Origin of the sequence: Sporosalibacterium faouarense, from assembly GCF_016765695.1 — a bacterium.
Lineage (GTDB): Bacteria > Bacillota > Clostridia > Tissierellales > VENL01 > Sporosalibacterium > Sporosalibacterium faouarense.
The window spans coordinates 115,343-173,013 of record NZ_JAETGO010000089.1; the positions used below are offsets into that span (position 1 = coordinate 115,343).

The 57,671-nt window shown below is 28.9% G+C and carries 67 protein-coding genes (1 of these 67 cut by a window edge); 30 read left to right on the forward strand and 37 right to left on the reverse strand.

Annotated features, from left to right (window positions below):
- The 13 genes from JMO20_RS17075 to pdxR all read left to right on the forward strand — a co-directional run.
- On the forward strand, positions 1–447 hold the 3' portion of the coding sequence (locus JMO20_RS17075; protein WP_279380167.1) for a MurR/RpiR family transcriptional regulator. The gene continues 465 nt to the left of window position 1, outside the view; the window shows 447 of its 912 coding nt (coding positions 466–912); the start codon falls outside the window, past its left edge; its stop codon occupies positions 445–447.
- 239 nt (positions 448–686) lie between these two features.
- Positions 687–1,298 (forward strand): histidine phosphatase family protein, encoded by a 612-nt coding sequence (locus JMO20_RS17080; protein WP_202710911.1) that lies wholly within the window; start codon positions 687–689, stop codon positions 1,296–1,298.
- A 1-nt stretch (position 1,299) separates the two neighbouring features.
- Positions 1,300–2,526, forward strand: coding sequence for a BaiN/RdsA family NAD(P)/FAD-dependent oxidoreductase (locus JMO20_RS17085; RefSeq protein WP_202710912.1), 1,227 nt, complete (start codon positions 1,300–1,302; stop codon positions 2,524–2,526).
- Between the two features lie 115 nt (positions 2,527–2,641).
- Positions 2,642–3,079, forward strand: a complete 438-nt coding sequence (locus JMO20_RS17090) for a hypothetical protein (protein ID WP_202710913.1) — start codon at positions 2,642–2,644, stop codon at positions 3,077–3,079.
- 86 nt (positions 3,080–3,165) lie between these two features.
- Positions 3,166–3,825: a (d)CMP kinase gene (gene cmk, locus JMO20_RS17095; RefSeq protein ID WP_202710914.1), complete on the forward strand. Its 660-nt coding sequence runs from the start codon at positions 3,166–3,168 to the stop codon at positions 3,823–3,825.
- Entirely contained in the window at positions 3,826–4,407 is a 582-nt protein-coding gene (locus JMO20_RS17100; protein ID WP_202710915.1) for a lysophospholipid acyltransferase family protein, read from the forward strand.
- A 38-nt stretch (positions 4,408–4,445) separates the two neighbouring features.
- Complete coding sequence (locus JMO20_RS17105; protein ID WP_202710916.1) at positions 4,446–6,425, forward strand: bifunctional 4-hydroxy-3-methylbut-2-enyl diphosphate reductase/30S ribosomal protein S1; 1,980 nt, start codon at positions 4,446–4,448, stop codon at positions 6,423–6,425.
- 219 nt (positions 6,426–6,644) lie between these two features.
- Positions 6,645–7,418 carry a CheR family methyltransferase gene (locus JMO20_RS17110; protein WP_202710917.1) on the forward strand — a complete coding sequence of 258 codons (774 nt, stop codon included), beginning with the start codon at positions 6,645–6,647 and terminating at the stop codon, positions 7,416–7,418.
- 84 nt (positions 7,419–7,502) lie between these two features.
- A complete protein-coding gene (locus JMO20_RS17115; protein WP_243414830.1) occupies positions 7,503–8,558 on the forward strand; it encodes a M42 family metallopeptidase in 1,056 nt (351 codons plus the stop codon).
- Positions 8,549–9,571 carry a M42 family metallopeptidase gene (locus JMO20_RS17120; protein ID WP_202710919.1) on the forward strand — a complete coding sequence of 341 codons (1,023 nt, stop codon included), beginning with the start codon at positions 8,549–8,551 and terminating at the stop codon, positions 9,569–9,571. Before JMO20_RS17115 ends, JMO20_RS17120 begins: the two co-directional genes overlap by 10 nt.
- The gene (locus JMO20_RS17125; protein ID WP_202710920.1) at positions 9,571–10,569 is read left to right on the forward strand and encodes a M42 family metallopeptidase; all 999 of its coding nucleotides are present in this window, start codon (positions 9,571–9,573) and stop codon (positions 10,567–10,569) included. The genes JMO20_RS17120 and JMO20_RS17125 overlap by 1 nt, the downstream gene beginning before the upstream one ends.
- Before the next feature lie 204 nt (positions 10,570–10,773).
- Entirely contained in the window at positions 10,774–11,364 is a 591-nt protein-coding gene (locus tag JMO20_RS17130) for a MerR family transcriptional regulator (protein ID WP_202710921.1), read from the forward strand.
- A 227-nt stretch (positions 11,365–11,591) separates the two neighbouring features.
- Positions 11,592–13,061 (forward strand): MocR-like pyridoxine biosynthesis transcription factor PdxR, encoded by a 1,470-nt coding sequence (pdxR, locus tag JMO20_RS17135; RefSeq protein WP_202710922.1) that lies wholly within the window; start codon positions 11,592–11,594, stop codon positions 13,059–13,061.
- 13 nt (positions 13,062–13,074) lie between these two features.
- Here pdxR and JMO20_RS17140 read toward each other — a convergent pair whose 3' ends face one another.
- Positions 13,075–14,154, reverse strand: coding sequence for a potassium channel family protein (locus JMO20_RS17140; RefSeq protein ID WP_202710923.1), 1,080 nt, complete (start codon positions 14,152–14,154; stop codon positions 13,075–13,077).
- A 102-nt stretch (positions 14,155–14,256) separates the two neighbouring features.
- Here JMO20_RS17140 and JMO20_RS17145 point away from each other — a divergent pair, with 102 nt between their 5' ends.
- Together JMO20_RS17145 and JMO20_RS17150 are read left to right on the forward strand one after the other, a co-directional pair.
- Complete coding sequence (locus JMO20_RS17145; protein WP_207753543.1) at positions 14,257–15,030, forward strand: hypothetical protein; 774 nt, start codon at positions 14,257–14,259, stop codon at positions 15,028–15,030.
- Positions 15,031–15,249: 219 nt separating this feature from the next.
- Positions 15,250–15,399 (forward strand): hypothetical protein, encoded by a 150-nt coding sequence (locus JMO20_RS17150; protein ID WP_202710925.1) that lies wholly within the window; start codon positions 15,250–15,252, stop codon positions 15,397–15,399.
- A gap of 62 nt (positions 15,400–15,461) precedes the next feature.
- On the opposite strand, the gene JMO20_RS17155 is transcribed toward JMO20_RS17150, so the two are convergent.
- Positions 15,462–16,655, reverse strand: a complete 1,194-nt coding sequence (locus JMO20_RS17155; protein ID WP_202710926.1) for a pyridoxal phosphate-dependent aminotransferase — start codon at positions 16,653–16,655, stop codon at positions 15,462–15,464.
- Between the two features lie 247 nt (positions 16,656–16,902).
- Between JMO20_RS17155 and JMO20_RS17160 the strand changes: the two genes are divergently transcribed.
- Positions 16,903–17,448 (forward strand): GNAT family N-acetyltransferase, encoded by a 546-nt coding sequence (locus tag JMO20_RS17160; RefSeq protein ID WP_202710927.1) that lies wholly within the window; start codon positions 16,903–16,905, stop codon positions 17,446–17,448.
- Positions 17,449–17,720: 272 nt separating this feature from the next.
- Here the strand turns inward: JMO20_RS17160 and JMO20_RS17165 are convergent, their stop codons facing one another.
- Positions 17,721–18,134: a hypothetical protein gene (locus JMO20_RS17165; RefSeq protein WP_202710928.1), complete on the reverse strand. Its 414-nt coding sequence runs from the start codon at positions 18,132–18,134 to the stop codon at positions 17,721–17,723.
- 575 nt (positions 18,135–18,709) lie between these two features.
- On the opposite strand from JMO20_RS17165, the gene miaB reads away from it, so the two are divergent.
- The 11 genes from miaB to JMO20_RS17220 all read left to right on the forward strand — a co-directional run bounded on the left by miaB (position 18,710) and on the right by JMO20_RS17220 (position 30,332).
- The gene (gene miaB, locus JMO20_RS17170; protein WP_202710929.1) at positions 18,710–20,068 is read left to right on the forward strand and encodes a tRNA (N6-isopentenyl adenosine(37)-C2)-methylthiotransferase MiaB; all 1,359 of its coding nucleotides are present in this window, start codon (positions 18,710–18,712) and stop codon (positions 20,066–20,068) included.
- On the forward strand, positions 20,061–20,462 hold the full coding sequence (locus JMO20_RS17175) for a YlbF/YmcA family competence regulator (protein WP_202710930.1): 402 nt from the start codon (positions 20,061–20,063) through the stop codon (positions 20,460–20,462). The genes miaB and JMO20_RS17175 overlap by 8 nt, the downstream gene beginning before the upstream one ends.
- A 79-nt stretch (positions 20,463–20,541) precedes the next feature.
- A complete protein-coding gene (gene mutS, locus JMO20_RS17180) occupies positions 20,542–23,268 on the forward strand; it encodes a DNA mismatch repair protein MutS (RefSeq protein WP_202710931.1) in 2,727 nt (908 codons plus the stop codon).
- Between the two features lie 10 nt (positions 23,269–23,278).
- Positions 23,279–25,267 (forward strand): DNA mismatch repair endonuclease MutL, encoded by a 1,989-nt coding sequence (mutL, locus tag JMO20_RS17185; RefSeq protein ID WP_202710932.1) that lies wholly within the window; start codon positions 23,279–23,281, stop codon positions 25,265–25,267.
- Positions 25,267–26,217, forward strand: coding sequence for a tRNA (adenosine(37)-N6)-dimethylallyltransferase MiaA (gene miaA, locus JMO20_RS17190; protein WP_202710933.1), 951 nt, complete (start codon positions 25,267–25,269; stop codon positions 26,215–26,217). Before mutL ends, miaA begins: the two co-directional genes overlap by 1 nt.
- 34 nt (positions 26,218–26,251) lie before the next feature.
- Positions 26,252–26,488 (forward strand): RNA chaperone Hfq, encoded by a 237-nt coding sequence (gene hfq / locus JMO20_RS17195; protein ID WP_279380168.1) that lies wholly within the window; start codon positions 26,252–26,254, stop codon positions 26,486–26,488.
- A 189-nt stretch (positions 26,489–26,677) separates the two neighbouring features.
- Positions 26,678–27,619: an AAA family ATPase gene (locus JMO20_RS17200; protein ID WP_202710934.1), complete on the forward strand. Its 942-nt coding sequence runs from the start codon at positions 26,678–26,680 to the stop codon at positions 27,617–27,619.
- Positions 27,616–28,215 carry a GTPase gene (locus tag JMO20_RS17205; protein WP_202710935.1) on the forward strand — a complete coding sequence of 200 codons (600 nt, stop codon included), beginning with the start codon at positions 27,616–27,618 and terminating at the stop codon, positions 28,213–28,215. Before JMO20_RS17200 ends, JMO20_RS17205 begins: the two co-directional genes overlap by 4 nt.
- Positions 28,196–28,798, forward strand: a complete 603-nt coding sequence (locus tag JMO20_RS17210; protein ID WP_202710936.1) for a hypothetical protein — start codon at positions 28,196–28,198, stop codon at positions 28,796–28,798. The genes JMO20_RS17205 and JMO20_RS17210 overlap by 20 nt, the downstream gene beginning before the upstream one ends.
- The gene (locus JMO20_RS17215) at positions 28,789–28,971 is read left to right on the forward strand and encodes a hypothetical protein (protein ID WP_202710937.1); all 183 of its coding nucleotides are present in this window, start codon (positions 28,789–28,791) and stop codon (positions 28,969–28,971) included. Before JMO20_RS17210 ends, JMO20_RS17215 begins: the two co-directional genes overlap by 10 nt.
- 68 nt (positions 28,972–29,039) lie before the next feature.
- On the forward strand, positions 29,040–30,332 hold the full coding sequence (locus JMO20_RS17220; RefSeq protein WP_202710938.1) for a methionine gamma-lyase family protein: 1,293 nt from the start codon (positions 29,040–29,042) through the stop codon (positions 30,330–30,332).
- Positions 30,333–30,437: 105 nt separating this feature from the next.
- Here the strand turns inward: JMO20_RS17220 and lexA are convergent, their stop codons facing one another.
- Positions 30,438–31,058, reverse strand: a complete 621-nt coding sequence (gene lexA, locus JMO20_RS17225) for a transcriptional repressor LexA (protein WP_202710939.1) — start codon at positions 31,056–31,058, stop codon at positions 30,438–30,440.
- Positions 31,059–31,255: 197 nt separating this feature from the next.
- On the opposite strand from lexA, the gene yneA reads away from it, so the two are divergent.
- Both yneA and JMO20_RS17235 read left to right on the forward strand, forming a co-directional pair.
- The gene (yneA, locus tag JMO20_RS17230; protein ID WP_202710940.1) at positions 31,256–31,564 is read left to right on the forward strand and encodes a cell division suppressor protein YneA; all 309 of its coding nucleotides are present in this window, start codon (positions 31,256–31,258) and stop codon (positions 31,562–31,564) included.
- Between the two features lie 322 nt (positions 31,565–31,886).
- Positions 31,887–32,117 (forward strand): hypothetical protein, encoded by a 231-nt coding sequence (locus JMO20_RS17235; RefSeq protein WP_202710941.1) that lies wholly within the window; start codon positions 31,887–31,889, stop codon positions 32,115–32,117.
- Positions 32,118–32,285: 168 nt separating this feature from the next.
- On the opposite strand, the gene xerA is transcribed toward JMO20_RS17235, so the two are convergent.
- The 10 genes from xerA to JMO20_RS17285 form a co-directional block, all read right to left on the reverse strand.
- Complete coding sequence (xerA, locus tag JMO20_RS17240; protein ID WP_202710942.1) at positions 32,286–33,251, reverse strand: site-specific tyrosine recombinase/integron integrase; 966 nt, start codon at positions 33,249–33,251, stop codon at positions 32,286–32,288.
- Between the two features lie 1,047 nt (positions 33,252–34,298).
- Complete coding sequence (locus JMO20_RS17245) at positions 34,299–34,808, reverse strand: GNAT family N-acetyltransferase (RefSeq protein WP_202710943.1); 510 nt, start codon at positions 34,806–34,808, stop codon at positions 34,299–34,301.
- Positions 34,809–34,837: 29 nt separating this feature from the next.
- Positions 34,838–35,602, reverse strand: a complete 765-nt coding sequence (locus JMO20_RS17250; RefSeq protein WP_202710944.1) for a hypothetical protein — start codon at positions 35,600–35,602, stop codon at positions 34,838–34,840.
- 205 nt (positions 35,603–35,807) lie between these two features.
- A complete protein-coding gene (locus JMO20_RS17255; protein ID WP_202710945.1) occupies positions 35,808–36,257 on the reverse strand; it encodes a hypothetical protein in 450 nt (149 codons plus the stop codon).
- 169 nt (positions 36,258–36,426) lie between these two features.
- Complete coding sequence (locus JMO20_RS17260) at positions 36,427–37,038, reverse strand: hypothetical protein (protein ID WP_202710946.1); 612 nt, start codon at positions 37,036–37,038, stop codon at positions 36,427–36,429.
- Between the two features lie 44 nt (positions 37,039–37,082).
- On the reverse strand, positions 37,083–37,373 hold the full coding sequence (locus JMO20_RS17265) for a hypothetical protein (protein WP_202710947.1): 291 nt from the start codon (positions 37,371–37,373) through the stop codon (positions 37,083–37,085).
- Positions 37,374–37,553: 180 nt separating this feature from the next.
- Complete coding sequence (locus tag JMO20_RS17270) at positions 37,554–37,850, reverse strand: hypothetical protein (protein WP_202710948.1); 297 nt, start codon at positions 37,848–37,850, stop codon at positions 37,554–37,556.
- Positions 37,851–37,959: 109 nt separating this feature from the next.
- A complete protein-coding gene (locus tag JMO20_RS17275; RefSeq protein WP_202710949.1) occupies positions 37,960–38,346 on the reverse strand; it encodes a (deoxy)nucleoside triphosphate pyrophosphohydrolase in 387 nt (128 codons plus the stop codon).
- Between the two features lie 156 nt (positions 38,347–38,502).
- On the reverse strand, positions 38,503–39,336 hold the full coding sequence (locus JMO20_RS17280; protein ID WP_202710950.1) for a DUF2785 domain-containing protein: 834 nt from the start codon (positions 39,334–39,336) through the stop codon (positions 38,503–38,505).
- A gap of 27 nt (positions 39,337–39,363) precedes the next feature.
- Positions 39,364–39,930, reverse strand: coding sequence for a GNAT family N-acetyltransferase (locus JMO20_RS17285; protein ID WP_202710951.1), 567 nt, complete (start codon positions 39,928–39,930; stop codon positions 39,364–39,366).
- 279 nt (positions 39,931–40,209) lie between these two features.
- Here JMO20_RS17285 and uvsE point away from each other — a divergent pair, with 279 nt between their 5' ends.
- Entirely contained in the window at positions 40,210–41,172 is a 963-nt protein-coding gene (uvsE, locus tag JMO20_RS17290) for a UV DNA damage repair endonuclease UvsE (protein WP_202710952.1), read from the forward strand.
- A 115-nt stretch (positions 41,173–41,287) separates the two neighbouring features.
- On the opposite strand, the gene JMO20_RS17295 is transcribed toward uvsE, so the two are convergent.
- From JMO20_RS17295 to JMO20_RS17395, 23 genes are all read right to left on the reverse strand, one after another.
- Complete coding sequence (locus JMO20_RS17295; protein WP_202710953.1) at positions 41,288–41,743, reverse strand: SPASM domain-containing protein; 456 nt, start codon at positions 41,741–41,743, stop codon at positions 41,288–41,290.
- Between the two features lie 69 nt (positions 41,744–41,812).
- A complete protein-coding gene (locus JMO20_RS17300) occupies positions 41,813–42,370 on the reverse strand; it encodes a hypothetical protein (RefSeq protein ID WP_202710954.1) in 558 nt (185 codons plus the stop codon).
- 30 nt (positions 42,371–42,400) lie between these two features.
- Positions 42,401–42,940, reverse strand: coding sequence for a nucleotidyltransferase family protein (locus JMO20_RS17305; RefSeq protein ID WP_202710955.1), 540 nt, complete (start codon positions 42,938–42,940; stop codon positions 42,401–42,403).
- 110 nt (positions 42,941–43,050) lie between these two features.
- The gene (locus JMO20_RS17310; RefSeq protein WP_202710956.1) at positions 43,051–43,926 is read right to left on the reverse strand and encodes a hypothetical protein; all 876 of its coding nucleotides are present in this window, start codon (positions 43,924–43,926) and stop codon (positions 43,051–43,053) included.
- A gap of 35 nt (positions 43,927–43,961) precedes the next feature.
- Positions 43,962–44,432, reverse strand: coding sequence for a GNAT family N-acetyltransferase (locus tag JMO20_RS17315; RefSeq protein WP_202710957.1), 471 nt, complete (start codon positions 44,430–44,432; stop codon positions 43,962–43,964).
- Positions 44,433–44,569: 137 nt separating this feature from the next.
- Complete coding sequence (locus JMO20_RS17320) at positions 44,570–45,352, reverse strand: APH(3') family aminoglycoside O-phosphotransferase (protein WP_202710958.1); 783 nt, start codon at positions 45,350–45,352, stop codon at positions 44,570–44,572.
- Positions 45,353–45,486: 134 nt separating this feature from the next.
- Positions 45,487–45,975, reverse strand: a complete 489-nt coding sequence (locus tag JMO20_RS17325) for a GNAT family N-acetyltransferase (protein WP_202710959.1) — start codon at positions 45,973–45,975, stop codon at positions 45,487–45,489.
- Positions 45,976–46,102: 127 nt separating this feature from the next.
- A complete protein-coding gene (locus tag JMO20_RS17330; protein ID WP_202710960.1) occupies positions 46,103–46,720 on the reverse strand; it encodes a YIP1 family protein in 618 nt (205 codons plus the stop codon).
- Positions 46,721–46,786: 66 nt separating this feature from the next.
- Entirely contained in the window at positions 46,787–47,482 is a 696-nt protein-coding gene (locus JMO20_RS17335; RefSeq protein WP_202710961.1) for a nucleotidyltransferase domain-containing protein, read from the reverse strand.
- A 209-nt stretch (positions 47,483–47,691) separates the two neighbouring features.
- On the reverse strand, positions 47,692–48,294 hold the full coding sequence (locus JMO20_RS17340; RefSeq protein WP_202710962.1) for a hypothetical protein: 603 nt from the start codon (positions 48,292–48,294) through the stop codon (positions 47,692–47,694).
- Positions 48,295–48,356: 62 nt separating this feature from the next.
- Positions 48,357–48,485 carry a hypothetical protein gene (locus tag JMO20_RS20490; protein ID WP_279380169.1) on the reverse strand — a complete coding sequence of 43 codons (129 nt, stop codon included), beginning with the start codon at positions 48,483–48,485 and terminating at the stop codon, positions 48,357–48,359.
- A gap of 55 nt (positions 48,486–48,540) precedes the next feature.
- Positions 48,541–48,948 (reverse strand): cytidine deaminase family protein, encoded by a 408-nt coding sequence (locus JMO20_RS17345; RefSeq protein WP_202710963.1) that lies wholly within the window; start codon positions 48,946–48,948, stop codon positions 48,541–48,543.
- Positions 48,949–48,987: 39 nt separating this feature from the next.
- Entirely contained in the window at positions 48,988–49,689 is a 702-nt protein-coding gene (locus JMO20_RS17350; RefSeq protein ID WP_202710964.1) for an HD domain-containing protein, read from the reverse strand.
- 90 nt (positions 49,690–49,779) lie between these two features.
- Positions 49,780–51,573: a M1 family aminopeptidase gene (locus JMO20_RS17355; RefSeq protein ID WP_202710965.1), complete on the reverse strand. Its 1,794-nt coding sequence runs from the start codon at positions 51,571–51,573 to the stop codon at positions 49,780–49,782.
- Between the two features lie 42 nt (positions 51,574–51,615).
- Complete coding sequence (locus tag JMO20_RS17360) at positions 51,616–52,083, reverse strand: GNAT family N-acetyltransferase (RefSeq protein WP_202710966.1); 468 nt, start codon at positions 52,081–52,083, stop codon at positions 51,616–51,618.
- A 190-nt stretch (positions 52,084–52,273) separates the two neighbouring features.
- On the reverse strand, positions 52,274–53,005 hold the full coding sequence (locus JMO20_RS17365; protein ID WP_202710967.1) for an HAD family hydrolase: 732 nt from the start codon (positions 53,003–53,005) through the stop codon (positions 52,274–52,276).
- An 85-nt stretch (positions 53,006–53,090) separates the two neighbouring features.
- The gene (locus tag JMO20_RS17370) at positions 53,091–53,543 is read right to left on the reverse strand and encodes a MotA/TolQ/ExbB proton channel family protein (RefSeq protein WP_202710968.1); all 453 of its coding nucleotides are present in this window, start codon (positions 53,541–53,543) and stop codon (positions 53,091–53,093) included.
- A 357-nt stretch (positions 53,544–53,900) separates the two neighbouring features.
- Positions 53,901–54,707, reverse strand: coding sequence for a multinuclear nonheme iron-dependent oxidase (locus tag JMO20_RS17375; RefSeq protein ID WP_202710969.1), 807 nt, complete (start codon positions 54,705–54,707; stop codon positions 53,901–53,903).
- A 150-nt stretch (positions 54,708–54,857) separates the two neighbouring features.
- Positions 54,858–55,589 carry a hypothetical protein gene (locus JMO20_RS17380; RefSeq protein ID WP_202710970.1) on the reverse strand — a complete coding sequence of 244 codons (732 nt, stop codon included), beginning with the start codon at positions 55,587–55,589 and terminating at the stop codon, positions 54,858–54,860.
- 119 nt (positions 55,590–55,708) lie between these two features.
- Positions 55,709–55,849 (reverse strand): hypothetical protein, encoded by a 141-nt coding sequence (locus JMO20_RS19860; protein WP_207753545.1) that lies wholly within the window; start codon positions 55,847–55,849, stop codon positions 55,709–55,711.
- A gap of 99 nt (positions 55,850–55,948) precedes the next feature.
- Positions 55,949–56,311, reverse strand: coding sequence for an NUDIX hydrolase (locus tag JMO20_RS17385; RefSeq protein WP_202710971.1), 363 nt, complete (start codon positions 56,309–56,311; stop codon positions 55,949–55,951).
- Between the two features lie 97 nt (positions 56,312–56,408).
- Positions 56,409–56,939, reverse strand: coding sequence for a DUF7010 family protein (locus JMO20_RS17390; protein WP_202710972.1), 531 nt, complete (start codon positions 56,937–56,939; stop codon positions 56,409–56,411).
- A gap of 59 nt (positions 56,940–56,998) precedes the next feature.
- Entirely contained in the window at positions 56,999–57,631 is a 633-nt protein-coding gene (locus tag JMO20_RS17395) for a hypothetical protein (protein ID WP_202710973.1), read from the reverse strand.
- Between the last annotated feature and the right edge of the window lie 40 nt (positions 57,632–57,671).

The following is a 57,671-nucleotide window of genomic DNA, read 5'->3' on the forward strand; positions in this document are numbered from 1 at the left end:
AGTTCTACCTCATTAGCAGGTTATCTAGGATTCTATTTAGGCATCATATTAGATAATGTAAAAGTAGTGAGCTTTGGTATGAGTGATGTTTTTGAACAGCTCCTTAGAGTTTCAAAGGATGACTTAGTAATTGGCATTGGTTTTCCAAGATACTCTAGGAAAACTTTAGAAGCCTTGAGATATGTTAAAGAACAACAGTGTAAGATTGTTGGTATAACTGATAGCAAAGTGTCACCAATAGCTAGTATCTCTGACTATACACTCTTTGCTAAGAGTAATATGGCTTCATTTGTTGACTCACTAGTGGCACCTATGAGTTTATTGAACGCATTAATAGTTGCTATAGGTATGAGGGAAAAGAATGAAATCACAGAATATTTGAGTAAATTAGAGCATATATGGCAGGAATTTAATGTATATGATGGAAAAGATAAACCACATTTCTAGAGTTTATCTTTTTATAGATAGTATTTTAAAACGTATAAAATAATACATAAAGTTTTTTATAAAAAAGTTGGCATACTTATGTCAACTTTTTTTTATATATGCTAATAATTTAGGTAAAGATTCTTGAAAGCATTTACTTTTTTCTTATTCAAAATTTAAAATAATTATAAAATATCATTGAATTATAGTATTTTTTCAAGTTATAATATTATTTAAGCAATATGGAAGGTGTGTGATTTATGAAAAAGCTTTATATTGTACGACATGGTGAAACTGAATGGAACAAAAAAGGAAAGACTCAAGGTATGTTGGATAGTTCATTAACTGATTTGGGAATAATACAAGCAAATAGGTTAGCAAATAGATTAAGTGAAGAAAAAATAAACCACATATATACCAGTGACTTAAGTAGAGCACATGATACAGCTAACATTATAAGTAAAAAATTAGGATTAAAGTTAAATGTAGCAAAGGAACTTAGAGAAATGAATTTTGGATGCTGGCAAGGTTTAACCAAGAAAGAAAGGAAAGCTAATTATCCTAAAGAACACATAGTTTGGCATTCTGAACCTCATAAGGCATCTATTGAAGGAGCTGAAACTCTATTACAAGTGAAAGAGAGAACACTAGATCTAATAAATAGACTTAAGATAGAGCATAGAGATGAAAACGTACTTCTTGTATCCCATGGATCAGCAATAAAAACTTTAATATTAGGGATTCTAGGGATAGATTTAAGTCATTATAAAAAGATAGCTCAAAGTAATACTGCTTTAAATATAATAGAATTTAGAGAGCATTCATCAGTTATTACACTACTAAATGATACAAATCATCTTAGGGAGGTCTAAAATGGGAGAGAGAGTAGCGATTATCGGTGGTGGGCCTGCTGGAATGATTGCAGCAGGTACGGCAGGATCAAGAGGAAAAAAGGTTACATTGTTTGAAAAAAATAAGAAACTTGGAAAAAAACTATTTATCACTGGAAAAGGTAGATGCAATATAACAAATTATAGTGATATTGAAGAATTGCTTGAAAATGTTATAGTTAATAACAAATTCTTATATAGTGCCTTTTACACTTTTTCTAATTATGATATTATAACTCTTTTAAACAAGTATGGATTAGAAACTAAAATTGAAAGGGGAAATAGAGTATTCCCTAAAAGTGATAAGTCAAGTGATGTTATAAAGACATTTGAAAAATATCTAAAGGATAATAATGTTGATATTCAATTAAATAGTGATATTGTTAGGATAACTAAGGATGATAATAATATGTTCGATGTCATTTTAAGAAATAATAAATCCTATAAGTTTAATAAGGTCATTATATCTACAGGTGGAAAATCTTATGAGCAAACTGGTTCCACAGGAGATGGATTTAAATTTGCCGAATCTTTTGGACACAATATTATCAACCTAAAGCCAGCTCTAGTTCCTTGTGAAATAAGGGAAAGCTGGACTAAAGAACTCCAAGGCTTATCCCTTAGAAATATTAGTATATCTGCCCATACCAATGAAAAAAAGATATTTGAAGAGTTTGGAGAAATGGTTTTTACTCACTATGGTATTTCAGGTCCAATAGTCCTTACAATGAGTAACTATATAAACAAATACATAGGTAAAGACATTCATATTTCTATTGATTTAAAACCTGCTCTAGATTATGATAAGCTTGAGAGAAGAATTATTAAAGATTTTGAGAAATATTCTAGAAAACAATTCAAAAATTCTTTAAATGATTTATTACCTCAAAAAATTATCCCTATTATAATTAAATTGTCTGGAATTGATGAAGAAAAATTCGTAAACCAAATAACTAAGGAAGAAAGAAAAAGTCTTGTTAATCTAATGAAACAACTAAAAATGACCTTTTCTAAATTTAGACCTTTAAATGAAGCTATCGTTACTTCTGGTGGAGTATCTACTGAAGAAATAGATCCTTCCACTATGGAATCAAAATTAATTGATGGTCTATTCTTTTCAGGCGAGGTAATTGACGTAGATGCCTTAACAGGTGGATATAATCTTCAAATTGCCTATTCCACTGGATATCTTGCAGGATTAAATTGTTGATATTTTAATCCTGTAAGAATACAAAAAAAACCATTGCAAAAATGTGTTAAATACACATTTTTTTTTATTATCTGCATAACATATTAAAAGTAGGAACTCTTTGTGAGGTGATATTGTGAGAAGTAAAAATGTATTTAAAAAGATTGAATCAATATTACTTAAGGTATGTGTATTAAGCTTATTATTTATAGTTGGCCTTCAACTCCTTGTAAGTAGAGATGACTTTCCCACTTTTATAGGTAACGGAAATAATTCAATGGAGAGCTCTTCCTATAACGAAAAAGGGATAGTACGGTTAAGTTTATTAGGTGACAACTATGAAGATGTAGAAGTACTTGTAAATGGCGAAGCTGTAGGGAACTTTAATGATAATAAAGAAGTGGAATTATTAGTATATAATAATGATTTGATTGAAATTAATGGAACCAAGCATATGGATAAGATTAAAGTAAAGGTAGTAGCTGTAAGTACAAATTTGAACTCACCAAAACTGGATTCTATTGTTACCACATCTAAGAATATTGAATTACTAGGAAAGGTAGTAATAAAATAATCTTGAGAATTACTTATGAATAATATATAATAAAGTGTACGCAACCACCTTTATGGTGGTTATAATTTTATTTAGGGAGTGAGCAAATGGAGAAGTTAGCTATAGCGATAGACGGTCCTGCTGGAGCTGGAAAAAGCACTATCTCAAAGCTTGTAGCCAATAGAATAAATTTGAATTACATCGATACAGGGGCTATGTATAGAGCTATTACATATAAGGTTATAAATAATGGAATTGAATTTGATGATAAAGTTGAAATTATAAAGCTATTGAATAGTACAAGTATTGACTTTAACCATAATCATATTTATTTAGATGGAAAAAATGTAGATAAGGAAATTAGAGAAAATAAAATAAGTAAGAATGTATCCTATATTGCTAAAATAAAAGAAGTTAGAGAAAAAATGGTCGAAATACAAAGAAAAATAGCAAGTAATAAAAGTGTTATTATGGATGGTCGTGATATTGGAACTCATGTTTTGCCAAAAGCTGATTTTAAATTTTATATAAATGCCTCTGTGGAAGAAAGAGGCCGTAGAAGATATGAAGAATTAAAGGAAAAAAATTTTGATACCACTTTGGAAAAAATAATAGAGGAAATTAAGAATAGAGATAGAATAGATAGTACTAGGGAGATTTCACCTTTAAGAAAAAGTGAAGACGCTTTTGAGATAGATACAACTAATCTGACTATTGATCAGGTTGTAGATAAAATTATTAAAACAATTGAAAAGAGGAGGGAATAAATGACCTTTTATAGTTTTATTCGTGGTTTAGCCAGCTTAGTTTTTAAACTTGTCTACAGAGTCGATGTTGAAGGCAAAGAAAATGTACCTAAAACGGGCAGACTTATTGTATGTGGCAATCACTCCAGTATGTTAGATCCTATTTTTTTAGGTATTTCGATAAAAAGACAGATTAATTTTATGACCAAGAAAGAAATGTTTAAAAACAAGATCCTAGGTTCTTTTTTGAAAAACCTTGATGCTTTTCCGGTAGACAGAAATGGTGCTGATCTTAAGGCTGTAAAGAATTCTCTTAAAATACTTAAACAAGAAGAAATTTTAGGTATTTTCCCAGAGGGTACTAGAGTTAAAGGCGTAAACGTTAATAATGCTAAGCCTGGAATTGGAATGATTTGTATTAAAGGAAAGTCTCCAGTTATTCCAGTATCTATTGATACCTCATATAAGCTATTTAGCAAAGTAAAAGTAAAGATTGGTTATCCAATAGATTTTTCTGAAACATATAATGGAAAACTAAATGTAGAAGAGTATAAAGAAATAAGCAAAACAATTTTAGAAAAAATATATGAGTTAAAAAATTAATATTTACAAATAATAATACAATAATAGGAGGACTACTCTTGAAGATCTTAATAGCTGAAAATTCAGGTTTTTGCTTTGGAGTATCTAAAGCAATTAATACAACAATTAAAGAAATTACAAACAGTAATAATCAAATTTATTCATTGGGACCATTAATACATAATCTTCAAGAAACTAAGCGTTTAGAAGACTTAGGTTTAAAAGTTATTGATAAGGTATCTGATGGTAAAGATTCAAAGGTAATTATAAGGTCCCATGGTGTCCCTTTAGAAATTTATGAACAAGCTAAAGAGAATAGTATAGAACTCATTGATTCAACATGTCCTTTTGTTCGTAAAATTCAAAAGAAAGCTAAGAAATTCTACGAAGATGGATACCAAATTGTTATAATAGGTAGCCCAAATCATCCAGAGGTTATTGGTATTAATGGATGGTGTAATAATAAAGCCGTTATTATAAATTGTAAAGATGATATTGAAGATATGTCAGAATATGATAAAATATGTATTGTGGCACAAACCACTTTGACCCAAGATAAATTTAAAGAGCTCTCTGAATTAGTGGCTTTAAAGGGCAATTATGTTGAAATTTTTAATACCATTTGTAATGCAACTAAGCAAAGACAATCGGCCTGTGAAAAAGTGGCCAAAGAATCTGATGCAATGATTGTAATTGGAGGTTATCACAGTTCTAATACACAAAAGCTAGTGGAGATAAGTAAAAAGTATTGTGATAATACTTATCATATAGAAACAGTAGATGAACTTCCAACAAAAGTACTTTCCCAATTTGAAACAATTGGAATAACAGCAGGGGCTTCAACCCCTGAATGGATAATTAAGGAGGTAATTAGTAAGATGAGTGAAAATAGTATGAATGATATGTTAGAAGCTATTGAAAATTCAATGGTGGATTTAAACAGAGGTGATGTTGTAGAAGGTGAAGTAATCTCTGTTAATGATACAGAAGTTATGGTGAATATAGGTTACAAATCTGACGGAATCATTAAGAGAAGTGAGCTTTCTAATGACCCAAATGTTCAGCCTACTGAAATAGTAAAATCAGGAGATAAAATTAGTGTTTTTATTATAAAGCTTGACGATGGTGAAGGTAATGTACTACTATCTAAAAGAAGAGTAGATGATATAAAGCATTGGGAAGAACTAGAAGAAATATTCAATGAAGAAAAAGTAGTTAGTACTAAAATTATTGAGGCCGTAAATGGTGGTCTTATAGCTCTAGTAAATGGAATTAGAGGATTTATGCCTGCATCCCATGTAGCAGTTAAATATGTTGATGATTTAAATGAGTACTTAGGACAGGAAATGGATGTTAAAATTATCGAGTTTAATAGTGAAAAGAACAGAGTAATTCTTTCTAGAAAAGTGATTGAAAAAGAAGAAGTTGCTGCTAAGAGGGAAAAACTTTGGGAAACTCTTGAAAAGGGAGCAGAAATAGAAGGAGTAGTTAAGAGATTAACTAATTTTGGAGCTTTTGTAGATATCGGTGGAGTTGATGGGCTAATTCATATATCTGACCTTTCATGGGGAAGAATTAAACATCCTTCAGAAGTTGTAAAAGAAGAAGACAAAGTTAAAGTAGTAGTTTTAGATTTTGATAAAGGAAATGGTAAGATTTCTTTAGGATTAAAACAAACTATTAAACATCCATGGGATGATATAAATTCTAAGTATTCAGAAGGAGATATAGTGGAAGGAAAAGTTGTAAACTTAGTTGATTTTGGTGCTTTCGTTGAACTAGAGCCTGGATTAGACGGATTAGTTCATATATCTCAAATTTCTAATGAACATATTGCTAAACCATCTGATAAATTAGAAGCTGGCCAAAAAGTTATGGTTAAAATCATAGAAATTAAAGAAGATGAAAAAAGATTAAGCTTAAGTATAAAAGAAGCTGAAAATAAAGAAGCAGAACCAGTTAAAGAAGAAAAAGCTGAATCAAAGGACGAACAAGATGTTACAATAGGTGACATAATAAAAAGTCAAGACGAAGAATAGTAAGAAAATAATTAAAAATAATTAGTAGATAAAAATAAAAGGGTTTAACCCTTTTATTTTTTTGTATAATTTTTGTGGATTTGTTAAAGAATATATAGTGACCTCACAAAATACATCAAGACCCCCTTTACATTCTTTTTGTGGCATTATTGCCACAATTTTTTTTTATGCTAAAATAGATAGTATAACAATAAAAAACTTACGTAAAGGAGCCATGAAATGGATAAATACGAAATTTTTAAAGATAATGTGTACAAGCTTATAGGTATTAATCTATCTTGCTATAAAGAAAAACAAATGAAAAGAAGAATTAATTCCCTAATAGGAAGAAATAATTACAGTGATTTTGATGATTATTTTAAAGGATTAAAGACTGATGAGAAACTATTAAGTGAATTTGTTAACTACCTTACGATAAATGTGTCTGAGTTTTACAGAAATCCTTCTCAGTGGGAGGTTATAGAGAAGGAAATAATTCCCGTTTCAATTGAGAAGCATAGCAATTTAAAAATCTGGAGTAGTGCTTGCTCAACCGGCGAAGAGCCTTATTCAATGGTTATGCTATTATCTAAATTTTTTCCCTTAAATAAAATAAAAATTTTAGCTACTGATATAGACAAAGGAGCTATAGAAAAAGCGAAAATAGGCGTATATAACGAAAAAAGCGTACAAAATTTGCCTAAAGAGTTTGTCAGTAAATATTTTAAGAGAATAGGTAACACCTATAAAATTGATGACTCTATAAAAAAGTGTGTAGAATTTAAAGAATTAAATCTATTAGAGGATAATTACCCTAGAAATACAGACTTGATTTTATGTAGAAATGTCATGATATATTTCACAGAAGAAGCTAAGAATATAATGTATAAAAAGTTTTATGATTCTCTAAATAAAGAAGGTATCTTATTCGTAGGAAGTACTGAACAAATAATTTTACCTGATAGGTTTAATTTAAAATCAGTTAGAACTTTTTTCTATAAAAAATCTAATTAATGGATAAAAATCTCAATAATTATTAGGGAATCGAAACATTATGTGTTATAATATTTCTTAGATAAGATGAAAGGAGGAGTTTTTTTGGAAGCAAAAGAGTTTTTAAAGAAGTTATGCGATGGAGTAGGAGTTTCTGGCTATGAAGAAACTATTAGAGGGCCAATCATAGAAGAGTTCAAAGATTTAACTAATGAAATCGAGACTGACAGATTAGGTAATATTATTGCAGTTAAACATGGTGAAAACAATAAGAAAAACATCAAAATAATGTTAGCTGCTCATATGGACGAGATAGGACTTATGGTTAAAGATATTGATGATGATGGTTTTATCAGATTTACTACTGTTGGAGGATTTGATCCAAGAACTCTACTTGCGCAAGAAGTAATGATTCACGGAACAGAAAGTATTTTTGGTGTTATTGGAGCTAAGCCTCCTCATCTAACGAGTCCTGGCGAAAGAGAAAAAGCTATAAAAATTGAAGATTTAACTATTGATGTAGGATTTACTAAAGAAGAAATTGAAAAAATTGTACAAATAGGAGATGTAATTACTTTAAACAGACAATTAATTGATTTACAAGGAAGCATGGTTAGTGGTAAAGCCTTAGATGATAGAGCTGGCGTAGTGACCATGTGTGAATGCGCTAAGGAATTAGCAAAGTTAAAGCATGAGGCAGATGTTTACTTCGTATCGACTGTTCAGGAAGAAGTTGGGGTAAGAGGAGCTACAACTAGTACATATAAAATCAACCCTGATATCGGTATTGCAATAGATGTTGGTTTTGGTGCAACTCCTGAGTTGCCGTCAGAGCATTCTATAGAAATGAGTAAAGGTGCTGGAATAGCTATTGGTGGAAATATTCACCCTACTTTAAGAGAAAAGCTAACGGATGTAGCTAAAGAATATAATATAGATTTCCAATATGAAATTTCACCTGGACCTACTGGAACAGATGCTCGAGCAATGCAGATTACAAGAAGTGGTATACCAACGCTATTATTATCTTTACCTCTAAGATACATGCATACCTCTGTTGAAACGATCGATATGAAAGATATAAAAACTTCAGCTCAAATGCTAGCAAGATTCATTGCAAGCATTACAAATGAGAATTTGGAGGGATTATTATGCTATTAAAGAGGTTAACAGAGACTAACGGTATATCTGGTAATGAAAAAGCTGTTAGAAATCTTATTATTGAAGAAATAAAAGATTACGTTGATGATATTAAAGTTGATAAAATAGGAAATGTTATTGCATATAAAAAGGGAAGTATAGAGTCACCTAGAGTAATGGTTGCAGCTCATATGGATGAAGTAGGTCTTATAGTCTCCAAGATTGAAAAAAGCGGACTTATTAGATTTATGCCAGTCGGAGGTCTAGATAAAAGAGTCTTGGTATCAAAGCCAGTAGTCATTGGAGAAGATAAAATTCCTGGAGTTATAGGAGCTAAACCAATACATCTTCAAAAAGGACCTGAACGTTCTAAAGCTCTTTCATATCAACAGCTTTATATTGATATTGGAGCAAGCAGTGAGGAACAAGCTAAAAGCAACGTAAAGATAGGTGATTATATTGCCTTCGACAGTAAGTACGTGGAATTTGGTAAAGACCTAGTCAAAGCAAAGGCACTTGACGATAGAGTTGGTTGTAGTATGCTAATAGATTTATTAAAATCTGAAACTAATATATCAATCTATGGTGTATTTACTGTAATGGAAGAAGTAGGACTTGTTGGAGCAGGACCTGCAGCTTTTGAAATTGACCCTGATATTGGTATTGTTCTAGAAGGTACTACATGCTCTGATGTGCCTGATGTTGATAATCATCTAACAGCAACAAAATTAGGTGCTGGACCTGCTGTTTCACTAATGGATAGAACTACAATCTTTAATAAGAAGCTACGTAATACTATTGTTAATTTAGCAGAAGAAAACGATATCCCATATCAGTTTAGGAGAACTACTTTTGGGGGAAATGATTCAGGTAAGATTCACTTAGCTAAGGAGGGTGCTATAACAGCTACCTTATCAGTGCCTTGTAGATATATTCACTCTCCTATAAGTGTTATGAATAAAAACGATTATAAGAATACAGGGAAGCTATTAAAACTTTTAATAGCAGAAATTGAAAAAGGAGGGCTTATGTAATGGAATTCAATGGTAAATTACTTAAAAAGTTAGTAGATACATATTCTCCATCTGGAAATGAAGAAAGAATCAAGGATGTTATCACAGAGGAAATTAAGGGCCTTGTTGACGAAATAAAAGTAGATGCTTTAGGTAATCTTATCGCTAGAAAAAAGGGAAATGGTAAAAAAATCATGATAGCAGGTCATATGGACCAAATAGGACTTATGATAACTGATATCGATGACAAAGGCTTTTTAAGATTTACAAATGTTGGAGGTATTTCTCCTCATATTTCTCTAAATCAAAGGGTTATCTTTGAAAATGGAACTGTAGGTATTATCCATGTGGAACACATAGAAGATATGAGCAAAATGAAGCTTGATAAAATGTTCATTGATATTGGAGCAACTAATAAAGATGAAGCTGAAAAGAAAGTAAATATAGGCGATGTTTGTGTTTACCACACTGAATACTATGAAAATGAAAATAGAGTAATGACTAAATGCTTAGATGATAGAGTTGGATGCTTTATCATGATTGAAGCGTTAAAGAAAATGCAAGATACTGATAATGATGTATATATGGTATTTACTGTGCAAGAAGAAGTAGGATTAAGAGGTGCTAAGACTTCAGCCTATGGCATTAACCCTGATATTGGTATAGCTATTGATGTCACAGGTACAGGAGATACTCCTAAAGCAAGACGTATGGCAGTATCATTAGACAAAGGTACCGCTATAAAAGTTAAGGACAGATCAATAATGGTTCATCCTAAGGTTAAAAAACTTATGGCTGATGTAGCTAAAGAAAATAATATAAAACACCAATTTGAAGTTCTAGAATATGGTGGAACTGACTCTGGAGCAATTCATCTTACTAGAGAAGGTGTACCATCAGGTGTAATTTCAATTCCTACAAGATACATTCACTCATCAAGTGAAGTTGCATCTAAGGAAGACATAAACAACTCTATTGAATTATTAATAAAAATAATAGAGAAAAATATAGAGCTTTAAGCTAAAGTATTTAGATTAAATAAACCAAGGTTTAGGTGTTAAAATTAACCTAACCTTGGTTTTTCTACATTTTTGACTTAAATACGATATTATTCTTATCTATATTATCGAATATTGCTAGAATAAAGGGTTAAATATATGGAGGAAATCTAAAATCTGTGAAGAATAGGAGTATTAGGAATAGTTTTTTGGAGGTGTATTTACATGGTTAACCCAGAGAAAGAATATTCGATTTCTGAAGTTGCTGAATTAACTGGCTATCAAGCCCATGTTTTAAGATATTATGAAAAAGAGTTTGAGCTTGACGTCCCTAGAAATGAAGCCAATCATAGATATTATACCTATAAGGAGATTGAAACCCTTAACTATATAAAATCCTTGCAAGAAAAGGGTTTTACAAACAAACAGATTAAGTTAATTTTAAACTCACCAGAGATACTTGTTAATGATGATGATGAAGCTGCAATAACTACCCTCTCTAACAGTGAATCATTAAGCCCAGATAAAATTGATAGCTTAAAGTCCTACATTAAGGAACTAATAGTACATGAGTTAAAGCCTTTACTTGAAGATAATCAGAAAAGTCATGAAGAAGCAATAACAGGGCTTAGGGATGAAGTATCTAAGCTAAAGAAAGAGATACAAAGCAAAGAAAGAGATGTATTGCTATCTCAAAATGCCAAACTTACTCTTAAAGTAAAGGAAAAATCCTATGAAGTAGCTGAAATGAGAGACAAAATTAAAAGGCTTGAATACTCTAAAAGAGGTATTTTTAGCAAATTATTTAAAAAGTAATTATTATTAGCTCTAAGATGATATGTTCATTTTAGAGTCCTTTTTATCATCTCGAAAGATTACAAAAAATAGCTCTAATGGACCAATAAATAATGGATTTGACACTTTTTGAATTCTTATTAGTAATTTATCAATAATTATTTTGTGTAAGATATTAAACTTTGATAGAATAATATTGTATGGTAACAATATTATTATGTGTCTATGATATGAATGGAGTGTGTTTTATGAGTTCCTTTACAGATATAGTATTAGATAAAGAGTCAAATCAACATCTATATATACAACTTTACTCTCAATTAAAAGATTTAATAATTCAAGATAAAATTAAACATCATACTAAATTACCTCCTATTAGAAAAATGGCAGATTTATTAAGTGTTAATAATGTTACTGTTGTTAATGCTTATAAGCTTTTAGAACAGGAGGGGTATGTCTATAAAAAGATAGGTAGTGGTACTTTTGTACAAGACATTAGTACAAAAAAACTACAAAATATACTTATGGATGAAAGTGTAGAGCTATTTGGTGAAGAAAATAATCATCTAGCTACATTAAATCTTGCAAGTACAGCACCTACCCCTGACCTATTTCCTATTAATGACTTCAAAACCGTTTTAAATGAGGTTTTAGATCGCGATAAGGGTAATGCTTTTGTATATCAAGAAAGTCAAGGCTACCACCCTCTGAGAGAGTCTATTATGGATTACATTAAAGGTTACGGCATAGAAACTAATATTGAAAGTATCCAAATAATATCTGGTGCTCAACAGGGAATAGATATTCTCGCAAAATCTTTACTTGACTATGGTGATGTTGTTTTTACAGAAAGCCCTACATACACAGGAGCTATTGCTGCCTTTAAGTCAAGATCAGCAAATATCATTCAAATTCCAATAGAAGATGATGGAATAGATATTAAGTCTTTAGAAGGAAAACTAAGAAGCTTAAAACCCAAGTTTGTATATATAATGCCTGTTTTCCAAAATCCAACTGGACATTCATATAGTCAAGAGAAAAAAAGAAAGATACTAGATTTAGTAGAAAAATATGATACATTTATCGTAGAAGATGATTATTTGAGCGACTTATCTTTCTTTGATAAGAGTAATTCTACTCTAAAAGCTATGGATAAAAATAATCGAGTTATTTATATAAAGAGCTTTTCTAAGATTTTTATGCCAGGATTAAGATTAGGATTTATGGTTATACCTAATTCTATATATAATGAAGTTTTATCAGCAAAGCATACATCAGACATTTCAACTTCTGGCTTAATGCAAAGAGCTTTTGATCTTTATCTCAATAAAGGAAAGTGGCAAAAACATATTAGGTATATGGAAAGTATCTATAAAAGACGCTTCAATGTTTGGATAGATTGCCTAGAGAAATATATCCCAAGGGAGATTACATGGTATACACCAAATGGTGGTTTGAATTTTTGGATGTCTTTACCCCATGGATATTCTTCAAATGATCTATATAAGCTATGCTCAAAAAATAATATTTTAATTGTACCAGGATCAGTTTTCTATGCAGACCAGAGAGATAGTCAGTTTTTTAGAATTAGCATGGCATCAGTTCATTCAAAAGATATAGATAAATCTGTTAAAAAATTTGCTGATATAATCAGAATATTTCTAAAGGACAGTACTAGAAAGCAAATACCTATGGATATGTATACTCCATTTCTGTAGGTATTTCCTACATTTATATTAATTTTTTAGACGCAATATATATTAAGTGATCCTCTTCTTTTAACACTACATTTCTAGAAGGATTTAAATAAGTTTCTCCATTTCTAAAAAAACCAATAACTGTTGCATTTATAGAAAGAAATTCTTTTATTATATCTTCGTAACTTTGCCCTATATATTTTGGTTCAATTTCAACCTCATATATCTCATTTCCATAGGAGTTAGTAATCAACTCCTTAAAGGCTTTATTCACACCTTTGTATAGTACACTTCTTACTAAAATTTTGCTTTCTATTTGATTGCTTACAATAAAGTCATTAACATTAGCTCTTTCAAAATGGACAACATTTTCATGGTTTATTACCTCTGTAACAAGATAAATATCAGGATTTAATCTGTCAATAGCAAGACAAGTTAGTACTGATTTTCCATCGGTAAGCTCATCATTATTTTTTTCTTTATCCCCTAATACAATAGCTATTTTTGCTTTTTGAATGTTTGCTCTAGTCAATACTTTATCATTCCATGGATCGCCTTTTATATATGATATATTCTTACTATCATAAGGATTGCTATCTATCCTATCGATTAATGCAATCTTTATATCTTCATCTTCATTTATCAATTCTTCAATAATAGACTTTGACCTAAAATTCCATCCAATAATAACTATATGATTCTCAAACTTAACATCCAATAGACCCATTCCTTTCTTTAAATTTTTTTCAACCAAAATAGATGCAACAGAAGCAGTTATAAATCCAAATATCCCAATTCCTATTAACATTACTACCATGGCTATAATACGGCCTATTGATGTCATAGGATAAATGTCTCCATACCCAACAGTTGTACTTGTAACAAAACCCCACCAAAGTGAATCATCAAGTCCTTTAATATTTGGATTTTCAACATGTTCAACTTGATAAAATAGCACTGAGCACAGAACAATGAATACTATAACTATAAGTAAAGATTTGTAGAACTTAGCTGCTACCATCGATACATGTATTTTTTTTAAAAATGTGAATAAATTTATAATTTTCAACACCCTCTTAATATGTAATAAATAAAATATATTAGAGTAAAACAAGAGATTATCTTAAACCACATTTTACAAACCTTTACAAAAATATTTTGATATAAAATATTTTCAATTCCAAAAACTAATAGTGTGACAGGAAAGGAGATATGTATGACTTCCAAAATGAAAGAAACAGTTTCTTTACCTAAAGAAATATCACTTTATAAAAAGATATATACAGAAAATATTGATCCAATCAAAAAAGAAGTATTTAGTTTTTTTGAAATTGCTTATATTATGAATAACTCAGAAGCTTTTCCTGTAAAAGCTGATGATTACTATATTTTAAAATATGATGTACAGGAAAGAGATCAATTATTAGCTGTTTTAGCTATGAGTTATATAGCATATAGGTCCTATCAAGAATACAAAACTAATAAAGTTTTGTTATCAGAAGGTGACCTACTATATATTATGAGGTTTATTAATAAATTTTATCAATTTGATGTACCTATAAAAGATAAAAAGAATGAAGGAATTTTATGGATTTATCCTAAGCTTGAAATAAAACGTTTTTTATCTGACTGTATTTCTACTAATAAACTATCAGAATATTATTTTGACGAAGTAACACTAACTAAACTTATACTAATCATTTCAAGCTTTGTCAGATATGAGTATGATAATGCCGATGAAGATATAGTAAGTGAAATAGAAGCTTTAAATTTTCCAACTTTAGTATTGGCAAATATTAAGTTATATGAAAAAGGTTATCTAAGACTAATGGATGAAAGTGAAGGTGTGGGAGTTACATTAAATCATAAAGGAAACAATAGTCATGAAAAAATCTTCACAAAGGATACTGACATTTTGAAAAAAAGAATAATCTCAGTATTAGAATATTCAGAAGGTAGACGTTTTGAAATGGAAGACTTTATGGACTAGATGGTTCTAATTTTATTAAATTAACATAAATATAATAGTAAGACAAAGAAATGCAATTTATCTACAACTAACATTCATATTCAGGTTAATTTTACGTAAAATGTATCAATTATTGCAATGTTAGTGTGGTAATATTGCATTTTTTTGAGAATTTGATTGACATAATCTTCTTATGATGATATAATATAGTTAGTAATAAATATAAGAGGGGGAACGTAAATGAAAAAGAACTTACTTAATAATGGTAATACCGAGATTACTAGCCGATTAAAAAAATGTGGCGCAATAACTTGTATTCATAATATTGATGGTTATTGCAATAGTGAGAAATGTGAAATTTACGAAAGGGCATTAAGACAGGAACATTAATTATGACATAAGAAAAGAGGAAGTATCCACTTCCTCTAACCTAAAAGGTTATTTTTTTTTGCTTATTTTTGACTATTATAAACTTCCAAACCTTTTTTAATTATCTCCATTGATTTTTTCAAATTATTTTCATTTAATACATAAGATATTCTAACTTCATCTTTTCCTAACCCCTTAGTTGCATAAAATCCTTCAGCAGGGGCCATCATTACAGTTTCATTATCTATATCAAAGTCTCTTAACAACCAAACTACAAAGTCTTCTGCATCTTCTACTGGAAGCTTAGCTATTATATAGAAAGCTCCGTGAGGCTTTTTACAAAGAACTCCATCCATATCGTTTAATGCATTGAATACGATGTCTCTTCTTTTTTTGTATTCTTCAACAACTTCTGTAAAGTACTCATCTGTAACACTTACTAAAGCTGCTGCACCAATTTGCTCAATAGTAGGAACACATAGTCTACTTTGGCAAAGCTTAAGTATTTGCTTCATTAGGTCTTTATTCTTTGAAGCTATAGAACCAATTCTAGCTCCACATGCACTGTATCTTTTAGAAATACTGTCTGTAATAATAACTCTATCAGCTATATCATCTAAATGTGCAAAACTCATGTATTCAAATCCATCATAAACAAATTCTCTATATACTTCATCAGCAAGTATATATAAATCGTTTTCCTTGGCTATATTCCTAAGCATATAGATTTCTTCTTTTGAATATATAGCACCAGTTGGATTTCCAGGATTGGATAAAACTATTGCCTTTGTTTTAGGAGTAATCAACTTTTCAATAACCTCTTTACTTGGCAAATGAAATCCATCCTCAGCTTTTGTAGTTATTGGTACAACATTAACTCCAGCTGAGTTTCCAAAACCATTATAGTTTGTGTAGAATGGCTCTGGTATCAAAACTTCATCTCCATGATCACATATTGTTAGTAAAGAGAATAGTAAAGCTTCACTACCACCATTAGTTATTAATATTTCATCCTTATCAAAATGAATATCATATTTTTTATAATATTCAATAAAGCTGTCAATTAGCTCAGGAATCCCTTGAGAGAAAGAATACGCTAATACATCCTCATCAAAATTCTTAACAGCATCAAAGAAAGCATCTGGAGTTGGAATATCTGGTTGTCCGATATTTAAGTGATAAACCTTTTTCCCATTTTTCTTAGCTTCCTCTGCTATTGGAACTAATTTTCTAATAGGTGATTCTTGCATTGATGTAATTCTTTGTGAAAATTGCATTAAAAAGCCTCCTTTTCATAAATAAATCTCCTTTTTACACTACTATAATAACATAATTCATTTGGAAATAATAGTTACAAAAAACTAAAATTTTTAAGTTCTCTAATGTAATAATCTTTTCTTATATTAGAAGTTTTATCTAATAAATTACTTTTTATAATTAACATAGATATACTATATATACAAATTTATGTTATAATTCATTATATTAGAAACTAAGTATATTAGAAACTAAAGGAGGAATTTTATGAATCAGAATTATATTAGTGACTTAATTTTTGATAATAACAAGAAAGTCGTATTTCGTTATCTTTCAAAAGAGGATTCTATAAATGAAATAACAATATTATTAAATAAAGCATATAAATCATTGGCAGATATAGGACTTAAATATGTTGCATCCTATCAAGACGATGACGTAACTTTGTTAAGAGTAAATAATGCATATAGATGTATTATTGGTTTATGGGAAAATAAAATAATCTCAACGATTTCTATATATACTCCAAAGCCTTCTGATAACTGTAAATGGTATAGCAATGATTTTGTTGCAAAAATAGGTCAGTTTGCCGTTCTCCCAGAGTTACAAAGATTTGGAATAGGAAGTAGAATGATGAGTTTAATTGAAGATGAAGCTAAGAAGATGGATGGCATAAAGGAAATAGCTTTAGACACTGCTGAAACTGCTTATCATTTGATAGATTACTATAAAAGTAGAAGATATAGATATATTGAGACAATAAACTGGGGTGTCACAAATTACAATAGTGTAGTATTAAGTAAAACATTATAGATTACTAAATAAAGAATTACATACTTGAGGATTATTAGAATACTATTCTTCTTATATCAAAAAAGTATCCCATATAAACTAAGGATACTTTTTTTACTTTACTTAGTATTGATTTTATTCATATTTATCAAAATAACTAAATAGGATTGATTGCTATGAACTTTTCACCTTATCTAATTCCTACTAATAGAAAATATGTAATTAAATGATAATTAGTTTTGAGTAAATGTTTATGCAAATTCAATATGAACTATTTTGGGTTGATTAGAAACTTACTTAGGAGAGTTATGCATAAGCTTATATGAAGTATCGTCATCTAAAAAAAATATATCTTCTATTAAATGTGTTCCTGCTGAATTCTCTGTAACCCTAAGCATTAAAGTATTTCTGTTATCATATTTAATAACAACATAATTTTCTACTTGATATCTATTAGAGATATGTGTATTAATTTCTTTAAGAATGTTATTGAAAAAATTTTTATCTTTTACTGAAGATAATTCAATAATAGGTTCTATAGAATCTTCAGAAACAGCTATGTTTACCCTCCGAGCAATTCTAAAGTCATAACCTAAATCATTCTTTAATAATTGATATTTGCTATAGAAAAAGAAATTTGATAGGAGTAATAATAAAAATAGTAAAACTATTAAATCTTTTTTTCGAATAAAAACATGTGGTTTCATACCTTTACCTCCTGCATTGTAATATCTAATATATATAATTTTATCATAAAAAGTAATCTATGAGATTTATTTAAAAAATATTTTCTTATTTAAACAAAATAAAAAATATTAGAAATCAAAAGCTTAAGAGGTAACTTCCGAATAATTCACCTCATGATTTAGGCTAATCTTTTATTTTAAATAAATTAACATATAACCTTTAATTTAGCTAATATCCTTATATATAGTATACTAAAATATTAAACTTCGACAAAAGTTTATAGTGAAGATAGATTTATATAAATTTGCTGTCACTAATTGCGAGGAAACGTTGAAATCTCACTATTTCCACGGGAATAATATTTATATTAATTATTTCCTATAGTAAATGTTATCTGTCGTATATATTTCTTCTATATTAATAATTTATAAGTAAAAAATCTAACAGTTTTAATAAAGCACCTTGTTTATTTTACATGAACTTATAATCTTTCATTGATACTTCTTATACAATGTTTTATTTTTTATTCTTTTCTGATATAATTAATTTCAATATTAGTTAAACTAAGTATATAAGAAGTTAAGGAGGACTAGCATTGCAAAATAATATAAATAATACCCAAGATAAAAATCAAAAGAAATATACAATTGTTACTTGGGGTTGTCAAATGAACGAGCATGACTCTGAGAAGATGGCAGGAATGCTTGAAGAAATGGGTTATGTCAATACTGATGACATTCAACATACAGATTTAATCATATATAATACTTGCTTGGTACGTGAAAATGCTGAGCTAAAGGTTTATGGAAACCTTGGTGAGCTTAAAGCGCTTAAGAGAGATAAGCCCGATTTAATAATAGCAGTTTCAGGTTGTATGATGCAGAAAAAAGAAGTAAGAGATGTAATTAAACAGAAATATAGATTTGTAGATATCTTATTTGGTACACATAACTTACACAAACTACCAGAATTTATTGCAAATCACAATCAAACCTCTAAGATGATCGTGGACGTATGGGAAGATGGTGGAGAGATAGTTGAAGGATTACCTGCCCATAGAAAGCATGGTTTTAAAGCTTTCGTTAATATAATGTACGGTTGTAACAACTTCTGTTCATATTGTATAGTTCCTTATACTAGAGGTAGAGAGCGTAGTAGAAACCCAGAAGATATAGTAAAGGAAATTGAGAAATTAGCAAAGGAAGGCTATAAAGAGATAACTCTACTTGGTCAAAATGTTAATTCCTATGGCAAAACATTAGAAAACAAAGTAACCTTTGCAGAACTCTTACGTATGATTGATAAAATTGAAGGTGTAGAGAGAGTTAGATTCATGACATCTCATCCTAAAGACCTTTCTGAAGAGCTTATCTATGCTATGAGGGATTGTGATACTGTTTGTGAGCATTTCCACTTACCATTCCAAGCAGGAAGCAATAGAGTATTAAAAATTATGAATAGAAAATATACTAAGGAAAAGTACTTAGAGATAGTAGGAAGACTTAAAGAAGAAGTACCTAATGTATCAATAACCACTGATATAATAGTGGGCTTCCCAGGAGAAACTGATGAAGATTTTGAAGAAACTTTAGATGTAGTAAGAAAGGTAGGCTTCGATTCAGCCTTTACATTCTTATATTCTATTAGGGAAGGCACACCTGCTGCAGATATGGAAAATCAAGTTCCTGATGACATAAAGAGAGAAAGATTCCAAAGACTGTTAGATACCCTTCGTCCTCTAAGTCACGAAGCAAATCAACATTATGTAAATGAAGTAGTAGAAGTTCTTATAGAAAATGTGAGTAAAAATAATGATGATGTTTTAAGTGGTAGAACTCGTACTAATAAGTTAGTTCACTTTGCAGGGACAAAGGATCTTATAGGACAATTAGTGAATGTTAAAATAGATGAGGCTAAAACATGGACATTAGAGGGGCATATAATAAATGAATAAAAATAACTATTCTAATCCTTTAGATAAAGCTAGGGAGTTAGGCTCAGCTATTATTAATTCAAAGGAATATTCTGAGCTTAAGGAAGCTGAAAAGCAATTCTTAAATGATAAGGCTTCTGATTTATTAGATAGCTATAATTCAAAAATGAAGGAATATAGTAACCTAGTATCTAAAAAAGACCGAAATCTCGAAGAAGAAGAGAGTTTAATGGCTGAATTAAAGGATTTAAAGAAAGAAATTGATAATAACGAAGTGATTAACTATCAATATGAATGTCAAAAAAAATATGATAAGCTTATAAAAGATATAAATGATATAATAAACTACATGACTGGCAATAATCAAAAGAAAAGCGGTTGTAGTGGTTGCAGTGGTTGTCATAAAAACGGCTAAGTTAATTCTTAGCCGTTTTATTACAACTTTTTGTTATGTTATAATATGTATATGCATATAGAAATTGGAGGGAATAAATTTGGCTAAATTAACACCAATGATGCAACAATATATGGATATTAAAAATAAAAATAAGGATTCTATCCTTTTCTTTAGATTAGGTGACTTTTATGAAATGTTTTTCGATGATGCACTTTTAGCTTCTAGAGAGCTAGAAATAGCTTTGACAGGCAGAGAATGTGGACAAGAAGAAAAGGCACCAATGTGTGGTGTTCCATACCACTCAGCAGACTCTTACATATCTAAACTAGTAAAAAAAGGCTATAATGTAGCTATTTGTGAGCAAGTTGAAGATCCTTCTCAAGCAAAGGGTATTGTAAAAAGAGATGTAGTGAGAATCATAACACCTGGTACTATTACTGACGTTAAGGTACTAGACGAAAAAGATAACAATTATTTATGTTGCGTTTATATGAATGAGAATGGATGTGGAATATCATATGTAGATATTTCTACAGGAGATTTATTCACAACGGATTTAATTGATAATATGAGTAGCGCTTCAAATCTATTAATTGATGAGCTAGCTAAGATTGGTCCAACAGAGATCATAGCCAATGAATTCTTTTATAAGAAAAAAGATTTGGTTAATGAAATTGAAAAGAGATTTAATATTGTTATCAAAAAATATGAAGATTGGGCCTTTGATACTGAATTCGCTAGAGATAAGATTAAAAATCAACTGTCAGTTATTAGTCTAGACGGTTTTGGCTTAAAAAATAGAAATTTTGCAGTTTCTTCAACTGGAGCCCTTATAGAGTACCTAAATGAAACACAGAAAACTACTTTAGATCATATAAATAATATTTCTACCTATAGAATTAGTAATTTTATGGTTATAGATATTAATACTAGGAGGAACTTAGAGTTAACTGAAACTATGAGGGATAAGAGTAAAAGAGGCTCCCTATTATGGGTCTTAGATAAAACATCAACCGCAATGGGCGGTAGACTACTTAAAAAGTGGATTCAAGAACCTCTACTAAAATTGCAAACTATCACTAATAGACTTGAATCAGTAGAAACATTGGTAAATAATATATTCTTAATGGATGAAATAAAAGAGCTATTAAAAAAAGTTTATGACATTGAAAGACTTATGGGAAGAATAGCTTATGGTAATTGTAATGCTAGAGATTTAATTGCATTAAAAGGTTCGATTTCTATTATACCTGAGCTTAAAGCTCTATTAAGCGACCCAGATTACCCTAGTTTAAATAAGCTGGCTAATGAAATGGATACCTTGGAAGATGTACACGACCTTATAGAAGATTCAATATTAGAAGATCCACCTCTGGCAGTAAAAGAAGGTGGCATAATCAAAACCGACTATAACGAAGATTTAAAAGCTTTAAGAGAAGGTGCAACTAAAGGTAAGGAATGGTTATCAAATCTTCAAAGTACTGAACGAAAAAGAACAGGTATTAAATCTCTAAAGGTCGGGTTTAATAAAGTTTTTGGATACTATCTTGAAGTTACAAAATCCAATATGAGCTTGGTTCCAGATGACTATATTAGAAAGCAAACCTTAGCAAATTCGGAGAGATACATCACTCCTGAACTAAAGGAAATGGAATCTAAAATTCTTGGTTCTGAGGAAAAGATGACTGCTCTAGAATACAGTATATTCCTTGAAATTAGAAATAAAATAAAGTCAGAAATAAAACGAATACAAAAGACTTCTAAAATAATTTCAACAATTGATGTTCTAAATTCTTTAGCTGAAGTAGCCTATAAAAATAATTATATTAAGCCTACAATGAAAGAAGAGGGTACAATAGATATAATAGGTGGACGTCATCCTGTAGTGGAAAAGATGTTGAATGATGAGTTATTCGTCCCAAATGACACTCATTTAGATGATAACAAAAACAGAATCTCTATTATTACCGGCCCAAACATGGCAGGTAAATCAACATATATGAGACAAGTAGCTCTAATAACACTAATGAGTCAGATAGGAAGCTTTGTACCAGCTGAGGAAGCTAATATAGGAATAGTAGATAAAATCTTCACGAGGGTTGGAGCCTCTGATAATTTAGCCCATGGACAAAGTACTTTTATGGTAGAGATGAGTGAGGTAGCCAATATTTTAAATAATGGCACTAAGAATAGTCTTATAATATTAGATGAAATAGGAAGAGGAACAAGTACCTATGATGGATTAAGCATTGCTTGGTCTGTGGTTGAATACATTAGTGAGAAATCGAAAATCGGTGCTAAAACCTTATTTGCCACTCACTATCATGAGCTTACTGAGCTAGAAGGCAAAATTGATGGAGTTATAAACTATAAGATTCATGTTCAAGAAAAGGGAAAAGATATTATATTCTTAAGAAAGATAAAAAGAGGTGGAGCTGATAAAAGCTACGGTATTGAAGTGGCAAGGCTAGCTGGTGTACCTAACCCAGTAATAGATAGAGCAAAAGAAATACTCGCTGAATTAGAGAAAAGAGATATAAATAAATCAGAAATTCTGCAAGAGTGTAGTATTACTAAGGAAGATGAATTAAATAGTAAAGTTATAACTCCCAATGCTTATAAACCAGATCAAAATGAAGAAATTAAAGAAATTGATAATAGTGAAAAAATAGAAGAAAAAAGTAGTGAATTCCAATTAGATATGTTTAATGTAAAGGAAAAACAGGTATTAGATAAGTTAAAGAATATTGATATGATGAACGTTACACCACTTGATGCTATTAATATTCTTTATGAATTAGTAAACAAATCTAGGGATATATAGGAGAGATATTATGTCTAACTTAATAAAACGATTAGACGAAAAAACTATAAATAAAATTGCTGCTGGTGAGGTTGTTGAAAGACCCTCTTCAGTCATTAAAGAGTTAGTTGAAAATTCAATAGATGCTAATTCTACATCAATAATAATAGAGATTAAAGCTGGTGGCAAAAAATATATTAGAGTGACAGATAATGGTTCTGGTATTAATAGAAATGATTTAGACATTGCCTTCTTAAGACATTCAACCAGTAAAATAAACTCTGTGGATGATTTAGAAGTTGTTAGATCTCTAGGATTCAGAGGTGAAGCATTGGCTAGTATATCTGCTGTCTCTCTATTAGAGATTGTCACGAAAACTCAGAATGATGCTACAGGTACACAAGCTAATTTGCAGGGTGGGCAAGTTGCAAATAAGAAAGATGTTGGATGCCCCAATGGAACTACTATAATAGTGAAGAATCTTTTTTATAACGTTCCTGTAAGGAAAAAGTTTTTAAAAAGTGATAACGCTGAAGGATCTCAAATTAGTAATATTGTATACAAATTGGCATTAAGCAATCCTAATATATCTTTTAAATATATTAAGGACAACAAGCTTATTCTTAAAACTCCAGGTAATGGAGATATGAAAGCAACTATATATAGTTTATTTGGTAAAGAATTTACTAAATCTTTGTTTAAAATTAATTATAATGGTGAAGATATAAAGATAAAAGGAATGATTTCTAATCCCTCTTTCACTAGAGGTAATAGAGGCCATCAGTATTTATTTGTAAATGGGAGATATATAAAGGATGATAATCTTTCAAAGGTTGTTGAGGATGCATATAAATCTTTAATACCTATAAATAGGTTTCCTATTTTTATAATCTTTCTAGAGCTTAATGGAAATCAAATTGACGTAAACGTTCATCCAACTAAAACTGAGATTAGATTTGATAATGCAAATAAAATTTATTCAGTTATAAATAATGTGATTAAAGATACTTTAAAGCAAGAAAATTTGATTCCAGAGATCAGTATAGGGTACAAGAAAAAGAAAGATAACGGAGAACAGAAAAATTTTATTGATACTTTAGCTAAGCCGATTAATAAAATAAAAGAGAAGTCTAATATAGATATTAATAATGTGAAAAGAGATAACTCGGGTACTGATACTAATGAAAGTAAAGCAAGTAAGACAAGAGGAGATTCAATTAATCAACAGATAAACGAAGAAAAGCTAACAAACCAAGATATTATAACTATTAACTATGATGGTGATGCAAATACTAGTTTAATTTCAGATAAAGCTAGCTTGCCTATTGATTCTTTATCTTCTACTATTTCCGAACAAGAATCACCTGTATTTGAAGAAAATAAAGTAGATTATTATAATTTAGAAAGAAACAATCAGAAAAAAGAAAGAAAAATTATAATCCCTGAGTTAAATATAATTGGAAATCTATTTGACACTTATATTTTAGCTCAAGATAAAGTAAATGAAGTTTTTTATATGATTGACCAACATGCTGCTCATGAAAGGATTATGTATGAAAAGCTAAGGAATCAATTTAATGATGAAAATGTTGTAATACAAGAGTTATTAGCACCAAATATAATAGAATTAACCCATAGTGAAGTACAGCTTATAAACGAGAATATAAAAACATTTGAAAAGCTAGGTTTTTTAGTTGAAAGTTTTGGTACTGGTTCAATTATCCTTAGAGGAGTACCTTTAGTTTTTGGAGAACCAGATTCTAAAAAATTATTTCTTGATATTCTTGATAATTTAAATGAGAATATCGGTAGTGGATATGACTTAAGGGTTGAAAAAATCATGAAGATGGCATGTACTAGTGCTATTAAGGCAGGTCATCAGATTAAGGAAATAGAAGTTAGTCAACTTATTTCTGACTTAAGAAAAGCTGAACAGCCTTTTACTTGCCCCCATGGTAGACCTATAATAGTAAAAATGACAAAATACGAACTAGAGAAAAAGTTTAAAAGGGTGATGTAATGAGTGGGAAAATACCATTATTAGTACTTATTGGTCCAACAGCTGTTGGTAAAACAAGTACATCAATTAAAGTAGCACAAAATTTAAATGGAGAAATTATATCTGCTGATTCAATGCAGATTTATGAATATATGGATATTGGAACTGCTAAGGTTACAGAGGATGAAATGGAGAATATTGAACATTACATGGTAGGAGAGATTTTACCCGATGAAGATTTTAGTGTTTCTGATTTTCAAGATAAAGCTAATGAATATATAGAAAAAATATATAGTAAGGGAAAGCTTCCTATGGTTGTAGGAGGTACAGGATTATATATCAATTCATTAGTTTATAATTTGGATTTTACAAATGCCGTTTCAAATCCACAATTAAGGGAAGAATATTTAAATGAGGCTGAAATTCATGGCAATGAGGTTTTAGTTAAGAAGCTTAAAAAGATTGACCCAGAGTCAGCAGAAAGAATCCATATTAATGACACAAAGAGACTTGTAAGAGCATTGGAAATCTATCATGAAACTGGTAATCCTATGTCTAAATATTATAAGAACTTTAGGCAACCAAATGATGATTATAATATTGTAATGATTGGATTAAATATGGATCGTAAAAAACTATACGACCGAATTAATAAAAGAGTTGATATCATGCTTGAATCAGGTCTTATAGATGAAGTAAAATCATTATTAGATAAAGGATATGACAAGAACTTAACTTCATTACAAGGACTAGGTTATAAAGAAATAATAAGTTATTTAAATGGTGAATATACATATGATGAAGCAATTGAAATACTAAAAAGAGATTCTAGGAGGTTTGCAAAACGACAATTAACATGGTTCAGGAGAGATAAAAGAATAAAGTGGGTTATGGTTGATGAATTTGATAGCCAAGGGGAGATTGTAAAAGAAATAACAGAGTATGTAGAGAAAAAATTAGAATTAGAATAACTTTTTCTTATATAATTTAATGGAGGGGATAATTTTGAAAAATAATATTAATCTACAAGATATTTTTCTTAACAAAGTAAGAAAGGAGAACATTTCTATAACAATTTTTTTAGTTAATGGATATCAGCTTAAGGGGTATGTAAAAGGATTTGACAATTATACAATTGTTTTAAGTAGTGAAGGTAAACAGCAATTAATTTATAAACATGCTATATCAACGATATCACCTAGTATTGATGTTAATTTTATGAATAGAAACAATAATGATTGATAAGTATATTTAGGGATCTCAATAAGAGGTCCTTTTTTAGTAACTAAAATCTAAACTCTCCTTCAACATTTTATTTGTAATAAAAAAACTCTATCATCTATCAAAAAAGAAAAGTGGACTATCACTTTTTTCATATTTATAGCATATTATAATAATAGCAACTTTTTTGAGGTGATACGAGGTGATATTATGGATAATGAAATATTAAATTTATACAGGGTAGGTAAAGTCAGCCTAAATCATACCTTCGACCAGTTGTTTAATAGTGATTCTAAAGAATTAAGTAAAGCGCGTAGTAATAAAAAGATAGAAGACAATGATAGTATTGACTTAATCTTATCTGAGCTACATAATCTAGTTGGCTTAAGAAATGTTAAGGAACTTATAGACGAAATAATGGCTTTTGTAGAAATACAAGGTAAAAGAAAAAAAGAAAACCTATTAACAGAACCTGTAGTTCTTCATATGGTTTTTAAGGGTAATCCAGGTACTGGGAAAACAACTGTAGCTAGAATAATAGGCCGCTTATTTAAAGAAATGGGAGTTCTGGAGAAAGGACATTTAATCGAAATAGAAAGAGCAGATATAGTTGGAGAATATATAGGGCACACAGCCCTTAAGGTACGTCAGCAGGTAAAAAAAGCTCTGGGTGGAATACTGTTTATAGATGAAGCCTACTCCCTAGCTAGAGGTGGAGAAAAAGACTTTGGAAAAGAAGCTATTGATGCACTAGTAAAATCTATGGAGGACAATAAAGATAATTTAATTCTAATACTGGCAGGTTATGATTATGAGATGGAAGATTTTCTTAGAACTAATCCGGGACTAAAATCTAGATTTCCAATACATGTGGATTTTAAAGATTATAGTGTTGAAGAATTGATTGAGATTGGACTAATCATGGCTAAGAATAGAGAATATAAGTTAACAAATACAGCTGTAAATAAGCTTAAGCAAATCCTAGTAAAATACAATGATTCCTATAATAGTGGTAATGCAAGGCTTATGAGAAATATCATTGAAAAATCTATAAGAAAACAGGCCTTAAGATTAAAAAGACAAAAATATATTTCTAAAGATGACCTTTTATATTTAAAAGCTGTTGATATAGAAGGGAATGATAAATATTGAAAAAGTCAATTATTGTTGGAAAAACCAATGCTGGAAAGACCTTATTTATGATAAATTTTGCGGAATATATAGGCTTAAAAAAAATAGTATTAAAGCAAGAGTATCCAGATGGCAAAAAGTTGAGTAAAGAAATGTCTACTGATTTAGCTAAAAGTTACCTTTCTTCCGACAGAGAATATAAAACTCAATGTATTCAATCTATTTGCATAGATTTGCCTGTATATAAAGGAAAGAAGGAAATTACTCTTCTTGATACCAGTGGATTAATAGATGGTATTCATCCCAAGTTAAGCGTTCGAAATGGAATAATACAAACCTTAGAAAAGATTCAAGAAGCTGATATAATACTACATATGCTTGATATTGCTTTACTAATTGATAATAATACTTTAAGTGAAATTGATAGACAAATTATAGAATATGGTAGGAATAGAAAAGGTTATGTCCTGATTCCAAACAAAATTGACTTAGATAAAGATAAGATAGGGTTGCATACCCTAAGACAAGAATATCCTAAGCAATTTATGATACCAATTTCCGCGCTATATAAAAAAGGTTTTGATGAGGTGAAAGCTTTTGTTATTAGGTCTATTTGATATTAAGTATATTATCGCAGTTTTACTAACGGGAGTAGTAATTAAACTTATGGATGATTATATAGATTTAGATCAAGAAGGTGACTCGTTTTTAGTTAATAATATGAATAGAGGCCTTCTTCCTTATTCTTTAATAATTCTGTCTATGGCATGCTCTTTAGATATTAAAGTAACTGTTTCCCTAATTTCATCAGCTTATATGGTAGGAATGTTTAAGGATGGGAATAGAAAATTGTCATTTAAGTTAAAAGGATATCAAGAATCACTGATAATAGCAGTAATTTTTTCACTTTTATTAGGTTTTCATGAACTTCTTTCATCATTAGTTATAATTTCAATTATTCAACTTACAGATGATATAATAGATATAAGAAAGGATAGATACTTTAATAATAAAAATTTCATTTTAGAATTTGGATTTATTGAAGTTATCCTTTTAAATCTTATTTTAATACTGGCCGCTCTTAAGTTAGACTTTAAAAAGTTTATAATTTCTATTATAGTTTTCTTTGCCTTACAAGCCATAGAATTTTTCTTTACTAAGAGAATTTTAGATGAAAGGGATGAGCCTAGATGGATATAATTACTTACATAATTATTATATTATTACTAGTTCTATTAGGATACAGTGTAGGTAGAAGGGTAGGATATAAACAAGGTTATGAAGAAGGCGTAAGTTATGCTCCCATAGAAATGAAAAGAAAAATACATAAATTAAAAAAATGTCCCATTTGCAATAAGCCAATTGATGAATAAAAAAAGGTATGATAAAATACTTAGGACAAATGAGATAAAATATAACTATACATAAAGAGGAGATTATTATGAATAAGGATACTATAAATATATTATGTGAACTATATGGTGTTAATAGTAAAATAGTGGACTATGTCAATGATAAAGAGAAGCTAATAAAGGATAAATTCAATGCAATCAATGAAATTAAAGAATACAATCAATATAAAGTTATTGCTGCTATGCAAAAGGCTAAATTAAATGCTACACACTTTGGTTGGACTACTGGATATGGCTATGATGATGTTGGTAGAGATAAAGTAGAGGAGATCTATTCATATATATTTAATACAGAAGACTCCCTAGTAAGACCAACCATTGTATCTGGGACCCACGCAATAACCTTGACAATTTCGGCTATAGTAAGACCAGGAGAAGAACTATTATCAATAACAGGTAGCCCCTATGACACATTACAAAAAGTAATTGGTATTAAGGGAGATTCTAAGGGTAGTCTTAAAGATTATGGACTTGAATACAACGAAATACCTTTAGATAGTGACGGCAATATTGATATTAAGACGACACTAAGAAGTATAAATGAAAAGACTAAGTTAATACTGATTCAAAGATCTACTGGATATAGTGATAGAAAAGCTATAACTTTAGATGAAATAAAGAGAGCGGTTGAATCTATTAAAGCTGAACATAAAGATATAGTTATTATGGTAGATAATTGCTATGGTGAATTTTTAGACAAAATTGAACCAACTGAGATTGGTGTTGATATTATAGCTGGTTCGCTAATTAAGAATCCAGGTGGAGGACTAGCTTTAACTGGGGGCTATATAGCTGGTAAAAGAGATTTAATAGAGTTAGTTGCAAATAGAAGTACTGCTCCTGGAATAGGCAAGGAGTGTGGACTGACATTTGGTACAACAAGAACAACTCTTCAAGGATTATTCTTAGCTCCAAATGTCGTAGCAGAAGCTCGTAAGGGAGCATTGCTAACAGCTATAGCCTATAAGTCTCTGGGATTTAGAGTTATACCTGATTTAGATGATGAAAGAAGTGATATAATACAAGGAATAGAATTTAAGAATAAAGATAGCGTTATTAAGTTCTGTCAGGGAATTCAAGCTGCATCTCCAGTTGATTCTTATGTGTTACCTCAACCTTGGGCAATGCCAGGTTACGAAGATGAGGTTATAATGGCTGCTGGTGGATTTATACAAGGATCATCAATTGAATTAAGTGCAGATGCACCTATCAGAGAACCATACATTGCTTATTATCAAGGTGGATTAACATATGAACATTGCAAACTTGGAGTTATTAAAAGCTTAGATAATTTAGTTACAAACAATCTAGTGAAATTATAGATTAAATATATTTGATTTTAGTAATATTTTAATAAATAATGTTAAAATTAATTGTTCCAATAATAAATAAAAAGAATGGTGAATACTTTAAATTCACCATTCTTTTTATTTTAAAGATCTAAATACACCAACAACTTTACCTAAAATCTTAACATCGGTTGATATAATAGGGTCCATAGATTGATTTTCTGGTTGCAATCTTATATAATTTTTCTCCTTATAGAATCTTTTCACTGTAGCTTCATCTTCTAAAAGAGCAACTACTATATCTCCATTACTAGCAACATTTTGTTGTTTTACTAGTACATAGTCACCATCCAAGATACCAGCTTCAATCATACTTTCACCTTCAACACTAAGCATAAAAGCAGAAGTGTTCTCAACAAAATTAACCGGAACAGGGAAAGTATCTTCAATATTTTCAACTGCTAGAACAGGTTGACCTGCTGTAACCTTACCAACAATAGGTACATCAACTATTTCTTTTCTAGGAAGTATTCCTTCATTATCTTTATCTAATATCTCTATAGCTCTAGGCTTAGTAGGATCTTTTCTTATGTATCCTTTATCTTCAAGTTTAGATAAGTGCCCATGAACTGTGGAAGTAGACCTAAGATTAACCGCCTTGCAGATTTCTCTAACTGCAGGGGGATATCCTTTGGTCTGAATCTCATTTTTTATAAAATTTAGAATTCTTATTTGCTTTTCAGATAAATCTTCATACATAGCAGCACCCCACATATTTATTTTACAAATATTATATCATATGTTCGGTATATAATCAAACATTCGTTCGATATTGTTGAAATATTAGAATAATTTATATGCATAAGAAAAATTTTCAAAAAAAGTTATTGACTTAGAACGTACGTTCTTTTATAATATAATTAAAGGTCGAACAAACGTTCTTGGAGGGTGATTTTATGAGTGAAAAAAATACTAAACTTGTCATCGTAAATAAAACTAGATTTATTATATTTGTTACTATTGTACTATTATTCTTAAGCATAATAATGGGAGGTATCTTCAAATTAGATAAAGCCTACAGTTCTACATATAAGACATGGAAAGAGATTACTATACAAAGTGGAGATACCCTTTGGCATATAGCCAGAAAAAATAATCCCCATAACCATGATACAAGAAAAGTGGTTTATGAGATAATGAAGTTCAATAGCATGGAGGATGCATCTATAAGAACAGGAGATGTAATTAAGATACCTACTAATTAAATGGCACCCCTTTCATCAAAATATATTAAAAGCTTGGATTATCATAGTCAATAGATATGTATGATCCAAGTTTTTATATTTGTCGAAATAAAATAGGAATCGCTGTAATTTCATGATGTCGAAAGTAATTGTCGATATTTTATGTCGGAATAATATGTCATAATCATGTGTTGATACCTGTAGAATAGCAATAATACAATTTTTACTATATTATGATTATGCTAATCTTCTTATCGAACATGAACATATGTTCTGATATTATTAGATTATACATATATTATAATTTTGCTTAAATTTAAATAAAAGAATGGGGGATAAAAGCATGACTGAAGTAACAGCATATTGTAGAATTAAATGTCATGAATGTCCAGTATACCAAGCTACTATTAACAATAACATCGAAGAAAAAGCTAAGATTACAAAAGAAAAGTGTGGTTCTAAGCTAAATGTAAAAAACTGCAGCACTTGTATAGATTATCCTTGTGATAAACTTAACAAAGTTTTCGACAAATCTCCTGAAGCTAAAACAACATTAGAAAACTTAAGGAGATAGATAACTCTGAGTCGTAAATATATATTTATATTTCAAAAATATATTTCAGAAAGATAAAACCAAGAAGCTCTAACCGGATTAAAAGCATCTTGGTTTTAATATCAAACATATAAATAAATCAAAAGTTAAAAGTAACCAACTAAGATTAATATGTAATTTAAAGCTTATTTATTCATTGCTATCATTTTGACTGATAGAAGATAGTGGATTACTCTTAACTGCTTTCCTTAAACGCTCATCATCAATATGAGTATAAATCTGAGTAGTAGAAACATTCTCATGACCTAATATCTGCTGAAGAGCTCTTATATCAACATTACCATGCTTGTACATAAGTGTAGCAGCTGTATGTCTAAGCTTATGAGGCGAGTATTTTTCTGAATCAAGACCAGCTAATTTCACATACTTTTTCACCATATACTGAACAGCTTTAGGACTAAGACGATTTTTCTTTCTACTTATAAATAATGCTTTTTTATCTTTGCCATCACTAGGTCTAACCTTCAAATAATTATCTAAAGCATTGATGCATGCATCATTAAGATAAATAGTTCTTTCTTTATTACCTTTACCAATAACCGTGAGGGTATCTCCCTTAATCTTATCTATATCAATACTAACTAATTCAGAAAGTCTCATTCCACAGTTAAGAAATAGAGTTATAATCGCATAATCTCTTTCTTTAAACTGACCATCAATAGCTTCTAATAACTGTTTAGCTTCTTCTAAAGTTAAGTACACAGGATGCCTGGAATCGGTCTTGGGTGATTCCAAATCCAGGGCAGGGTTCTCATCAATTAATCTCACCTTAGAATGTAGGTACTTAAAGAAAGAACGTAGACTTGCTACTTTACGGGCCTTAGCATGATTATGATTATTTCTTTCCTTATCTACGTATGATATGAATGCATATAAGTCTTGGATATTAACTCTTTTTATAATATTAATGTCAATATCACTAATATCAATCTCTTCAAAATCTGTACTTTTAGTAACTATTCGATATCTCACTTTTAAAAACTTAAAGAATGTTCTAAGATCATAATGATATTCTCTTACAGTATTAGAAGATTTTCCTCTGATTGTCTCGATATAGTTGAGAAAGTCTTCAAGCAATATTGGTGTATCGTCCATTTTATCAAAACCTCCTAGATATTACCTAAATTTGTTACTTTTTTGCTCCAATGTCGCAAAATATACATTTTGTATAATAAAATATTCGATATTTATAAGGATTTTCCTTCTATTTTTCATTATTTTTTTAAGATTTTTAGTAATTTTATCTATTTCACCTTCAAATTAGTTCTTATTTTAATAATTTAAGTTTATTTATTCTTTATCCTATAATTTAATCGTTAATTTTCATCATTATTTGCATTCTTTATTATTAAATTAGTCCGATGAATATCTTAAATCGACATTTCGACCATTTTCACTTCAGTTAATATTCGACATTTTATTGATGCTTCCCTTTAATATCTACAATTTTACATATTATTACATTTTATTGCCTACTATCATATCTCATTATTAAATTCATTAAACACTTATACAATAATCAATTAATAATCACTTATATTATGCAAGTTTGTAATTATAAAACCAGTTTAGTATACATAATCATTTTATAGTCTACTTATTTCACGTATCTTAAGTTAGAATTTAAATCAATAGCATAATAATACAATTATTTACATTTTATTACACTTTCTAAAAATATCGACCCTTCATTTTCTCTTCTAAAGGGTTTTTAGCGCATTTATAATGCTATAGGTTGTCTAATTTAAATATTTTAGTTATAGTCTGTTTATGCTTGTCATTCTTGAATTTCCTTAATTTTCTTCAACTTTAATTGTTAATTTTATTAATAAATTTATTTATTAATACTACAAGATCTACTTCTAACAAAATTAGTATAAACAGCTGCCCAAATGTCGAATAATATTTAGGATAGAAAACTACTAGTGTATTTTTTGATAAGAAAATTTCATTCATTAATTCAAATCATTTAACGACATTCTTTTTCACTTCATAATAAATAAAAAAATGCTCCATATTGTAATAACAATTTTATAATTCAAAACCTTTACTACAAAGAAGCATATTTTTTATTAATATCTTTAATTTATAAAATTTAAATTTGCAAATCAAATCTCTTTTTCTTTACATAATATATTTATGTTATACTTCTTTTTCTATAGAATATAAATAAGTTAAAATTCCTCGATTTCTTTTATTTATAAACTCATTTTCTTCTTTCATTCCAATTTTTTTAGCTAATTTAATTGAAGAGTAATGATCCCATGCCATATTTGCAATAATTCTTTTCATACCTAACTTTGTAAAGCCATAATTTAAACAAGCTTCAGCAGCTTCCTTTCCATAACCCTTATTCCAATAATCAGCATGAATAATATACCCTAAATCATTTTCAACCTTATCATTAATGTCAACAACCAAAAAACCAACATCACCTATAACTCTATTCTCTTCCTTTAAGCAAACTAGCCATCGTCCATATCCATATTGCTTGTATGCTTTTATATTTCTTTCTATCCAATTTTCCACTTGGTTAATACTAAATGGTTTTTCCCAAAACTTCATAGTTCTTGGATCAGTTAAAATTCTGGACAATTCATCTAAATCTTTACTAGTCATTTCACGCAAAATAAGTCTTTTAGTTTCAATCATCTTTTACCACCCCTAAATTTCATTCTCTATTAAATATCCTTTTCACCTATTTTATTTACAGTATTTATAAGGTCTTCTCTAGCATCTGCACTATCTAAATATGCTATTCTCCAATCTGCACTAGGGGTTAACTCAGCAGCTTCTCTTTCTATCTCAATTCTTTTTTTCAAATAATATTTCATGCCCTTTGGAAATATCAGTTTAGTTGACTTAGTTTTTAATATATTATCTCTTTCAATATTATCCATTTTAACTCTTGAATAACTTTCTTTTCTCATTCCTGCTATAATTTTATTTATATTTGAGTATTCAGCTAAAATTAAAACCTTACTATAACCTTTAGATTTCTTTAAAATATTTGATTTTATTTTAATCGTTCTTTCACTGCTCATTTCTCCTGGTTTTATATCATTCTCTATCCACCAATCAATTCCATCAAAGTCAATACCCAATTCTTTAGCAGTTAAAGCTCCAAACAACATTTCTATCGAACCATCAGCCAGATTATCACGTTCTATTTCTTCAGGTCTATTTTCTAATAACAATATATCAGGCCTTAAATTTCTAATCACTGCATCTATATGTAGTAATGAGTACCTATCATTTTCTAAATGTTCATCTGAAATAGTACCTAAAATAAAGATATCCTGTTTTCCTTTTCTAAGCTTTATAAATGCTTTTTTTATAAAATAAGGTGTGCTTACTTTCTTTATTAAAAACAACCTTATATCTGGACTAAATATTAAAATAACAACAATTAGTATAAATAAAATCAATTCAACAATATAATCCATCTATTAATTCATTCCCTTCACACTTGCGATATAGTTATAATAGATAAAATAGCTTTAAATAATTTATTACACAACATTTCTATTAAATAAATTGATTCTTCTTTAAGAGTACAATTGATTCTTTTATTTCCTCAGGCTTAACTTCTAATGACCAAGCCGCCTCAGGATCATAATTTTCTAAAAGATCAAGAGTTTTTTTAGTTTATTACTTATTAACTCCTGCGTTTTGAACCTTTTTTAATAATACTACTATTCCTCTTGACTTTATTAATAATAAAAGGCCAATTATTACCTCAACAATTAATTCTATCATATTAAATATGGCTTTAAACCTAGTATTAAAATTAGTCAAAGCATAGTTCTTCTTTAATAAAATTAGATTTGAAATTTCCTCTATAATATTGGGTAGTACATTCGTTAATATTATTAACCCTACTACTGAAAACGTAAGGACTTGCAATTCTTTATAATTAATTTCTTTACATTCCTTTTCTAATTCATTTTCAGGAACTATATAAAAACTAATTTTTCCCGATCCAATCCATAATATTAATCCCAAAACTATCATTACTACTGTAGGAACTAATGAATAAAGCAGTAACGAACTAGTAATTTCAAAGTGATTCCCATTACTCAAATATGGTACTATCGACATCGTTATAATTGAAGAAATATTTCTTAAAGCTTGTACAAATATGTAAATTGCTAATACCTTTAATGAAATTAGTGCTATTTTTCTTTCATTTATTTTAACTCCCCCTAAAAATAAACTATTTCTTAATATCCAAAATCTATGTGCTCCTTAATCTAGTTAAATTTTAAAATTATTCTAAGTTAATTTCTATTTTATTGGTAGACTCATTTCCAAACTCAGAAATTTTTAATCTTTGAATGTTTCTATTATCATCAAAATATCCACTAACCATAAATATGCCTTTGTTCGATTGAATTAGCAAAGTATAAGACTCTTGTCTAGCTCCAATTGTAGGTTGTCTTCTAGAAAGATTAAAACTATTAACATTCTTAATATCACTACCAATAAAGTCTGTCGCTTCCTCATTATTTTCAATAGCTTGAATAATTTCATTAGTATATTCCTGAGTTTTTTTCATCTCCCTATGCTCTAAAGTTACATTAATAATGATGAGAGAAATTATAAAGATCGCTACAACCCATCCAGCTATTGCCCACTTTCTCTGTGTTCTATGTAGATCATCTATATCATACCATGTCTTATTTTTCCAAGCTAATTCATTACCTTTAGCTCCCAAATAAAACGGAATTATAATATTTACAATTGGTAAAAACGCTAATAAAGCTATATATGATTTGTTTGCTAATCCCCAAATCCAAGTTAACCAAAATGCTCCCCAATTCCATTTACTCACTCCTGGTGGAACAGAAGTATATTCTCCGTGTCCTGAAGTGTTTTCCATTCTATCTCCCCCAATTCATTTATATCTAATTATACTTTTTTCTACTACATATCGTCAGTAGAATTAAAATACTTTTTCTCGTTTTTATTCCATTGTGACAGTCCACCACTAACACCAATTAGTACTCCTGAAAGTACGACTGTACCGATATATTCTCGAAAATAACTCCTCGTAAAAATAAAATTAAAACTAAACTTAAAAATAGATGTGAAAATAGGATGTATGATTGCCATAAAATAAATATTAGGTAAAATATAATCTATAATAATATAGCGTTTCCTTCCCTTAAGTCTCTTTTCACCCCATGTAGCAACAAAGTTTGACGTCTTTTCCATAAAAATTACTCCTCTATTATTTCTTTTGTTAATTGTATCATGATTTAAGTTAAAAATTTGTCGTATTATATCGATATAACAGAAAAGTAATTCGATTTAATATTAAAAAGCCCTTCAAAAATAAATCGAAAGACCTCATATATAAGCTGATATCATTTTAAAGTTGTACTATTTACTCTATTATGAAATAATATTTGCACAGCCAACTAGCAATATTGCAACACAAGCCATTATAAGTCCTGCTTTACCATAATTCTTTAAAGTTGTATTACTAGACCCAAAAGCTAAGAATAACAATACAATTATATTAACGATAGGAATCCCTGTTCCAATTAAGATTAGTACCCAAGTTCCAATACTAACCTCATCACCATCTCCATTATAAGTATAATTAACATCATTTCCATACTGATTATTTTGATTTTGGAATGAACCCATATTGTTATCAAAGCGTCCATCATCATTAAAATTAGACATAATCATATCCCCCTTTTAAATTATCTAAATATATTATCTATATAAACATAATAATAAACTTTTGTAAAATTAGCAAATAATTTCCATTAATAAATGTATTTATTAGCTTCTAGTCATTATATACTAATTCTTCAACCAATGGTATATCAGCGGGGGCTAGTTTATAATTGAGTAAATATTCTCTATCAACCCATCTAAATTCGTCATGATCTACTAGATGTATATCACCTCTTGCTATTCTTCCTTTATATCCAATCAGCTTAATGACTTTATCACCATAGTCATAAATACTCTCACATAAGAAATCCTCTACATCAACATGAATACTCATTTCTTCCATCAGCTCACGTCTTAAGCTTTCTTTAGGATCCTCTCCTTTTTCCATTTTACCTCCAGGAAATTCCCAAAAGCCCTCAAGGTGTTTACCACTCTTTCTCTTGGCAATCAACACTTCATTCTTACTATTTATTAATATCCCTGCAACTACTTCAATCATTTCTTTCTCCTTCCACACTATATACTTATTATATTATTAAGAATTATATCCATTAAATTAGTATTTTACAATATTACAGTTAGGAGAAATAAACAATATATTATTAATGTCTATATAGATATATGTTGATATTTATTAAGAAACATGCAAATCAATTTATTGCAGTTTATTATTTTCTAATGTAATTTTCACCTTGTCAAAATAATCATCTAATCCTTCTTCTTGTTTTAATCTAAAGTATAGACTTCTAAGTAAATTTTTAGCATTTGAAACCACTATGTGATCTACAGAATAGTCACCAGTATTATTAATATCGATAAATCTATCAATCCATTTTTTTAATTCTCCCCCACTAATTAACTTTCTTTTCAAAATACTAATAATAGCTACAGCCATTCGTTCATCTTCACCATTATAATATAAATACTCATTGGTAAACATCTTATAATGGATTGCGTCCAGTATATCCATCAAATCAAATTTATTCATAGTATTACACTTGGCTAATTCATCAAAACCATCAGAAGTATGGGCGACTGAATGTGCCCACCCTTTATTAGCTACAAAGCCTCTTAAATCCTTTTCTTTCTTATTATATTCGATTAATTTATCTTTAACCAATTGAATATCCTCTGCTGATAGATATGAATCTTCAACATGAGTTCCAACCAAAAGAGGAGGAAGTAATACAGAGAAGGTCCTTCTAAATACTGAGTCAGTTCCTATTTCACCTATTTTATAAAACAAATACTCTTCATTAAGTACCTTATAAAGAATTTCTTTTTTCTCATCCGCAGAATAAACTCCTCTAATAATCCAGTGAGCGAATACTCTATATATCAAATCATCTCTTAACTCTGGATCAGTGTCACCAATATTGTTTAATAAATACTCAGTGAGTCCTAGATAATTAATATCTTCTGTTGGTTTATAATCATTTTCTTTAATTTCAATTAACTTTTTCTTTAAAGCAATCTTATCTCTATACATACCTCATCCCCCTCTACTAACACCAATTTACTTATTTTCACCCTTAATAACTCTTTTTCCTAAATAAATATCTGGCTTTCCTAACCCATTAGCATCTGGCATTACTCCAATAATCTTATATCCAATCTTTTGATAAAACTCATATGGATGTCCTTTAAAATTTTTAATATTTTTAATTTTATCCCATAGATTATCATAAAGGTCAACATTAGATAAAGAAGTCATGTTATTCTCATCATCACTACCCAGTTGAATAGTTATTCCACCTTTAGTTCTCACCTGTTCCTCTAAATCTAGTACCAATTTTCTTCCAATGCCTCTTTTCCTAAATCTAGAATCTACTACCAAAGGATGTAGCTCCCACACATTGCCATCATATTGACTTATTCCGCCTATCCATCCTAATACCTGGTCCGTATTGTCTACTGCAATTCTACAAAGCCTACCATCTTGGAAGCAATTATTAACTTCTTCCAATGCGCTCTCTAAAGTAGGCCACCCATTTGGCCAATTTTCTTTAAATCCATCTACTAATAGCTTTGCTGCTTGAATAATGTATTTATCATCATTTTTATTCAGTGACACAATTTCCACATGTTCACCTCCAGATTAATTGTACAATTTAGTTCGATGTCCTAATTATTATTATACCATTAAGTAACATTACTAGAATTCTATTCTAGTTTTATTTTATTAAATTTTATCTATTTAAAAAGATACAAATATTATATTAAAGATAAGTACTAAGAAATAATTAAAATCAGCTAAAAATACATAGACTAAGATATGTGAATTTATATGTTAACTATTTTTAAATAAACTTGACTCTTAAAGTTAGCTATATATAAATTATTTCGAAAGGATTTGATTTTGATGAAAGTTAGATTAGGCTATGTAGCAATGGCTATAGATTTAAAAGACTGCTCTCCTTCTAAAACAATTACATATACAAGATATGAAAAATTAAAAGATGACGAATTAAAGCTATACAAACTTAATAAATTGACTGAAAAAAATTTAGAAAATACAAGAAGGATTCTTTTATATAATAAATCTCATAATATAAAAGTATATAGATTAACTTCTAAGATAGTTCCTTTAGCTACTCATAATAACGTTATTGAATGGGATTATGTAAGTGAGTATACAAAAATTTATAATAGTATTAGCAATATTATAAAAGAAAATAATATGAGAATAAGTGCCCACCCAGACCATTTTACTATTATTTCTTCACCTAGAGAAGATGTCGTAGAGGCATCAATAAAAGATTTGATTTACCATAATAATATTATGAATGCTATGGGACTAAGTTCATCTGAAGGTAAGTTAGTTCTACATATAGGTGGTAAATATGATTCAAAAGAGAAAACAAAGCTACGATTTATAGATAACTTTAGGAAACTACCTGAGGAAATTAGAAATAGAATTATTTTAGAAAACGATGACAAGATATATAATATAGAAGATGTGTTGGAAATTACTAAAGAACTTAATATTCCTATGGTAGTAGACATTCATCATCATTGGTGTAACCACAAAGAAGATAACTTAGATAATCTCCTTGAGCAGATATTTGATACCTGGAATAACCAAAAGCTATCACCTAAAATTCATATATCTAGCCCTAAATCTGATAAGAAAAAAAGAGCCCATGCAGATAATGTGGATTTTAACTTCTTTTATGATTTTATGAAAAATGCTAAAAAGGTAAACAGAGATTTTGATATAATGATAGAAGCAAAAAATAAAAACGTGGCATTATTTAACCTCATGGAAAATATAAAAGAGAATGAGAACTTTAAAATAATCAATAATTCCACCTTTGAAATGTAGCTTGTTATCTTAGAAAGTTAATTACCCTTAATAGCAAAGACTCCTTCAGGTGAATGATAGGATATCTTTGTTATTAAGGGTATTCCTTATCTTATAGGGATTTCGTTATAACACTTCATAATCCTTCATATTGTCTTGATTTTTCTCTAAGGGTTGCACACATATCACAAATTGAGAAAAACTCCTCAGAATCAAGCCTTATCCCTTTATTCTTCATTTGTATTAGCAAACCTTGTACTCCCTCTTCTAAAATTACTTTCATCTGTTCATTTTCATAAGGGTCATAATTATCTATTATTTCAATGATATCAATCTTGATAATATTTCCAATACTAAAATCCCTACAAATGATTACATCTCCATTGGGGTCAATACTTAATGATTTAATTTTATCAAGGGGATCAGTATAGGGTACGTCTCCACATTTACCAGTTGAGAAATATTGTTTCTGTGGTAAATAGTCTAGTAAGTTTTCAATAGCTGCTCCCTCTGGGTATAGTACATTGCCATTCCCAATTTGAAGTATTTTTACTTTGTACAGAACAGTGCTTACACCTCGAACCACATTCATTAGTAACGAAAAATTCTAATCTTTCTAAATTAATATATCTATTGGTCATGATTATCCCCCTAATTTTGCTTAATCACCAGGTACTACAGATTTTTTCATCTTATTATATAAAGTAGTTGCTTCTTGCATTGAATTTGCCGGTGCTGCAATTACTTCACCATTTTCAGAAAATGAATTCTTACTGCTCTCTTCAACTAAAGATATTACACATTTTTCAAACCTTTTATCAAGTATTACATTTCCTAATAGCACATATTCACCTGGTTCAATATATAGATTTCCTTTTTGACCTCCGCCCAGTGAAGGGTCATAGTAAAGTATGGGTTCATTAAAATAATTCTGATTTTCAGAAAAATAAGTTGATATTTTAATTTTAGGATATTCAATACCATTGATAAAAATACTTCCTTTAAAAATAGTAGCTTTTAAAACCTTTCTATGTACATATCCCTTAAACTTTATTGTAACCTCTTCTTGACTATCATTATCTTTGTCATATTTAATACCTACCATACTCGTCTCAACATCTCTTGGAAAAATATAATAAATATAGCTAATAACCATTATTAGTATTATAATAATTATTATTCTTGATTTTTTCTTAATTATATACTGCTCAGAATCCATATCTTATCTCCTTTGCTAAGTATGATATTATTAAAATATTTGTCTCATATAGATTAGAACTAGAATCAAAACAGGTATAATGCAAAATAATAAAATAACCCATCTAAAACTTTTATTTTTAGATATATCCTCATTTTCTTCGAATTCTTTAGTATCTACACTTTCAATTAATCCTTCTTCTTCAGAGCTTTTCTCTTCAAAATAATCAGAATCCGATGAATTATGCTCTAGAAACTCTATTACTTCCTCAGCCTTTTCAATCTGATGCTTTGGTACATATAAATCGGTGCCTTGACAATTCCTTGCACCATAAATTTTTAGCAATTGACCTGATCCTTTTTGTTTCTCAAAAACAATAATATCATTTGACTCTAGCAAAGATATAACTGTATCACTTTCAAATCCATCAGATATATTTTTTAAAAAAACTAGTTCCATTTCCTGTTCAGTTTCCATATAATTATCTTTTTGCTCTGAAACTTCTTCTTTCTCTACCAAATTAACATTACAATCACTACATATTTTAAAACCTTCCCTGTATTCATTCTTGCACTTCGGACATACTAGCATATTGTCACCCCTAAAACTTATTTATAAAAATATTTTGAATCATAAGAACCTAATTTACATCGAAAAGTTTATAGTTATATGTTAAAAATACTATCTTTCCCAACAGAACTTTACTCGACTCTTTCAATCCTCTTATATGTATTATCTAATGAATCTTCTAAAACAATTTCTATTGTTATTTTAGATTTATCTAATTTATTAATTTTACTTAAATCTACTTCTTCAATTATGAACCAATAATCTTGTCCATCGTGTTCTAACTGTTTTCTAGGAGCTTTCCTATTATCCTCTTGATTAGCCTCAATTATATCAATTGATTTAATTTCTTTGTTATCATAATATACATTACAAATCGCTTTAATCAGCTTTGTATCGTCAATAAACCTAAATTTCGCAATCTGTGCGTCAAATTCCAACTTATCATTATTAACTTTATAAATATTAATGTCTTTCATAAATGTTGCTTCAGATTTTGAATATAAATCTAAGGATGGAATCTCTTCATACCTTATCTTATTATCATCCATAAATGAAACCTTTAACTCATAATTGCTAGAAAAAGGTACTACTAGTTCACTTTTAAATATTCCTGTATTATCAACTAATTTTACACTATTCCACTTCTCTTTGGAATAATCATAATTTTCTCCTTTAGTTGAATCAAAAGCCTTGCGATATAATAGTTTCAACTCCCTATAATCTTGTAACTTATTTGATGTAATTTCTATATCAGTCTTTGCCAAGATTTCATCATTTTCTTTTATTTTGCTCACACTATAATTTGTATCAGCTATAATTTCATATTTATTTTTTAGTACATCTATCTGCTCGGTCAAATTGCTAACATCAAATGTTAGTTGGCTTACTCTATGTTTTACTTGCTGCAATTGATTGCTTAAATTGAATGTCCAAAACACTAATATAGAAATGATTATTATTAATATTACTGTGGTGAAATTTTTTAGATTAAGTTCCTTGCCTTCCATATAATTCTCCCCTTTGCATAAAACTATCTAAAGCCTTACTTGTCCAAAACTTTTCCCATAAGGAATACTTTATTCTTTCTATTTTCTTCACATATTTTTTTCATGCCAAAATTTCTATAAAATTCAAATGCATTTTTATTAGTTGATGAAACTCTTAAATGATATTCATTTAAGGATAGTTTTCTAAAGAACTCTTCAGCATACTTTAACATTTCCCTACCATATCCTCTAGCACGATATTCAGGTATCAGATAGATTAAATTGATATAACCAATTGACTTTCCACAATAATCTCTAACCAGGAGTCCTAGTTGCCCAATAGCTTTATTATCTTTTTCAACAATGAGCTGTCCATTCGGAAATTTATTGATTCTCCTCCTCATTCTATTTAAATAGGCATCTTCATCAAACCCCTCTTCTGCTCCATTACTAATTATATGGGTATCTCTTCTAAATTTAAGGATTATATCCTTATCTTTCTCAAAATTAATATATCTTAACTCCATAGTAATCTTCTCCTCATAGATCCTTATTATTTTTATCATCTACTTTAGTTCCATATATATTCAGCTTCACTGTCCACTCGTAATTATGTTATTTTAATATCCTTAATATGGAATACTCTTATAAGCCTTGTCCAATATTAAAAGAATTCATCCATAATAATATAAAACTTTATTTTATTCCAATCAGGTTTCACAATACCATAAGTACTAAAAAATAGTTCAAGCCATTCCTCACCAAGATCTCCTTTAATAGTACGAACAGCTAATGCTATGTCTTTATATTTATCACCAACTCCAGCTCTTCCTAAATCGATAATGCCGTTTAATTTATTTTCCTTAATAATTATGTTATCTAAGCAATAATCGCCGTGGATAAAAACATTTTCATTGCTCTGAGGTTTGAGGGATACTAATTTATCATATAATTCTATTGGACTAATATCTCTGAACTCGCCATCTAAATCACTTTGTTTAATACCCAGTTCTAGATTTTTTCTTGCTTCTACAAGCATATTATCATCACTTTCTATATTAGGACATCCAGTTATATCAATACTATGTATCAATTTTAAGCTCTCAGCATATATTTTTACAGTATCTTCAATTGAAGCACTCTGACTTAAATATTGTTCTAATGTAACTCCATCAATGGCAGTCATTAGTAGAAAAAAATTATTTTCACTTTTTTTGAATTCTATAATTTGTGGAGCTTTAAACCGTTCCTCAAGCCATTTAAGAAGCTTATATTCAACTTCAAGTTCCCCAGAAAATTTGTTATTAACATCTATAATCTTAAGAAAATATTCCTTACCTTCGACTATGAATTTATGCAATTCTGCCCCTGACATTCCACCGGGAACTCTTTCAAGTTCATGATTCACTAAGTAATTTTTTATTTTCTTTGGCAATTCATAATTCATTATGATCTCCTCTCTCCGTTAATACTTTATTGTTTTTACTATCCAATCTTTAGTTGAGTTCACAACTTCATTTCTTCTATTTTATAAGACTTAATTTAGTTCTAGAAAAACTTCACCCTATTATATAATATAATTTAATCAAGTCTATTTAAATATAGGTCAGATGGTTCATCGAAGTACACTGGATCATTATTAGGGTCCAAATAATGATAATCATAGTGCTGTTTCTTAATGAGTTCACTAAATCCCCATGAGTTATAAATACTCTTAAGTTTCTCATAATTATCATTATCTACACCTATTGTAACTTCAAAAAAACCTTTGCTCTTAACTCTATTTAGTACTACCTTCATTAACTTACTTGCCAAGCCTCTTCCTTGATATTCCTCTTGAATCCTAAATGCACATAAATATGCTCTTTTAACCCCATCAGCTTCGTCAGGATCTTCTGAATTCCAAAAAATGTATAGTTCACCTATAAGCTGATTTTCTTTAGTATCTTCAACAGTCCAAAACTCTATATTTTCATCATATATCCCATCTACAAAATAGTTATATGTCGGTGAACCACTATATTCCCATAATTCCTTCATTTCATCAACTGTAGCAATCCGTATATTCATATAGTCATCTCCTTAAAATTTCAAACTATCCTTTAATTATTCCTATCTATTTCCAATAGCACCTACTGTTCAAAATCTATTATTGCCTAAGATGTACTTAGAATACTAGTTAGAATACTAGATTAAACTATAGATAAACCATAATTAAAAAGTATATCTTTTCTGTTAGATATTTAGATATTTCTATCAATATAATAATTGGAACAAAGACTGTAATGAAAATATTAATTTTGTCAGTATATGCAAATTCTTTCACACATGTAAAAATAGAAGCTATGGACCATATTAATGTAAAAATAAATATAACTAATATATACATTGAACTAGAAAAATTAGGTCTAAACATGACATCTGTTTCAATAGTCAATATGGTTATAACTCTAATAATCACTGATACAATATTCCCAAATAATAGAGTGATACTCCCCCATGATATACAGCTTCTAATTGCTTTAGCTGTTAATTTAATTCCTATCATTTTAAATAGAAGTTTTGAAATATGAGCAATTCCAAATAAAGTGAAAATCCCAATAGGTATACCTAAAATAACTGAATTAATTATTGCATCTTTGAATGTTAAAAAAACACTTCCTAAAGCTTTATCATATATTACAATATTCAAAAACATAAATAAAATTGTATTCAATAAAAATATTAGAATTGTGCCTTTATCACCATATTTTTCATCAGCATCTTTAATATGATAGCTTGGAGCAAGAATCATTTTAAACATTAATTTAAGCATCTTTATCATCAGCTCCTTAGAAATAGAACTATAAAATAAAAAAATAATAATATGCTAGATTTATTATTATTGATTCCTATAATCCTTAATAATATTGAAATCATCAAACAATCTCTTGAAAACTTTTTGAATATCAATGCTAACTCTATATTTATTACAAATCTCATTAAAAATAATTTCAATATCTCCTTCAAATGAATCATCAAACCTCAAGTCACAGATTTCTAAATCTATAAGATTTTCCTTTATTTCCAATAAAAAGTTATATGCACTTTCAGTTTTATTCGATAAATACTTTACAGTCCCTTTATGAATTAAGCGTAATACTCGATACCACAAAGGTTTATTTGAATCTAAATTAGAATTCAAATCATATCGTAGTACTTCTTCATTACTCACAATAAAGTCTTCTTTAACATCTAGTAGAATCTTGCTCTCATTAAGTTCTCTAGAAGAAATAGTTTTTCTAACATCTAAATCAATACTAAGTCCGTCTTCATAGATTAGTATTACTATCCCTTTAGGATTCTCTGTGAAATTTATCATAACTGGCTTACCGTGAATCAAAATTAACTCATCAATTTTTTCATCTAAATCTTCTCCAATTACAATTAGATCTATATCCGAATATTTTGTTGAATTATTATTTGCTAGGGAACCTTTCATTAGCATAGCGAGATTATTCTTACTGCAGTAACCATAAACTTTTTCAATATACACCTTATGATTTGATGATGGATAAATAATGTCTGATCTTATCATTTTAGTCTTCTCCTTTTCTAATATGTTAGATTGGAAATATTAATGTTAGCATTTTTATTACAGAATTTTAAATCTGTAATGTATTTTACATAATAATTAAATTATATCAAATATTTCATATTAATAACACTTAATACAATAAATTCCACAATAAAGAATCCATATTAATATGGATTCTTTATTGTGTGCTTAAATATGTCTTTGTCTTATTAATCAGTTCTATATTCTAATTTATTGATAAATAGATTAATCTTATCTTTTTTAAGCATTTCTTGAGAATGATATATATTTACTAAATCGTTCATTATTGCCCCTACTGAATCAGAAAAGATAAAGAAATCACTAAACCATATGTAATTTACCCATTCTAGCATTTCATTTTTATCTATTGCTTCATATTTTACTTTTAACAAAATATCTTTTAAATCTGTATTTGCTATCTTTACCGGGCGATCAAAGAAGTACTCAGCATCAGCCTCTTCTATGGATTTATCTAAGTCTTCGATATCTATTTTCATATTTTTAAATTGCTCAAGCTTATATGAAACTTTTGATATTTCAGAATCTGAAAGCTTAATTTTAGAGGCTTTCTTGAGTTTTCTTCTTCCATTACTAATTATTAACACACCAGAAACTTCACAAATAGATATTAATAATATTAGTACAATGATTTCATAATCGTCAAAGTCAAGATACGATATGCTCGGTGCAACCAGCATGAGTACTACTCCAGTAATAATTAATCTAAAACCTTCTTTTCTCAAAGTTTTAGGCCCTTCATCATAGATTTTAAGATACTTATCTTGTACCATTTAATATCCCCCATAGTCAGTTATACTAATTCTAAAAATAATCTTTTGTAGTGAGAATCAACTTATTGTTCTTTTGGTTTTTTTGGTAAATGTATTTTTTCATATATTGAAACCCACCAAAATAGAGCTGAACCTATGAATAAAACTCCTAATCCTGCAAAGAAAATACCTATAGAAATAAAAAATTGCATTATTTCCCCTCCTATCTAAAAGACGTCTATTTAACACAATTATATTAGCTAAATTTTATTTATATTCCCTATGATAAGGTAATAGTTCACTAATAGTTACAATGCTATCTTTACTTACCATAACCTCACATTCGTAGTTTTTATCATGAATTTGACTGATAAATTCTCTACACCTTCCACATGGAGGTATTATTTTTCCGTCTTTATAAACTGCAACAAGCTTTAATATTTTATTTTCACCAGCTGTAATCATGGTAGCAATGGCTGAATGCTCTGCACAAAATCCCATCGAAGCTGGTGTATCAATACATACACCAGTATAGATTTTTCCACTTTCGCTTAAAATAGCTGCTGCAACAGTTCCAGAATATGAATTCTTTGAAAGCTGTTTTGGATTTAATGTATTTAAAGCAGCTTTATATAAATCATCAAATGTTGTTATTATCTTTATTTTGCTATCCATCAATCTCCCACCTTATAATCTAAATAATTATATATTTTTTTATTTCGTCATATTCTCAAAATATTCTTCTATATTAACTTGTCCAAATAATTCCGTGCCAAACAGCTCATCTTCTAGTTGATGACAAAACAATTCTATAAACTTCTGTTTTTCAGTTAATATTGATTTTGCACTTTCTGTGCTTAACATCTCAAGTTTTTTATCACAAAAACTTATTTCAAAGTTTTCTACTCTATCCAAAAGCATGTTGAAAAACAATGGATTACTTCTATCTATCCAACTCGACGCCATAAAAATTGATAGAACACCAATTTCATCAAGTGTATCAGCATCTCTTAATACCTTTAGACTATAATCATTTTCTTTACTTTTTTTATCAGAATGTCTTTCAACTAAAAATAATAATTTCTTATATTCTTTACTTTCTACATTCATTATCTGGTTTCCTCTTATCCAGCTAGCAATTATATCTTTACTCAAGAGTGCGTGATTCTCTCTTTGGTGAATTCTCCCTATATCATGTAATATAGCTGCTAACCTGACAGTCAAAACTTCATCACTAGACAAACTATGGTTTTCTTTATTCAATATTTTCCTGACGTAACCTTCAACCCTAAGAGAGTGAAGAATAACAAACTCCCAATTATTTCTCCACGGGTGTATTGTTTTATAATCAAATTTTTTATCTTTTACATAGGAATATAAAAATTCTTTAGCTTTGCTTATAATGTTTTCATTCATGAACACACAACCCCAGTCAATAATATATAATCTAAAATTTGAAATTAAATATTATTATATATTCAATATTTTAGTTTCTTTAATGACTACTCATCTCAACTCTTCATAAGTTTTTAACAAATTTCGCATGTTTTTAATTGGATATAATTCTTTTAAGATACTGTGTATATATTGAATAGTTTCCTCATTATTTAATATATTCTTTTTAATAATTACTTCTTGATACTTACCTTCCCAATAGTATTTTATATCTTTTTCTTTATCCATTTTTTCAAAACAAACTAACGCTTCTTTAATATTATCTTCTTTAAAATAACAAATCCCTAGATAATAGTAATATTTATTCCAGTAATCATCACTAATGCTTAGTTTTTTTAACCAGTCCAATAATTTTTTATGATCTCTATTTTTCTTATATTTAGATATTTTAGTATCTAATTTTATTTCATTCGTAGACCTTTTATCTGTAAGTATTATAGACTTTTCCTCAGAATTATTAGGTATTTGTCTTTCATTAATCCATTTAAGGTTGAATGAAGTTAAATCTATATCACAATATAACTCAAGTCCATTCAAAAATTCTTTCCACTCATAGCAGCCTTTGTTTTCTAGAAAAGCTCTACAGTAAGTTATAAATTTATCTTCACCAACAATATTCATTAATTGATATAGAACAAGAGGAGCTTTTTTATAAATAATGACATTTCCAAAGGGAGGAACTCTATTAGCCTTAGCTAAAGACCTATCGAATCCTGTTATTTCCAATACATCTTTCTGAGCATTTTCAATAACCAAATTAAAATACTCGTCACCTAATATATTCCTATTGGTAATCCATTCAAACAAAACAGTCATACCTTCAGTCAATAAAAATTTTCCTATTCCATCTGATGTTATCCTATTACCCCACCAATGATGTATAAATTCATGCCAAATAAGACTGTATTTAGAATAATTGTCTATATTATCAGAATCAACAAAGTAATTTTCATTTATAATTATTCCATGTGTGAGTCCATACCCTCCAGCTATAATAGGAAGACCATATAGGTTTAGTTTATTTAATTGAAAGTTATTTAGATTATTAATAATATCATCTATTCCTTCAAATAAAGTATGTTGCAAGTTTTGAAAGTCCTTTTGTCTTGAGTGTCTATAATAGAAATTTATATCAAGATTCTTTGATGAATAACATATTTTGTCTAACTTCCCTCCACATAAGAAAATCTTGTTTTTTTCACCTCGAAAACTCTTGATTCTATATTCTAAATAAGATTTTTGTGTTACTTCTCCTTCTCCCACGACAATTCCTTTTTTTGATAGAGAAACATTTATTTCAAAGGGACATTTGTTTGCTTCTGGAATATCCCCTGATAAAAGCTCACTTAATTTAATCTTATTTCCTAGAATAGGATACCATAATGCATATAAGTGAAATTCATCATTTTCAATATAGTTTTCTAATATCGTCGACATATCATCACGATAGTTACCCGTTTTAATTTCATAGTCTATAGAAACATCTAACTCCTCATTTTTCCTCCAACCTTCTATTTTATCTAAGACCAAATAGTTTACCTTATAATTAAAGAAAGGTAATACTACTGAATATAGTTTGAAGTTATCATGCTTCACTTTATTTAAATTAACTTTTTTAATTTTAATCTCTTCTCTGAAGCCTATCCAAAAAGTAATCCTTCTTCTATTCTTTACTTTACTTATAGAATATAGAGCCTTATTAACCAGAGTCTTCTTCTCAAAATTAATATATAGAGACATTTTTCTTTCATTAATATTAAAATATAAATTACTTCCTTTACCTTCTATCCATCTGTAGCAAATATAATATAGTATGAATCGAAAATAGTTAAATAAGCTTTTCATACTATCCCCCCAATCGAAAAATTTATTAATACTCCTTAAATACTAATATTTCTTAATTATATAAACCATTGGGATAAATTTGATTCCGTTAGTAACTTGTTCTTTATCAGTATCAACAAAACCCAAACGATGATAAAACTCTTTTGCATATGGAGAAGAATTAACAGTGATTTTATTACTATTACTTTCTCTTATACAAGTTTCTTTTACTGTTTGAATTAATTTTCTAGCAATCCCTTTTCTGTGATGCTCTTTTTTAACAAATAACATGCTAATATGATTTAATCCTCTTGCTGCTATTACGCCTGTTAATATATCTTGTTCAAAGCAACCCCAGAAGCACATTGTATTTTTGTTAATCTTATCAATGATTTTATCGTATGATATAAATCTTCTAAATTCTTCAATCCCTTCACTAGAGTAATCAGGGGCTTCAAATTCCTCAAAAACTTCCCATATTAATTTAAGGGCACAACTAATATCACCTTTATGTAATGTCTTCACTTCCATAGTCTATCATTCTCCATCCATAATTTTAATAATATTCTTTTATAACACAACTAACCTATATCCCATATTTACAATCTATGAGTTCTTTTCAACATAATCGATAATTTCATTTAGAAATTTTATTACCCACTTGCCCTCTTTATTTCCACTCCTATCTAGATGAATTACGTTAATTTACCACCTTTTTATATTATGATATCCTTTCTAGTATATCTCTTAGTTCGAACCAATCATATATCTCCAGATGATTACTTTGCGGTGTTTTTTTCTCGACATCCTTAATAGCCCCTTTATACCAAACAGGAAATATCCTACAGTTTGATGCACCATCAACATCACATACAGCATTGTCTCCACAATACCAAACGTCCCTAGGAGCTAATTTTGCTTTTCTAAGTGCAAGCTGGAAAATTCGCTTATGTGGCTTCCTAAAAACATATTCACTACTAGCTATAATAAATTCAAAGTTGTTATTTGGAATATAAGTATCAATTTTCTCTTTCAATAAACTTCCACTAAAAGAAATATTACTAATAACACTTGTCCTAATTTTCTGTTCATTTAGATAAAATAGAAGATTTTCAATATTTTTAGTTGTCTCTGAACTAATTGCTGCTTTTTCAAAAATTCTCTCTACTTCTTCATGAGGTTTAGTCAATTCTATATCAAAGTATTCATAAAGATATTTCTGAAAAATATGATTATGTACTTCTAAAACTGACTCTTTATCTAGGTCAATCACATATCTACCTATTTCCTTATTTAGCTCAGTTGCTAGTCCTTGAATTTCCTTAACTGAAATATTATTAGGATTCTTAGCTGCATTTAGTAAAACTGCTTTTGTACCTGCAAAAACATCAAACTCCTTTTCATTTATAAGGGTTTGTCCATAATCAAAAATAATCATCTTAGGTTTTATCATAATATCCTCCATATGTTACTTCTTCAAGTAGTTTATATTAAATTTCCAATGTATTTTCCATTGCTAGAAGCTAGTATCTTATAATCTATTTACTAGATTCTTTGATTAAGTTATCTTTCTTTTTAAGCAAAAAATTTCCAGGTATTAATACTACTAAATCTAAAACAATACTATAAAAGATAATAAGCAATGCTAGTGACATATAAGGTCCTACACTAGATGGATCTGTTAGACGATGTAGCATATTTACTGTCCCAATTATAAATCCTAATAAACTAATTAAAATTGAAGACTTTATTAATAACTCAAATGTTTTTATACTTTCATCCAAATCTGATTTCCTAATCTCTATATTATTTAAAATCAAAATTCTAAATCCATGAAGCAATGATTTAAAGCTATTAGTTGAAATTAGAATAGCTAAATTGGATAAGAGTACAAATAAAATACTGGGCAAATAAATTAAATAATTTAAGTCAGCTACACCTACTGAAATTACTATAATAATCATCCATGCTAAAACACCTAATAGAAACATAAAATACCTCCCTAATTAATTTATAATCAACTTAGTTTCTAAAAATATTCCTTTGAAAACATCTATAAAATACTACCTATTAATTATACTTATGCACATCATTATATCATTACTAAACATTGCAATTTGTTGTAAAGTGTCGAAAATAGGATTAGTTTATTAACTTAATTGTTTCCTCATATTATTTTTCTTTTAATGACAAAAAACACCGAGATAAATCAGTGTTTTTCATTAGCTTATATTTTTTCTTGTTAATATGAAAATTAATATTTAAAACAATACTTTTCATTTGATCTATCTATTAAATTACTAAAATCGGTTTTAGATTTAATTATTTTGCATATTATCATAGGTCTTTTATTTCATTCTATTTCTTATCTCATATAATCGATTTAATTGTCTCTCTATAGCATCAATATTACTTCGCCCTGTAGTTTTCGGTCTCCCTATTCCCCCATACTCTAAAGTTAAGTATTGAATTGAACATTTATCAAGTAGCCATTCAACTATTTCATAATCTTCTTCTTCCATTTCCAAATGTTTATCTTTTACTCCATGAATTTGGTCATTAATTGTTCCATTCACATGTAATTCAATAACTCTATCAAGAGGAAATTCTAATAAATATGATTTTAATGATTGTCCTTTATGGTGGGCACTTACTTTAGCATGTCCAATGTCTAAAGTTATTTTTAAATCTAATTGTTGGCACATCTTATGAAATATATCTGGTTCTGAGGTTAAATGATGATTACCCAAAGAATCGTAATATAGGGAATAAGGATAATTTTCTATAGCTAGAGGTACACAAAGTTCCTTTTTCCAACGTCTAAGCACATTTTCTAATCGCTCCATTATTTCATCATATGAAGGATCATCTGTCTCAAAATCCTCTTTTTCAATATAACAGTGCAATGCACTAATTGGTGATTTCAAGTATTTTAATTTCTCATTAATCCAATCAAAGTCAATTTTCTCAAAATCATTCATAGTGGCTCGTTCCTCATGCCCCATATAGTGAACCATTATAGGCTTAGTAGCCTTTGCTACTTCTAAATGGTCTTTACATACATCATCTATTGCTATTTTAATATAATCAACATCTACTTTCTTTTCATTTAATAATTGTAAGAGTTCTTCAGAGTAATTACAGCCAATTTGCATATCTAGTCTCCCCTTTATTTATTCGATTCGCTTTAAAGTGATTCACAAAACTTTCTTAGAATGATTTTAAATTGTTTACTATCATTATCAAAATTCATTATCCCTTCTATAGACATAGCTTGTACACAAACAAATCATCCTTTCATGTCATTACTCAGAATCAAGTTTTATCTCTTCTTCAATAGCTATTTGAAAATCAGGTGGTAACATAAACTTCATATATACGCTTGTAAATTGATTATTCTCTAGAGAGTACGCTCCTTTGAACTCTGAGCCATCCTTAAGATAAAATGCTACTAAATATAGTTTTTCTGCTTGTCTATCAGATGATATCTCCACTGGAGAATTTAGAAGCATATCAGTTATATCTTTAACTGTCTTTTCTTCTGTTATTGTAGCTATGACCTCTCCATTTTCGCTATTGTTTATTCTTATAAAATCTACTTTATCAAAAATATCTGCTATATCAGAGCCTACTTTTGCATTTGGGTTGGAAAACACTTGATATACAATAACTTGATCTTTATCTTTTACCGCTATACGAAAAGTACTATTGTATCCATTAATACTGTAAATTGGAGTTCCCTTCTCTAAATATGCAGCATCTCCATCCTTAATTTCATAATTTGTGTCACTAATATTACCTGATAATTTAAAATTAACCTCATCAATTTTCGGTCCCAATTTTTCATTGTCTACAGAAAAATTAGTGTCGACATACTGAATTCCATTTAGTTTTATAAAATTTACCCAATCAATATCTATATTTTTTTCAGATTGATATTCATTATTTAATTCAGAATTATTACTTGATTGATTACAGCTACTTATACTTAATAAAACTGTTAAAAAAATTAGCATTGTAAGAAATCGTCTAAACATGTTGATATAATCCTCCTCATCCTTTTTTTAATCCTAATAATTGAAATAATTATTCCCACCAGTAATTTTTTGTTTCTACTAATCACTTTTTTATTCTTCAAGCTTTTTTCAATCAGTCTCTACAGTAAATGCTCATTATTCATAAAATCATTTATAAGGTGTTCATTAGCATTTATTAGGTAATTTAAAAATCTCAAATGTGGACCTGCATACATTTCTAGATTTGGATCTAGTTTTCTCTGTTCAACAATCTTTCCCACCAGCTTGTATAAAATCCTTTAATAATACTCTAGAATTACAGACTCTTTTAACATAATTTTTATTTAGATATATTATTCCATTTGTTTCAGCTGATGGTATTAGCTCTTTCTTAGCATAAGATAAAAAATTATTGTTGATCTATTATCATCAACACATATTATTACAGGTCTTTTAGAGAATGGTAAACTGTCATTTGTTTTAATACACTCTCCAGAATCCCAATCATTTTTATAATATGTTATAGGCGAATTTACAATTTCAACTTCACTAGATGTTTCTTCTTCAATTTCTCTTGTAATACATTCTATAGCTGACTCTTTTTCTTCAATATGACCACCAAATCTAACTATACCTAGTTTATCTAAGGATTTGTTTGGTCCAATCATAAAAGCGAAAGTATTTTTATATAAAATAAAAACTCCAACAGTTCTTAAATTTTTATATGACTTTAAGTTAACCATAATTTCAACCTCCAGATAAAATACTACTATTTGCAATGTTCTTTTCTCAGCAATATATATTTATATTTCCAAACTACTTCATATATTAATTTTCAACTCAATATAACCTTCTATTTTCTACAATTAAACAAACACTGAATATTAGCTCTATAGCTATCATAACAAAAGCCAGAACAAATGGCTGAAATTTTAACCCTATAATCAACGCCAAGAAAGGAATAATAACAGCAAATGAAGTATAGCTCTTAGATTTATACAACCATCCATATGGCAATAAATGAGCGCCAAAAATCATTGCAATTATCATCAACATTTTTTCTGGAACAGTTGGATACACCCACATTGCAATTAGCAAATAGAGTATTTGATTAAAAGAAAATATTACACCTAACTTTGTTAAAGGGTTATCCTTATTCTGAAAATCTACATTGATAATTTTTGATATGAAGAATGCCAATGGCATAAGTGGAGCTGTGAAACAGAAAACCAGTAGATTTTTGGTTAACATTGGTAATGATGTTAACTGAACTATAGAAATTGCCATCCAAATAAAAACTGAAGCTATTATAAAATGCAAGCCTTTCTTTTGTTTTATAGCACAATCATTTCTTAACTCTTCTAAGTTCATTTAATTTCCCACTTTCATTAAATATTTAATTTCCTATAAATAATAGAAAAATAATTTTACTATTCATTTACCTCTTCTATTTTTATCTTAAGTAAAAGTACTATATAATCATCTTCTATCATTTGTTTTACAGAAGCTGGATCTTGATAATTATATCCTGTTCTTATTTGTTTTTTCCCTTGTCTATAAACTCCTATTAGCTTCTCTTCTCCATACTTTAACTTGATTGTTTCATCGCTTTTAAAAGCATAGTCCCAAGTACTGACAAAAAAATCATTTAAAATATCACTATTTATAGTATCGAGAGAACTGCTAACATTTGGTGCATATAAAAAGAATAATGGTTTATTATTGGACTTAATTATTCCAAATCCCATATTCCCTTCATGAACTTCTGTAGGACTCCTACCATAAGAAATTTTTGTAAGAGGAAATGGTTCAATAGCTTTTCCATCCTTATACCCTTCAACCCATATATTAACCCAACTTTTATTAGCTTTAGTTAACTTCAAGTCAAAATCAGATACTACTCCTAGTTTTAATTCTTCAAATGTATTCTGATAATCCGAGCCTTCATTTGCTGAAATATATGCAATGGATTTATCCTTCTCACTTTTATTGCTACATCCTACATTGACAGTAATAAATATAATAGTTATAAACAATAAAATTTTCTTGAACTTTTCTAACAAAACAACTCCCCCTTAAGTAAATGAAAGTATCCTATTTATT

What these genes read in the sequence shown, in the direction of transcription:
- JMO20_RS17080 (WP_202710911.1), top strand. Translation starts at nt 687, where the DNA reads ATGAAAAAGCTTTATATTGTACGACATGGTGAAACTGAATGGAACAAA.
- JMO20_RS17085 (WP_202710912.1), top strand. Translation starts at nt 1,300, where the DNA reads ATGGGAGAGAGAGTAGCGATTATCGGTGGTGGGCCTGCTGGAATGATT.
- cmk (WP_202710914.1), top strand. Translation starts at nt 3,166, where the DNA reads ATGGAGAAGTTAGCTATAGCGATAGACGGTCCTGCTGGAGCTGGAAAA.
- JMO20_RS17100 (WP_202710915.1), top strand. Translation starts at nt 3,826, where the DNA reads ATGACCTTTTATAGTTTTATTCGTGGTTTAGCCAGCTTAGTTTTTAAA.
- JMO20_RS17110 (WP_202710917.1), top strand. Translation starts at nt 6,645, where the DNA reads ATGGATAAATACGAAATTTTTAAAGATAATGTGTACAAGCTTATAGGT.
- JMO20_RS17120 (WP_202710919.1), top strand. Translation starts at nt 8,549, where the DNA reads ATGCTATTAAAGAGGTTAACAGAGACTAACGGTATATCTGGTAATGAA.
- JMO20_RS17125 (WP_202710920.1), top strand. Translation starts at nt 9,571, where the DNA reads ATGGAATTCAATGGTAAATTACTTAAAAAGTTAGTAGATACATATTCT.
- JMO20_RS17130 (WP_202710921.1), top strand. Translation starts at nt 10,774, where the DNA reads ATGGTTAACCCAGAGAAAGAATATTCGATTTCTGAAGTTGCTGAATTA.
- pdxR (WP_202710922.1), top strand. Translation starts at nt 11,592, where the DNA reads ATGAGTTCCTTTACAGATATAGTATTAGATAAAGAGTCAAATCAACAT.
- JMO20_RS17145 (WP_207753543.1), top strand. Translation starts at nt 14,257, where the DNA reads ATGACTTCCAAAATGAAAGAAACAGTTTCTTTACCTAAAGAAATATCA.
- JMO20_RS17150 (WP_202710925.1), top strand. Translation starts at nt 15,250, where the DNA reads ATGAAAAAGAACTTACTTAATAATGGTAATACCGAGATTACTAGCCGA.
- JMO20_RS17155 (WP_202710926.1), bottom strand. Translation starts at nt 16,655, where the DNA reads ATGCAATTTTCACAAAGAATTACATCAATGCAAGAATCACCTATTAGA.
- JMO20_RS17160 (WP_202710927.1), top strand. Translation starts at nt 16,903, where the DNA reads ATGAATCAGAATTATATTAGTGACTTAATTTTTGATAATAACAAGAAA.
- JMO20_RS17165 (WP_202710928.1), bottom strand. Translation starts at nt 18,134, where the DNA reads ATGAAACCACATGTTTTTATTCGAAAAAAAGATTTAATAGTTTTACTA.
- JMO20_RS17175 (WP_202710930.1), top strand. Translation starts at nt 20,061, where the DNA reads ATGAATAAAAATAACTATTCTAATCCTTTAGATAAAGCTAGGGAGTTA.
- mutL (WP_202710932.1), top strand. Translation starts at nt 23,279, where the DNA reads ATGTCTAACTTAATAAAACGATTAGACGAAAAAACTATAAATAAAATT.
- miaA (WP_202710933.1), top strand. Translation starts at nt 25,267, where the DNA reads ATGAGTGGGAAAATACCATTATTAGTACTTATTGGTCCAACAGCTGTT.
- JMO20_RS17200 (WP_202710934.1), top strand. Translation starts at nt 26,678, where the DNA reads ATGGATAATGAAATATTAAATTTATACAGGGTAGGTAAAGTCAGCCTA.
- JMO20_RS17215 (WP_202710937.1), top strand. Translation starts at nt 28,789, where the DNA reads ATGGATATAATTACTTACATAATTATTATATTATTACTAGTTCTATTA.
- JMO20_RS17220 (WP_202710938.1), top strand. Translation starts at nt 29,040, where the DNA reads ATGAATAAGGATACTATAAATATATTATGTGAACTATATGGTGTTAAT.
- lexA (WP_202710939.1), bottom strand. Translation starts at nt 31,058, where the DNA reads ATGTATGAAGATTTATCTGAAAAGCAAATAAGAATTCTAAATTTTATA.
- yneA (WP_202710940.1), top strand. Translation starts at nt 31,256, where the DNA reads ATGAGTGAAAAAAATACTAAACTTGTCATCGTAAATAAAACTAGATTT.
- JMO20_RS17235 (WP_202710941.1), top strand. Translation starts at nt 31,887, where the DNA reads ATGACTGAAGTAACAGCATATTGTAGAATTAAATGTCATGAATGTCCA.
- xerA (WP_202710942.1), bottom strand. Translation starts at nt 33,251, where the DNA reads ATGGACGATACACCAATATTGCTTGAAGACTTTCTCAACTATATCGAG.
- JMO20_RS17245 (WP_202710943.1), bottom strand. Translation starts at nt 34,808, where the DNA reads ATGATTGAAACTAAAAGACTTATTTTGCGTGAAATGACTAGTAAAGAT.
- JMO20_RS17250 (WP_202710944.1), bottom strand. Translation starts at nt 35,602, where the DNA reads ATGGATTATATTGTTGAATTGATTTTATTTATACTAATTGTTGTTATT.
- JMO20_RS17255 (WP_202710945.1), bottom strand. Translation starts at nt 36,257, where the DNA reads ATGTCGATAGTACCATATTTGAGTAATGGGAATCACTTTGAAATTACT.
- JMO20_RS17260 (WP_202710946.1), bottom strand. Translation starts at nt 37,038, where the DNA reads ATGGAAAACACTTCAGGACACGGAGAATATACTTCTGTTCCACCAGGA.
- JMO20_RS17265 (WP_202710947.1), bottom strand. Translation starts at nt 37,373, where the DNA reads ATGGAAAAGACGTCAAACTTTGTTGCTACATGGGGTGAAAAGAGACTT.
- JMO20_RS17270 (WP_202710948.1), bottom strand. Translation starts at nt 37,850, where the DNA reads ATGTCTAATTTTAATGATGATGGACGCTTTGATAACAATATGGGTTCA.
- JMO20_RS17275 (WP_202710949.1), bottom strand. Translation starts at nt 38,346, where the DNA reads ATGATTGAAGTAGTTGCAGGGATATTAATAAATAGTAAGAATGAAGTG.
- JMO20_RS17280 (WP_202710950.1), bottom strand. Translation starts at nt 39,336, where the DNA reads ATGTATAGAGATAAGATTGCTTTAAAGAAAAAGTTAATTGAAATTAAA.
- uvsE (WP_202710952.1), top strand. Translation starts at nt 40,210, where the DNA reads ATGAAAGTTAGATTAGGCTATGTAGCAATGGCTATAGATTTAAAAGAC.
- JMO20_RS17295 (WP_202710953.1), bottom strand. Translation starts at nt 41,743, where the DNA reads ATGAATGTGGTTCGAGGTGTAAGCACTGTTCTGTACAAAGTAAAAATA.
- JMO20_RS17300 (WP_202710954.1), bottom strand. Translation starts at nt 42,370, where the DNA reads ATGGATTCTGAGCAGTATATAATTAAGAAAAAATCAAGAATAATAATT.
- JMO20_RS17305 (WP_202710955.1), bottom strand. Translation starts at nt 42,940, where the DNA reads ATGCTAGTATGTCCGAAGTGCAAGAATGAATACAGGGAAGGTTTTAAA.
- JMO20_RS17310 (WP_202710956.1), bottom strand. Translation starts at nt 43,926, where the DNA reads ATGGAAGGCAAGGAACTTAATCTAAAAAATTTCACCACAGTAATATTA.
- JMO20_RS17315 (WP_202710957.1), bottom strand. Translation starts at nt 44,432, where the DNA reads ATGGAGTTAAGATATATTAATTTTGAGAAAGATAAGGATATAATCCTT.
- JMO20_RS17320 (WP_202710958.1), bottom strand. Translation starts at nt 45,352, where the DNA reads ATGAATTATGAATTGCCAAAGAAAATAAAAAATTACTTAGTGAATCAT.
- JMO20_RS17325 (WP_202710959.1), bottom strand. Translation starts at nt 45,975, where the DNA reads ATGAATATACGGATTGCTACAGTTGATGAAATGAAGGAATTATGGGAA.
- JMO20_RS17330 (WP_202710960.1), bottom strand. Translation starts at nt 46,720, where the DNA reads ATGCTTAAATTAATGTTTAAAATGATTCTTGCTCCAAGCTATCATATT.
- JMO20_RS17335 (WP_202710961.1), bottom strand. Translation starts at nt 47,482, where the DNA reads ATGATAAGATCAGACATTATTTATCCATCATCAAATCATAAGGTGTAT.
- JMO20_RS17340 (WP_202710962.1), bottom strand. Translation starts at nt 48,294, where the DNA reads ATGGTACAAGATAAGTATCTTAAAATCTATGATGAAGGGCCTAAAACT.
- JMO20_RS20490 (WP_279380169.1), bottom strand. Translation starts at nt 48,485, where the DNA reads ATGCAATTTTTTATTTCTATAGGTATTTTCTTTGCAGGATTAGGAGTT.
- JMO20_RS17345 (WP_202710963.1), bottom strand. Translation starts at nt 48,948, where the DNA reads ATGGATAGCAAAATAAAGATAATAACAACATTTGATGATTTATATAAA.
- JMO20_RS17350 (WP_202710964.1), bottom strand. Translation starts at nt 49,689, where the DNA reads ATGAATGAAAACATTATAAGCAAAGCTAAAGAATTTTTATATTCCTAT.
- JMO20_RS17355 (WP_202710965.1), bottom strand. Translation starts at nt 51,573, where the DNA reads ATGAAAAGCTTATTTAACTATTTTCGATTCATACTATATTATATTTGC.
- JMO20_RS17360 (WP_202710966.1), bottom strand. Translation starts at nt 52,083, where the DNA reads ATGGAAGTGAAGACATTACATAAAGGTGATATTAGTTGTGCCCTTAAA.
- JMO20_RS17365 (WP_202710967.1), bottom strand. Translation starts at nt 53,005, where the DNA reads ATGATAAAACCTAAGATGATTATTTTTGATTATGGACAAACCCTTATA.
- JMO20_RS17370 (WP_202710968.1), bottom strand. Translation starts at nt 53,543, where the DNA reads ATGTTTCTATTAGGTGTTTTAGCATGGATGATTATTATAGTAATTTCA.
- JMO20_RS17375 (WP_202710969.1), bottom strand. Translation starts at nt 54,707, where the DNA reads ATGCAAATTGGCTGTAATTACTCTGAAGAACTCTTACAATTATTAAAT.
- JMO20_RS17380 (WP_202710970.1), bottom strand. Translation starts at nt 55,589, where the DNA reads ATGTTTAGACGATTTCTTACAATGCTAATTTTTTTAACAGTTTTATTA.
- JMO20_RS17385 (WP_202710971.1), bottom strand. Translation starts at nt 56,311, where the DNA reads ATGGTTAACTTAAAGTCATATAAAAATTTAAGAACTGTTGGAGTTTTT.
- JMO20_RS17390 (WP_202710972.1), bottom strand. Translation starts at nt 56,939, where the DNA reads ATGAACTTAGAAGAGTTAAGAAATGATTGTGCTATAAAACAAAAGAAA.